Consider the following 57,671-nt stretch of genomic DNA (forward strand, 5'->3'; position numbering starts at 1 on the left):
CATAGTCATTTCCTGTAATATCCTTAGCTGCCTTAAACGCAGAGAGCGTCATTAGCGTAGACAGTACACCTTCAGAAATGGTACCAAGGTCTGTGGCCATCTGAGGCGTAATAAAGCCGTGAAAAAACAATCTTCCCTCTTCATCCCGCTCATCCGCAAAACCGTTCCAGATGAGATGATCGAAGGTCTCCCCAAGCTGCGGAGTGTTACGGACATCTCGCAGACTTTGCAGCACTTCTTTACGGGTTAGGGAGCCCACCAATTTGCGATTACGGTCTACAATGGGTAGGAAATCGACACCTTCCCACATCATGATCTGCGCAGCCGAAGCTAGTGAGGTATGCAGCGCAGCGGTAACCGGACTCCGAACCATAGCCTTTTCAATACTTTGCCCTTCTGTCAGGTTCTCTACTTCGCGTCGGCCGATAATCCCAATCACTCGGTTCCATTCATCTGTAACGGGAAAACGTTGCTCTCCAGTTTCCTCTGAAATCTGTCGTAGCTCACCTACGGTGCTTGAAATTTTTAACGTAATCATACGCGGTTTGCTGTCGACAATATCTTCTACCAGCATAATTTTTTTCTTAATCAATCTATCAAAAATCGCTCGGTTAATCATTGATGCCACGGTAAACGTGTCATGTCTTGATGAAATGATGGGGAGATCCAGTTCGTCGGCTAATGCCTTCACTTCACGACTCGTCCCGAAACCGCCTGTAACCAGAACTCCGGCACCCTGCTCTAGCGCCAAGGAGTGAACATCATCGCGGTTACCCACAATAAGCAGACTGTCTGCGTCTATATAACGAATCATCGCGTCGACCTTCATCGCACCGATTACATATTTATGTAGATGTTTACTCAGTCCGCTAGCCCCGCCGAGAACATGACCTTCCACAATATCAACCACGTCACCAAACGTCAGCTGTTCAGAAATGTTACGAGGCTTCTTTTCTACACGTACTGTACCAATCCGTTCCTTCGTAATGACAATTCCAAGATTCTCAGCTTCCTTAACGGCACGATAAGCCGTTCCCTCACTGACCAACATTTCTTTTGCAAGCTTACGAACAGATATTTTGGAGCCTACCTTAAGACCTTCAATATGCTGCAGCAGTTGCTCGTGTTTAGTAATTGCATCGCCTTGACCTTCCAACTGTTACACCCCCGTACTCCGATCTGTACTATACTGTACTCATTATACACGGAGAGAATGGCACAGTACAACCGATTCATAAGCATCGAATTCGAATTTAACTGCCCGTTATTTAGCAACCTTTTCCTCTTTTTTATAGTCTGAGAGTTAAAGAAAGAGGAAGGGAGCATTGTGGATATGAACAAGACCATGTTAATAATATTTACCATTACTTTGCTTTTCATAGGACTGATCGGCTGTGGAAATGCGAGAACCGAAGTAAAACAATCAAGCCAAATAGAACTGGATGCACAAAATATAGTTTCTATTAACTTAATTGAAAAAAACCAGCCGGTGACGACTATTTCTGAAGCATCATCCTTGGAACGTTTCGTTCAAGCCATAACTGCTGCTGAATATGATAAAGGACAACTAGATATTGCTCCAAGCGATTACAGAACCACCGTAAACATGAAGGAAGGCATAAGTTATGAGTTCTCTTTTTGGATCGTCGGAAGCAACAGTGGGTTACTCATTAAATCGGGACAAACGGGTCACTATCGTCTTTCGGATATCAGCAAAAAAGATCTGTTGGACTTATTCCAATCGACTGTTAAAGAAGATAAGATTTCTCCAGCAGACACTACTAACCCACAGCCCCCTAACGTTCAAGTTACTGTTGGCGGTGAGCATTTCGATGCCATTCAAGGCTCTTATTGCTGGAATGACAATGGCAAAGGCGTCTGTGTAGATATGGCTTCTTATGATCAATTAGTTACCAAACAGAAGGTACATCCCAAAGCCATCAGCCGTGATCAGGTAGAACTCAAATTCTCATCTGCACCCAAGGAGATAGAGGTTGTGGCTTCATTTCCTGGTGAGGAACGTCCGGACGAAGCTCTTTCCGTAGAAAATAACAGTTTTCAGCTCGCAGCAGGTAGCGGAAAACATCTGTATATAATCCAAGCAAGATGGCCTCAGGGGAGCGCCAGTTATGTATTTGAAGTAGAATGCTCTGCCAGTAAAGAGTAACCCGTTTGTTAGACAAATTGGGTAGTGGGTAGGCGAATAGAGAATAGTCCCTTAAGAAAAAAGGAAAAATATGTTATAATGGAGAGGTGAAAGGGGATGACTTTATGCAATTTCTTTTTATACTCGCGATTCTCGTTCCTGCGGTGTGGTACTACGCGGCTCTAGGTAAACGGATATCTGCAGAAGAAAAGAAAGCTGGAAAAGATCTCTCGGATGAGATCAATCCTTTTACAGGTGCAAGATAACTTTAATCCCCCTGCTTTGCGGGGCAATTTTAAAGCCCACTGGCTTAAGCTAGTGGGCTTTTCTGTGAATCTAAGGGATTTATACCCTTCTTTTAGCTAATTCGGCGTTTTTCACGGGAATCTAGGGGATTTATACCCCTCTTTCAGCTAATTCGGCGCTTTTCACGGGAATTTAGGGGATTTATACCCCTCCTTCAACTAATTCGGCGCTTCTCACGGGAATATAGGGGATTTATACCCTTCTTTTAGCCATTTCAGCGCTTTTCACGGCAATCTAGGGGATTTATACCCTTCTTTTAGCTAATTCGGTGCTTTTCACGGGAATCTAGGGGATTTTTACCCTTCTTTTAGCCATTTCAGCGCTTTTCACGGCAATCTAGGGGATTTATACCCTTCTTTTAGCCATTTCAGCGCTTTTCACGGGAATATTTAAATCTAGTTACTTAAGAACGCAGCCCCAATTCTATGATCTTTGTGTAACTCTAGTTTCTTCTTTCCATTTGGACTGCCATTGCTCCAATTTTGCTTTTCGCACAGCTTCCAAACGCTTGGTCTTCTCCTCATCAACACCGATAATAAAATGGAGATGTGCCGCAATGACCATAAAGGCAAAAAGTGACCAGACCACCCCAAAACCAAACACCCAGCTAGGCCCATTCGCAAGCGATAACTTCGGCAGAGCATACAAAAGCATGGCCAACGCCAGCAACAGATAGACACCATGTTTAAACTTGTTTCTTTTTCTCATAACCAACAGCTCCTCGTAGACAAGATATTCGATTAAATCTATATCTCTACTCTATGAACATGAAGCCCGTAATATGAGACAAGTCCATAAAAATATACTTCTATTCAAAAAATTATATAAAATAATACGCATTTATGTAGCTAGCAAAGCTTATATATGAGATGATTATTTCATTTAGGGGGCGATTTAGAATTGAATGCAACTTATACTCATACCGAATACATAATTCGAAAAAAGGTATTTTCGATCATGGGTGCGAAACTTCATATTTATGATAACGCCGAGCAGCTTGTACTCTATTCACAAATGAAAGCATTCAAGTTGAAAGAGGATATTGCACTGTACACGGATGAGTCTATGCAAAAGGAGCTTCTGCGTATAAAAGCCCGCAATGCCATCGACTTTAGTGCTGTTTATGATGTGCATGATTCGGAGACTGGCGAACACGTTGGTGCTCTTCGGCGTAAGGGACTCAAATCGATTTTGAAAGATGAATGGACGATTCTCGATCATCATGATCAGGAAATTGGAAAAATCAAGGAAGATAGCACCGCGATGGCTATACTCCGCCGCTTCATCTCTATTATTCCTCAAAAATATAATATCGAGATGAATGATACAACGATCCCGACTTTCAAACAAAATTTTAATCCATTCGTTACAAAAATCATCGCTGACTTCTCTGAGGATCCCAAGGGAATGCTTGATCGCCGCCTAGGTTTGGCTGCTGGTATTCTTCTCTGCGCAATCGAAGGAAAACAAGATTAGCGAGTTTACTCATGTGCTAGTCACAAAAATAAATAGGGTGTTCCCAATGCCAAACGGCTTCGGGAACACCCTATTTAGATTACACTGATCAAACTTTTCAGGTGAATACCCGCTTACTAAAAGCGTTTATTCGCCATACAATTGCGACAAGCTCTCGGTAATGATCTTGTTTACATCCTCGATTACAACACTCAAACGGCGTTCTGCATCGAACAGACGGCGAATCCCAAGATTCATGTTAAGCACCTCGAATAATTTCTCCATTTTCTCCATTTCTTCCTGTGGAGGCATATCTCCGCTCATCATCCGTTGTTGAAGCTCCAATTGACCATTGCGGAAGTTGTCGAGCATCGCCTTGGCTTCAGGATCTGTTTCTACCAGTTTCATCGCGTTGGTGATATCCGCTACCTCAGTGCTTTCTTTAATGGCTTTCGCCAGTTCATGTGCTTTGTCGTGAATACTCATTATGATTCCTCCTAAAAGTTTTGTAAGTCACTACTTCTCGATTCGTCTTCGTACAAAACTCACTTCGAAAGCGTTGCTTAAGTTTTGTTTGCGTTCGCTTCCTAGAGTTACTTCGTACAAAACTCACTTTGAAAGCGTTGCTTAAGTTTCCAAATATTAATTCATCCCATGCTTGTTTCGCTTCTTGGGTCAGACTTATGAAATGATGCGGCAAGGTTTTTAAAGAGTAGGTCAATCACCAAGGGTCATATGTCTCCATATGATGAATGATATGTAACCCTTAGCTACCAAATTGCCGGCATCATGCTGCCTACCGGAAGGAGATCCACGATGTCCCAATTCAAGATCCCGGTCCATACGGTCCACACGGGCATCCTGCAGGAAAACGCTATAATGCTTGGCGAACGATCCATGAAAAGACTCAAAATCCCGGCTCACGGAACGCTCCAGCTGGCTTTCGGCTCTTTCCGGCAGGAGGTCACCATTATCCCGGCTCCCAAATCCGAAAGCCTGCGTGTAAGCGAAGGACTCGCGCGGCGGACCGGATGGAAACATCGGCAAACCCTCAACGCCTCTTACAGCTCCGTAAGTCGTACCTTGCGACTTGGCCCGTTGATCGGTGTACTCGTCAGCCGTGACCATCCAGATAATCTCGACAGGCTGTTTGGACCCATTACCATGTTCTGTCGAGAATTAACAAATGCCTGCCACTCACAAGGCGCCTATGTATATTTCTTTACCCCGGAAGCGCTGGAAACAAGCAGCTCTTCCATCCAGGGCTGGGTATACAACGAGGGTTGGAGGAAAATGAGTCTGCCCATCGCCGATGTAATCAACAATCGGCTAACGACGCGAAAGGTGGAGAATAAACCTAGCGTACAGCATTTTTTGGCGGATGTAAAATCACGGTATGGAACGCATTTCTTCAACGAAAAATTTCTTGACAAGACAGAAGTATTTGAAGCTTTAACGCAAGACCCTTCATTGAAGCGGTATTTACCGGAATCGCATGTTTTAAACGGTTTTGCCGTTGTAAAGAAGATGTGCAGCCAATATCCAAGCGTGTTTCTAAAGCCTGTACGAGGCAGTCTCGGCAAAGGCATTCTCCGAATCTCCAAAGATGAAGGCGGAGGATACCGTTTGTTATCTACTACCTCTATAGGTACACGCAAGCAAAGCTACCCAACATTAGCTAAACTGTATCAATCCATTGCTCCCAAGATGAAGACAACGCGCTACCAGATTCAACAAGGATTGCCCTTGATGGAGCTCGGTAAGCGTCCTGTAGATTTTCGAGCACTTGTACAGAAGAATGGTACCGGGAAATGGGGCGTTACCTCCATTGTCGCTCGCACCGCTGGAAGCAATCATTTCGTCTCCAATCTAGCAAGAGGTGGCAGTCTCAGTACTGTCCGTGAAGCCGTTAGCAAGAGCAGCCTTCCTCCAGGTACCAAGGATAGCGTACAGCTTCAGCTTCCAAGAGCAGCACTTGCCATTGCAAGAGGAGTAGAAACCTTTATCCCTGCTCATTTTGGAGAGCTCGGAATCGATCTGGCACTGGATCAATCCGGACGAATATGGCTCTTGGAGGTTAATTCCAAACCTTCCAAAAACGATAATACACCGCTAAACGATCAAAAAATCAGACCGTCCGTCAAGCAAATGATTCTGTATTGCCGCTATTTGGCCGGTTTATAAGGAGGACACAATGACTGAAACAGCTATGGGGTTCCTCGGCATTATGACGGGCCGTCGTCACGGGAATCCTCCGATTGCCGAGCCAGAATTTTGCAGTCATTTATGCCGTGCAGCTCCACGCTATAACCTTAAAGTCCTCGTGTTTCATCCGGACGGAGTAGCGGCAGACGGGTCATCTATAACCGGTTATACATGGAAAGACGGAAGCTGGCACAATACGACCTCTACACCACCAGATATCATTTATAATCGTTGTTTTTACAATAGTCCGAAAGAAAGAAAAGAAGCCTCTTCTGCACTCTCTTTCCTTCACCGCTCACTACCTTGGTCAAGAGGTTTACCTGATAAATGGGGCGTATACGAGATATTGAAGCGCAACCGAAGAGCCGCTATTTTACTGCCGGAAACTGTTCTTTATACCGGTACACGCAAGTTAAGCAATATGCTCGCTGAAAGAGAATACGGGGTCTTCCTAAAACCCAAAGCAGGCTCTCATGGCAAACGTACATTGCATGCCATACTGCAGAACAGACGCTCTGGAGGAGGCATAAGAGTACGAGGGCGTGATGGGACAAATACACCCTTTCAATATGTATTCAGCTCGCAGGATGAAGGACTGAACTGGATTCATGAATTTATCGGCACACGCCGCTATATTATACAGCCTTATCTGCACCTAACTAATCGTAAGGGGCAACCGTTCGATGTGCGTGTATTGATGCAAAAGAATGGCCTCGGTCGCTGGGATCTTACTGGCATGGCCGTTCGGCTGGGTAATCATGGTTCACTGACTTCGAACCTGCATGGCGGTGGAACTGCGGTTCCTCCTTTGCCCTTTTTACTTGCAGAATATGGTCAGGACGGAAAAGACATCATGCAGGAGCTTGCTGCAGAAGCTGCATACTTGCCTCCTCTTCTGGAGGCCGCATGCGGTAGGCTTGGAGAACTCGGCCTAGATTTCGGTATTGATTCGAGCGGTCGGATTCATTTACTTGAAGCAAATTCCAAGCCAGGGCGCACGGTATTCCGGCTGACGGGCGACCGCCGGGCTGCTAAGCTCGCCGCCGAGAATCCACTGTCTTATGCGCGCCATCTGCTACTCACACAGCGACGGATACCATCCCTATCTACGGACAGCTCCGTTATAAACGGGAGAATGATAACAATGGTTCCTAAGGAGGATTCATAAATGAGTCTCACTTTTTGCAATGTGCATTTTACTAAGCAGCCCCAAAGAGTTGTATATGTATCAGGTGCACTGATGAAAAGCTTGAAATTAACCGGGAAGAAGAACATTCGCCTTAGACTCGGTAAAGATGCCATCCCGACCATGATCAAGCCCATCAAGCGCGCCGGAAATCATCTATTCCTCGCCACTGGTGTAAAGAGTGCTATCAAGGTTCCGAAATCTGGTGGTATCTATTTACGCAATCTGCAAAACGACGAGGTACAGCTGGGACCTTTAGTCGGTGTATTGACCGATGGGCCAGCATCTTCAAATCAACCCTTCGGTTCTCGCACTGGCTTTATAAAGCAATTACTGCGGGAAGGCAGTAACAAATGTTATATATTTGCCTTTATGCCGCGTGATATCAACTGGCAACAGGAGCAGGTCTATGGTTATTTCTTAACCGCAGGCGGCAAATTCGAACGTAAAATGGTTCCTCTGCCTGATGTCGTCTACAATCGGCTACCCAGTCGGAGAGCGGAGACTTCACCTTATATCAACCAGCTTCGCGAACGCTTTATGCGCAAGAAAATCCCTTACTTCAACTGGAGCTTTTTCAATAAGTCCGATATTTATCGGTTGTTAGAGAATGACGGAGCAGCAAACCGTTACGTACCTGAGACACACAGCAATCCCTCCTCCGAAAAAATGAGAGAAATGCTGGATCACCACCATTTTGTATATTACAAACCTTCCGCAGGCAGCCTGGGTCACGGGATTTACCGACTTACCTATCTGCCGAAAAAAGGATATTTTGCCCGCTACCGCAAAGGTGGAAAAAACGTACTTCTGCGCTTCACTACCTTTGAAAGCCTCATGCGTATGCTTCGGTCACGACACGGTCAAGGCCTGCAAAATTATATCGTCCAACAAGGAATACGTTTGATTGAAATTGATGGCTGCCCCATTGATTTCCGATTCCATATGCATAAAAACGGCAGTAATCAATGGATTGTAGTTGGTATTGGTGCGAAGAAAGCCGGCCGAGGCAGTGTCACCACTCACCTCAAAAATGGGGGGGCATTGCTTACACCTGGGCAGGCGCTCGGGCGTGTATTCGGCAGCCGAGCAGATGAAGTATTACAGCGTGCGAAGAGTACAGCCATTAAGCTGGCAGAATCCTTAGAAATCCAGCATCGTCATTTGCTCGGTGAAATTGGCTTTGATCTCGGCATTGATCAGGATGAAGACATCTGGATGTTCGAGGCCAACGCCAAACCAGGACGTTCCATCTTCCGTCATCCTTCCCTGCGCGCTGAGGGCAAAGCTTCCATCGAGCACATTCTGGAGCATTGTCTATACCTCAGCAAATTCCGCAGGAGGGATGAGATGTGAACACCCATATTCCGGATGAAACAAAACCCGTTATTGCCATACTGACAACCAGCGATAAAGTAAGGCATTTTAATGGCAACCGTAATAATTTCCGGGACATCATTCGCACAGGCAAGGAACTGGGATTTCTTGTCTACGTCGTCACTGTCCGTGACTTGAAGCTCGAGGAACGGATGGTGAACGGTTATGTCCCATCATCCAGCGGAAGAATATGGTACAGCATTCCTGTACCTCTTCCACAAATCATCTATAATCGAATTCCTACCCGTGAGGATGAGGAAAAACCTGCTGTCGTACGCAAAATAGCTCAATGCCTGGAACATCCAGGCATTAAGCTATATAATCCATATTTTTTCAATAAATGGAGTCTATTTGAATGGCTGAAGGGCTCGCATGCCACCTCAAAGCATGTTCCAAAAACCAGACGTTTACGCAGTGCAAACACGCTTATTGCCATGCTAAATAATCATACCAGTCTCTACCTAAAACCTGAGAATGGCAAAGCAGGTAAAGGAATTATGCGTTTAAAATACCGTGCAGATACCACCTTACCCTATCGTCTGCAAATTCAAAGCGGCAAAAAAAATGTGACCTACAAAGCTGCCTCAGTAGAACGCCTCTGGGCACGGATAGGAAAAGAAAAGGGAAGCTCACGCTATATCGTACAGCAAGCTATTGAACTAGCAACTCACCGAGGACGACCATTTGATCTACGTGTACTTCTGCAGAAAAATGGCAGAGGCGGCTGGGCAATGACCGGCATAGGTGCACGTCTAGCTGGTGCCCGCAGCATCACTACGCATGTACCTCGTGGCGGAAGTATCGAGGAGCCCTCCACCATGCTGGAAAGCACATTTGGAACCGAAAGAGCAGCCTCTATCTTAAAAAGTGTACCTACAACTGCTCTGTTAATTGCCAGACAAATTGAAAGAGCCTCTGATTCTATGCTTGGGGAGATGTCGATGGATCTCGGTGTCGATGAGAACGGTGGACTCTGGTTCTTTGAGGCAAACTCCCGTCCGATGAAATTTGATGAGCCTGCGATTCGCAAGCTTTCTTTGGAGCGAATCTTTCAATATGGCCAGCACTTAGCACGCCATATCAAGTAGAATTCATTAAAGGATGTGACACAGCATGCAGATATCCTCTATCTACGACACTGATGCTAAAAAGTGGAAATCGCGGCTAACCGGACTGCTTGAGTTTATAAGAGAGCATGGGGAGCGTCGGATTACAAACCAGGCTTGCAAGGTAATGGCCCGATTAACTCCAGAACAGTTGTCAGAGCCGGGTGTCTCGCTGCTTGTCGCCACCGTACGCGGTCAGAATGGGCGCCAGCTAGCAGGAGTAAGCTTCGTATCCGGTTTCGGTGAAGAGGCCTGTCTCGTTGCCGTGCATCCCTTATACCGAAATAGGCATACCGGCACCGCCCTTATGGCCGCCCAGTTAAAGCGTTTAGGCCGTCTGGAATGCAGTGTTGCCAGCGATAATACAGCCAGTCTGAAAATGTGTTTCAATGTTGGTCTTGCCGCAGTGGCGCTTTCTAGTGGCCCTACTGGCAAGCCAACTTTATTGATCCGGTCACCACAGAATACCGTCAGTACTACAAACTCTCCACAAGAAGGTGAACTCCTGTGCCAGAGCCCGTCTTAGGCATTCTTACTTTGTATATAAATGAAGCCAAGCAGCTTGAAGAAAAGGCCGTGTACCGGAGAATGATCATTGAGGGCAATCGAATGGGCTTGGATGTTTTTGTGTTTACCCCCATGGATGTCCATCCCAGCAAAGAGCAGATCCATGCCCTTGTCTTTGATCCAAAGAGCGGGAAATGGTCACGCAAATGGCGTTCCTTCCCGAACATGATTTATGACCGTTGCCGTATCCAGCGCAGCACGCGCTTTCAACAGTTGCTTCGTTTCCGTGAACGCTATAAACATCTGCTGTTTCTGAATCGTCCACTGCGCAACAAATGGACCATTCACCAAACGTTCTCACAAAAGAGTCGCTTCCGGCAGCATATGCCAGAAACATTACTATATAACTCCTCTGCGGATCTGCACCGAATGTTAAAGCAGAGCCCGGTCCTCTATATCAAGCCTGCAAACGGCACAGGTGGACGCGGTATCCTTAGAATTGAGCGGGTAAAGAACAGTAAAGGGGTATTTGATATTCAGGGCCGCCGCCAAGATCGCCGGATTATTCCACCCCGAAAGGTCTCTGCCTCCCGATTGGATTCCATCGTTCGACAATGGTGTATTGGTGGACGTTTCCTCGTCCAACAGGGGATTCCACTACGTTTGCCTGGCGGACGTTTCCATGATTACCGCATGCTCGTTCAAAAGAATGGGCAAGGCGTCTGGGAACTGACAGGTATGGCAGCAAGGGTCGGTGCGGCGCGAAGCGTAACCTCCAATCTTCATGGCGGTGGGCACGCCGTTCGAGCTGAAACGCTCCTGAAGGAATGGCTGGGTAGTCAAGATAAAACCGATAAGGTTATGAAAACTGCCGAAAGGTTAGGTCTTGATGCCGCTGCCTTCCTGGAAGAAAGTTTCGGAGCCTTATGTGAACTTGCACTGGATCTTGCCATTGATCGAGAAGGAAAAATCTATGTGCTGGAGGTTAATCCAAAGCCTGCACGTGAAGTGTTTGCCCGATCAGGGGACGGCAACACCTATCGCAAAGCACTAGTGCGACCTTTAGAATATGCGTTATGGCTATATAATAACAAAGGTGCCCCAACCACAGCTAAGACTACTGAGGAATAAATTGATACTCAACAACAAAAGCAGCGGCTTCCCAACTTGGGCAACCGCTGCTTTTGTTAAAAATAACTATTTAAAAATTCACTGCTACAATTAAGGATTTATGATTCCCGACTGAATCAGAAGTCTTCTTACTGCAGCGGCTGCTTCAGCGCGAGTAATATTCTCGTTAGGCGCCAGCCGCTCATTTCTACCTACAATGATGCCGGCAGAAAGATTCATTTTCACGTCTTTTTCTGCCCATTTGGCAATCGATTTCGAATCCGTAAAAGACTGAAGCAGCTCTAAATACTGCTCTTCACTGCGGGTAGATACTAGCTTGGTAATTTTCATCGCTCTGCTGACGATGGTCATCGCTTCTTGTCGGGTAATGCTGTTATTCGGTCTGAATGTATCGTCAGGATAACCGGCAATTAGACCATACTCTATCGCAACTTCCATTTCCCGTTCATACCAGACATGTGCCGGGACATCACTGAAGGATACAGACCGCTCATCATAATTGACAATTCCCAAAGCTCTGACCATCATAGCCGTGAATTCCGCTCTGGTGATTGCGCGCTGCGGCTCATAGACCGTATCGCTCGTGCCATTCGCAACGAGCCTGGAGCCCATAACATTAACATCCTGTTTGCTCCAATGCCGCTCAACATCCTGGAACTCTTCCGGATTCCAGATTAATCCGAAGACTCCGGTCTCGAGGCTGTTAATGCGCGCATAGTAACGTCCATTCTCTATATTCACATAAGTTGGCTGATGATAAATCTCACCATCCTTGTAGAGAACACCTGTTGTAATCTTCATTCCTTCCGGTACCGGCAACGTATATTCTCCCCAACCTTGACTTGAAACGGATCGGGTCTGATTTTTATACGATGCTTCGATATAGAACTTGACAGGTTGACCTACAGGCTGTACCTGCTCCCTCTTGGCTGCCAGTTTGAATCCTTCAATGTAACTCTGATCGGCTGCGGTTAATCCTACACGAATCACAATGTCTTTTGGATTCATATGTTCTTGTCCAAATAGCTTCTGGATTTTATCCAGACTTACATTACCAGAATTCAGCTTGATAGTACCTAAGTCGGTTTCAACCTTAATCACTCCATCCTGATCTTGCAGCTCCTTCAACTTCTCGCCAGTCAGTTCAGTACTTCTGGTGTCTGCTGGTACCGGTACAGGAGCAGTGCTGACAACAATCGGGTTGCCGGAGTGCTGAGAGTCGTCCGATTTCTTATCTGCGATTTGAATCATTTGGAAAATACTGAATTTATCAATCCGGAACTCTGCAAATTCCGGATCACCTTTAGCGGTGTATCCAATCCGGAGAGGAGAATACACTACAATGTCTCCGTCACTATGCTCAACATAGATTCTCAGACTATCCAGGAAGGCATCTCTGGCAACGGAGCTCTGAACAGGAATCTTGTCAGTCAGCTCAGACAGCGGAATCCGGATATACGTATTGATCCCACTGTAGTTAGTCTCAATCCCCCGCGGTATTCCCTGAACTTTAACGGTATGGTTATTGGCTAGTAAAAGCTTCGTAGTACCAATATTAACGGCGTTCGTCTGGAAGGTCTGCTGTTCCTTTAAATTCCGTACCGGTACAATTCTGAAATACAAGTCTGTACCGGCAGCTTCAAGCTGCTTGATACTTGCTTCATCCAAATGAATGGATGCCAGACTGGTGACGATATCCAATGCAATGTTGCGCCCTGCAAGGGTCAATATGGCCGATGCCGGAATTTCTATGGCAATCTCATCCGCATGTTCAGAAGGATCGTCCACGTGACTTATGATCAGACTTCGATTCGCCACGTCTGGATCATTCGGATTTACAGCTTCCACCAGATTAAACATTTCATTGTCATCCACAATGATTGTATCGATCTTAGTCCCATCCGACATATTCGTTCTTAGGATGTTGATACCTTGCTGCAACGGCTTGCCATCGTTATTAATAGACAACTCTGCCTGTCTGGAGGTCACCTGACGGATAGCTCCGTCCTTTGCCACTCCCAGCGCCTTGACAATCAGCAGATATTTTTTGGTCGCAGTTTTGCCATTTCGGCTAAAGGTTGCTGTCAGGATGACGTTGGTCTCTTCATTTTTCCGGTTAACCTTGCCTTTAGCTTGATCAGCGTTCTGATCAATTCCGATCACTGACGGTTGATTAGAGGCCCATGTAATATCAGTGCTGTACTTTCCAGTCTGCAGCAGCAGGAAGCCTTCAGTTACACTTTCCCAAATGTCACCTTCTGCAAAGACTGCGGCATCGTCTATCTTCAAACTTCTTGCTGCCTCGTCCACTGCTTCTTGATCACTCAGCTTTTTGACGATGACCGTAAACGTCTTGACTCTAAATTCGCCCGGCTTATCCGGATCGGCAAGCCGCACGGTAAGCACTATCTTTACATCCTCTTCTTCCGGACCTGGTCTGCTGACCCGGCCAGTGTTCGAGATGATGTCAGGATTACTAGATGTCCAAGTCAGTAAGGAACCCGTATCTCCTTTAGTCGTCAAAAATAAATTTTTCTTTACAGAATTCTCGGAATCTCCTGGTGCGTATACAATATTCGCATTAAGTTCATCCTTGGGAAGATCAACCAGACTTGTTCCCTTAACCGTGATGTAGAAGTCCTTTTCATGAAAGAAGCCATCCTTCGTTACCCGGGCGGTCAATCTGACAATCGTATCTTTCAATGGTCGCTGGATTTCTCCTGTGTTACTGACAATATCGCTTCTATGGCTGGTCCATACTACTTTGGAATCATAGAAGCCATTCGAGATCAGCTGGATATTTTGCGTTACGCTGTTTACCGAATCCGGATTGGTATAGCCAATTCTCAACATACCGATTTCTTCGGCCAATTGTTCATTAATATCTGCAATCTTTGCCTTAACAATAAGGATGAACTCTTTCTTAAAGGTGACTTCACCCTTGCTTATCACTGCGGTCAGGGTTACCGTCTGGTCCCCTTCCAGATAACCAGGACGCGTTACCTTGCCGTCTGTATCAATCACTTTCTTATCCGACGCACTCCAGGTAATGCCGCTGCCGTTGCTGCCTTTTGTCAGCAGTTTCAGCAGCGTCTTCACGTCTTTCTGGCTTTCATTATCGGCCCGAATCATCTCCCAGGTTAACAGATCTAAATCTTCAGCAACCGACTGTTCATCGGTTCCCGCTTCTTTTTTGACAATAAGAATAAAGGTCTTCGTCTGGACAGAAGAACCGTTCTTGAATTCCGCTGTTAATGTAACCTCTTGATCCCCTTTCTCGAATGAGGGTCTAGTAACAGTACCGTCAGGCGAGATGACCGCTTCATTCGTAGATTTCCAGATGATCTTACTTCCGTAAGTCCCCTTCTCAGTAAGATATACATCCGAGGTGACAGACTCTTGCTGGATATTCTCTTCCCGGATCGTGTCCCAGGTAAGATCAGTCATATCCCTAACAATTAGAGAAGTTGCATCCGGCACCTGCAAATCGAAATTATTTGAGGTGAGTGATGCTGCAGCGTCAATGACAATTGCAGGATCAACTGTGACCGAAGCAAATGCGGAAGCATCGGATTTCTTCGTTGCCTGCCCCGTAAAGTGGACTTCGAGTATAGTGTCACTGATGCGCACCACAGTGAAGTCCAGTCCCTCCGGTAGGTTATTGATCGTTACACCAGTGTTAACCTCTTCGGTAAATCTGCCGTTCTTCAGGGTTACCCTCAAGGTCTCCTCGACCGAGCCGTCGCCCGCATCATGGAGAACATCTGGAGAAGCCGAAATGGACGGCGGCGGAGAACGGAATAGGACCGAGAAGGTAGTTGACGGGATTCCCGCGACCGTCACCTCCGCATTATTTATACTATCCGTGATTTCGTGGCTGTTTGCATGTCCGGCAATAGATAAGGTTATTTGGGTAGGATTGTCAATCGTAATATCGCCTATTTCCAACCCATCCGGCCAATTCACCGCGTATACTGAATCTGTAACGGATGCATCAAAGATTCCGTTCTTGAGCTCCAGAACCAGTACATCGGCAATACTGCCATCATTAAGGTCGGATTCATAAACAGGTGAGTGAACGACCAGAAAAGGCTCCTTGTCCTTAAAATCAATCTTAAACGTATTAGTGCTTAGAGATGTCGGACTTCCGACAAGCTTATCAGCCGCTACCGTTACGTAGGCATTGTATACGTCCTCCGTCTCCATTGCGATGCCGTCAAAGCCGATTTGAAGCTCCTTATCAGAGATTCTCTTCAATGTCGCGCTTAGCCCGTCAGGAAGATTTCGAATCTCGATATCATTTGAACCAATATCCGAAGCAAATTTGCCGCCGGTAACGGACAACAGCAATGTCTCGGAAATCTGCCCACTTCCGTATACCGCCTCCGAGACAATGCCTTTATCCAACCTCAGCATAGCTGGATCAATAAAGGTAAGACCGAAGGTCTTGGTTGTTAAATCAGCGGAAGTCCCGATCAGATTCTCTTTGCCGACTGTCACAGACAAGTTATCTACACTAAATTCCTTACTGTGGTTTACCGCTGCACCGGTCAGCTTGAAGTTGAGCTCGGTCTCACTCAGCCGGGTCACCTCAAAGCCCAGTCCGGTGGGCAGGTTGTTGATCCGAATATGGTTCACGTCAATCGGATCGGTAAGGGTAGCTCCAAGGATGTTGACCTTCTGGTTACCCTTCACCGTACCATCATTGGCCTCCGTCTCAGTCAGAGGGCCGCTGCCCTCATCCAGCTCGATTTCCGCGAGAACCTCTTTGAAGTCCCGCTCGTCTAGACTGGTGTAGTAGGTGAAGCTCTTGCTCTCACTTGGAGCCAGAGCGCCCGAATCCCAGGTCATCGTGATACCCGTATCAGCCACCACTTCCTGATTTTTAGGCTTCGGACTGTCATACGCCTCAAAGGCATAAGGATCTACATTGGTAAATCCGAATACGGATGCCTTGGCCTGCGGATTGCTTGAGTAAAAGAAGATAGGTGCTCTCGAACTAAATGCTTTAAAGAGCGGGTCTGCGTCCGAATTGGTCTTCGCTTCAACGACAGCAACGCCATCCTCCTCTACGGTATGAGTTACCCTATTAGCCGTTGCATATGATCCGCCCTGGTCTACCGTATTATCCGGATCCATTGAACGCATATACCGAGCTCCATCCCAGGTCTGGTCGGAGAGATTCTTAATGGTAACGTCATTACGGTAGAACTTGTAATCTTCTTTAAAGCTTATAACCTGCTTAATTTCCATTGTTCCGTCCCATGTAGAGACGATAGTCGCACTCAGGAGCCCTTTATCCTCCTGCGAGGTATTCAATACCGTAGTCGGCATTTGCTTGGTGTTCATCACAGCTGAATTGGATTTCGCATATGTATTTCCACCCACCTTATAGCCTACCGCGAACCGTTCCTCGGGAGTCCCAGGCAAATAATAATCCACGGGCAGATCCAAGCCAGTGCCATACCCGTCATGATCCGCACTCATGCCAAGATTATTTCTACTGCTTGTTCCGCGGAAGTTCGCGGGTTTATTGCCCTCAGTGCCGAAATCGCCCCAGTTGCTGATTCCAAGCTCTATATATTTCCCTCCCAGGAATAGCTCAGACCCGCCTAATCCGCCATATTCGGCCCTTGCCCCCGCTGAACCTGCAGCCGCGTTTACTGTTGCAGGTGCAACAGGAAGCATGGACAATACCAAAGACAACACCAACATTATCGAAAACAGCTTATACCTCTTCATTGTTCACTCTCCATTCCTCATAGTCGTTTTACTGCCTTCACTTTTCCGGTGTATGAAAAATGATGGCAGGAGACTGCGAATGTTTACAGCCTGCCACCCCCAACGGGGGAACTTGCTAACAGGCAGGATGTCCAATTCGCGCCAATCTTTCAGTTTGAGCACCTGCACTCCTCCTTTTAGAGAATGATGTAGTTTCATAAAACCAAATCAATCTCACAAAAAACTCACAAAAACTCGATTGGTGTCGAGATATTTTCCAGCAGCACAAAAAAAGCAGAGCGAACGATGGCTCGTTGGCGCTCTGCCTGCATAGGTTATGAAAATTGCCGAAAGGTTAGGTCTTGATGCCACTGCCTTCCTGGAAGATTCTGATGTTCTGAGGAACTTATATTAGAAAAACTCGTTGTATTGAAGATTTTGATTAGCTCAGCCAAGGCGTTAGAAAAAAGAAGAGCATAGTGGTACCCACACAAATATGGAGCAAGAGCTGTAAGTCCTTTTCTAATAGATGTTTTATAAACAAAAGATAGCTCACGATACACAATAAAAAAACAGCAATATAAAAAAATAAGGAATCATAATGAGTAACTATAAATAAGTCTCCGCCACCAATAGAAAAGACTATACCTATTACTAAAAACCACATGCCCACTCCAAGTGCAGCGCTTAAAGCAATAAAAAGGAAGCTCATTATCATTTTTTATACTCCTTTAACATGCTTCTCGATTCCTTATCATCACATAGGAATAATCCCTTTCCATGATCTATCGGATCATCCCCTTTGTTTATGTATATCTTTTTAGCTTTGAGCTATTCCTGCATCTGCATTTAGAACCTTAACATTAAAAAAGGCAACCCTCTGCCTAGATGAGGTTTGCCTTTTATTCGTTTACCAAATATAAATCGCGATATTCCTATTCGCTAACCGATGCGTTGTCGTACAAGTCTATCAACTCATCAAAGGAAGTGATAATTACATCGGAGCCCTTCAGCTCATCCTGACGGCCAAAACCTGCATACGCACAGCCGATGACGGTTTGAGCATTTCCCTTACCTGCCTCCACATCAGACGAGCGATCACCTACCATCCAGGCACTCTTGATTCCATGATTGTCCAGCAAAATGCGTAGCAATTCTGTCTTCGTCGCAGTGCCTTGACCACCCGCACTATACAATCCTTCAAATAACTCTTTAAGCTCATGCACCACAACTATACTGTGAATGTATTCCTCCAGCCCATTACTAGCCACAAACAACCGTACTCCACGCTCTTTTAGGGCAGTCAGTGTTTCGACCACCTGAGGATACAGTAACGTCCCACCTGCTTCAAGTCCTTCGACCTCAAGCTGCAATAGCAGCTCATCTGCACGGCGGTGCACTGCCTCATCGGCATCAGGCATAACCTTCTTCCAAATATCTGCCAATAGCATCCCTAAGCCGCTTAGAATAAGCTCTTCCGGCGGTGTTGGTCCTGAGTATAATCCCTCTTCCCGCAAAATATCGAACATTTTATGATATGCAGGTAATAAAAGACTTTCAGTCTGGAACAATGTTCCATCCATATCAAAAACAATCGCTTCCGGCTTGTTCAACTCCGAGTGAACCGCGTTCAGTTCTGTTCCTTGTACCTCTTTACTCATCTGTTGTTCCTCCCCATTCTCTTTTGCTTCAGGTAAGCACATTCATCTGCACGAAATTTCCAGTACAAGCCCTATGATATATGATATCACTTCGGAATGTCCATGCTCTCCACTTTTCTTGTTGCAGTTTATATTTCAACATGTTATATTACAATCTGTAATATAACATGTTGAAATATAAAGGAGAGATAACCATGTCACGTCCATTAATCATGCGCTTCCTCAAGCAGCCTGCTACACTCGTCGGGATTATAACTGCACTGTTGTTCCAAGTCTTTTTCAGCTTAATCTGGATTACAGGGTATGACCATGTAACTGATCGGGTAGATCGGTTGCCGATTGCTATTGTGAATGAGGATGGTGCGAATGCTCAGCCTGTAGTCGATGGCATTACCCAGTCCCTTCAGTTCGTAACCAGACAGGACCTTCCACTACAAGCTGCCAAGGAAGCCCTTGAGCATAGAGAAATCCGCATGATTATCAATATTCCACAAGGGTTCACCGGAGCGGTTAGTAATCCATCCGGAAAGACTGAACTCCGTTACCTCATAAATGAATCTAATCCGCAAATGGTTAGCAATGTTATGCAGACTGTAGCCCTTAAAGTCACGGCTGCCATGAACACACAAAGCAGTAATACAGCACTAAACCAAACCCTCGAAGCTATGAAGCTGCCACAAGCACAAGCAGAGATCATCAAAAGTGCGGCAAGCAGCCGAATCTCCGCAAACGTTGAAGTCATCCATCCTACAACTAATTTTGCACAAACTATGGTTCCGTTAATGATTGTTACTGCCTCCTTTACCGGAGCTATGCTACTCGCCATGAATCTGCAAAAAGCTTCTTCCAACTTATCGGGTCAATTTGGTAAATGGGATCGCTTTGGAGCCCGGTTTGCCATTATGGGTGCAACGGCTGTACTAACCTCTCTAGTGGGGACTATCATGGTTAACTCACTCGGGATCCACTCCAACCATGGCTTTCTGCTCATGTGGCTGTTCGAATTCATTGTGATTCTCTCCTGCATGATTCTTGCACAGTTCAGTCTGCTGCTACTCGGCGACGCTGGTGCATGGCTAAATATCGCACTTCTTTCCATACAAATGTTAGCTTCCGGAGCAACAATTCCTCGTGATGTGCTTTCTCCTTTTTATAGCTGGATCGGTCCCTTCTCACCTGCTTACTACGCGGTAAATGGCATGCTCGACCTAGTTATCGGAGGCAATGGTGTATGGAAAGATATGTTCTATCTACTCTGCATTGGTGCAGCAATAGCTGGATTAAGCATTATCCTAACCTTCATTCGCAAGGAAACTCAGTTATCACAAGAACAAGAGCCCGTACCAGCAAATGCATAATTATTTAGTTTGCCTCCTTGGTTATGCCTTTTCAAATTGAGAGCGAAATGCAGTTGTGATATGGTAGGAGGTGAAAGAGAGGAGCGACAATGATTCATGAATATACAAGATGTCATTCTAGGGATATTAAGTGAAAAACCTCATTCGGGTTATGAGATAAAACGGCATTTCGAGGAATACTTTTCTTTTTTCTTTGATGCCAGCTACGGCACCATCTACCCAACCCTGAGCAAGATGGAGAAGCTGGACCTAATCACCAAAGAATCCATACGGCAGGAAGGCAAACCTGACAAAAATGTATTTACCATTACCCGTGCCGGCTTGGATCAGTTCCATGCTTACTTGCAAACACCGGCTGAAAAGGAAGTTCTGCGTTCAGACTTTTTTATGCATCTGTATTTCGGAGATAAGACCGATAAAGAGAACATAGATAATCTACTTCGGCAAGCATTGATAGAAAAGCAGGCAATGTACGATGATCTTGATCAGAAATTAAAGCAACTAGATTGCAAACTGTCCCCTTACCAGAAGCTGTGTATGGAATTGGGCCTAGTGCAATATGAAGCCTTTATCAAAAAAATTCAAAGTGTGCTGGAGTCTGAATAAGGATCGTGTGAGCAGTAGATTTCCTATTATTCTAGGGGATTTACTGCTTTTTTTGTTGTGCTATCATAAAAAAGAACCGGCAGCATGCACAAATCGTGCTTGCTGTACCGGTTCTTTTTTAGCAAAAATGTGTAATCTATCGACTACACTCTATCAAAGCTAGAAATCAGCTCATCGAGAACATCTTTGCTTACCATTTTACCTTTGAAATTGATGAGGTTCTCTGCGCTTCCGGAGAAGATACAAGTTGGCTCGTATTTTCTAAGAATAATTTTCTCTCCATCTACAAAAATCTCGAGCGGGTCTTTTATGTCAATTCCCATCGTTCTACGTAGTTCAATAGGAATTACGATACGTCCCAATTCATCTACTTTTCTTACTATGCCTGTCGCTTTCATCATCGTACATCCTCCCTTAAATTCACATTAATAATCATTTTTGCTAAAAGCTATGTAGGCTTCTAAGTGATAGTAATGATTACGCTATACTCTAATATTAAAGTGCTATTCATTCCCTGTCAATTTTATTTCTACAAAATATGATATTTATCGACAATTATTCGACAAAAATATGTACACTTTCGACAAAATGCTGTAAAGCGATCCAAATTATTTGTCTTGAAATTAATAAATATCCAACATTGCGATTACAAATCAGCTTGCAGAGTATCCCAATTGATACCCTCATTTACCCAATACATCAAGTCTGGAAACACTCCGACGTATATCAGAGCAAAGAAACGTTTAGTAGAGTTAATACAGACTATTTATGCTTTATGCATCTACTTTTTTCGACAATCCAGCTTTCTACTATGTACTGATTTAATATAAGTATTACATATTATTAATAGAAAGATCAAATATTGGATAAATTTAGTATAATTAATTGAATTTAATTACAAAAAAAACCGACCAGTGATCTCTGGTCGATCTATTCTATCGTTATAATGGCTTCTCCGTAACCCTGCCATTCGCATCAATAATTGCATTATAAGATAGGCTATTCATTAGCTTGATCGTCTTCTTATTATAAGAATCGTCCATGAAGTTCGGCTGTCCACCAATAATTTTGACTGGCGTAATCTTACTAGTCACCTTGGCCTCATTAATCTCAAAATTCACCAGCATCGAGTGAAGTGTCTTTTCTCCACCACGTGTTGAACGATTAAACACAAAGTTTCCAAGTGAATAATAGATCGGTTTATTTTTGTAGTATTCGATGCCCATCAGGCAATGGCTGTGTGCGCCGAGTATGATATCTGCACCACTATCAATCATCTGTTTGGCTAGCTTGCGGGCGTATTGTTCAGGATAATCCTTAAACTCTTCATTCCAGTGAATGTACACAATCGTGTAATCATTCTCCTTAGACATCTTCTGGATAGCCGTAAGCATAGGCTGCGAGGTGTACGCTGAGGCAGCTCCCGGTTTATTGTTGCCGGCATACCAAGAAGGGCCTGAAAGCACTCGACTTACACCTAAGATAGCGATCTTCTTCCCCTTTACCGTCCTTGTATACGGTTTGAACGCTTCCTCTACATTTTCACCAGCTCCTGTATGGCCAATCTTGTTTCGATCCAGATGCACCAATGTATCGAGCATAGCGTCTGTTCCGAAATCTAAAATGTGATTATTAGCCAAAGAAACGCCGTCAATCCCAGCGTAGGTTAAGCCACTAAGCACTGCTGGTTTAGACCTAAAGGCAAAGGTTTTCTCTGCTGCCTTCCCTCGAATAGACACTGGCGTTTCCAGATTCGCGAAGGCGATATCTGCCTTTTGCAAGGTAGGTGCGACTTTCACAAACGGAAAGTTCACTCCGTATTTCGCGATCTGATCACCCACAAAACCGTCCAAGAGAATATCACCAGCAAAAGCAAGTCTGATAGGTTCTGAAGATGGCGAAGCTGCACTAGATGCAATCGTCGAAGGGAGAATCAGTGATAATAGAAGTGTAGTAAGTAGCATGCTGCGCAGTACATTCGACCCTAATCTCAAAAAATACAGCCTCCTATCCTCATTATGGAATCTATAATAGCTATTATTCTAGCTTACTGGAAATAGATTACTAATTTAAGGGTAAGAAGACCTGTTATCCCTTTGATTTTTTCAAAACAGCCCGGAAGCATTGTAACCCACCCCACAAATCTGTGGACACAGCATCTGCAGGCAACTCAAAATCCGTCTCCCCCCAATATTGAAATCCAGCCTGCAGCAGCAAATCATTCATAAGATTTAAGTTTACCGTCGGGTAATCAAACGTTAGCACGAGCAGCCCTTCTTCGTTCAACGTTCGGTGAAATTCCCGTAAAGTGCCGACCGTATCCTCTAAGGTCAAATGCTCCAGCACTGATATGCAAAAAATAGTGTCAAAGCTCTCGTCCTCATATGGAAGAGCCGCAAGATTGGCCTGAGCAAGATGCAAGTTGTTCGTTCTTCTAGCTATAACCTGCTTTGCCGCTTTTTCCCCGATCTCATCAGTAATCGCATCTAGGATGTCCTCCCGGTAAATAACCCTGCTGTCCATATCGCAAGCATGAACCTCTGCACATACCCCAGCTAAATAAAATTTCAAGGGATGAGGAATTCCACAAGCAGCATCCAGCACCACACCATGTGGAGAAATAAAGTTAATACACCACTCGTATTCAAAGGGACGGCTCCACCAGGATTCTGGCAAATCATAAATTAACTTCTCACGGCTTGCATCTGAGTTTACAAAAAAACGCGAGACAAAGGGATGTGTTGGCATGGCCAGGACTCCTTTTTAACGGAATTTAAGGTAGTGAGAGTATATTCATGATTTGCTGATTCATTCCATAACCTTACATTGAGCTAGACAAACCCAAAAAAACGGCTGCTCCCTTAGGAACAGACCGTCTTTAAATATTAACCGTACAAATCTTATGAGTAAAAGGATAGAGGCTTGGCCTGAACTCCATGTTTCTCGATCAAATGATCTAGTAAAGCAGACCATTCCGCATCAACCGTGCATTGATCTGGATGAGCCTCGAACCAAGTAATTGACTGCTTTATCCCTTCAGAGAAAGGAACGGCAGCCTGGAAGTCAGGCACGAGACGTTTGATTTTACGATTGTCAAAAACACTGCTGACCGCTTGATCGCCGATCAAGCCATCCGCCGTCCCTGGAGGGGAGAAGGCTGTGATAAAGTCTGTAGCGATATGAACCACTTTCGGCTCCACACCTGCCGCTTGCCCAATGGCCGCATAGATCTGATTCCAGTTCAACACCTCATCAGAAGTAATATGAATGGCCTCCCCAATCGCTTCCGGATGCCCAAGCAATCCGACGAACCCTTTGGCAAAATCTGAGTTATGCGTCAGTGTCCACAAAGATGTTCCATCTCCATGGATGACTAAAGGCAAGCCACGACGGATACGATCAATCAAGGACCAAGGATGCTGTCCGCTCGTGAGTGCCGCAGGGATAGCAGTATTTCCGTAAGTATGGGAAGGACGAACAATTGTAACCGGGAATCCGATGCTCTTGTGTGCCTCCATCAATAATTGCTCGCAGGCAATTTTATTTCTCGAGTACTCCCAATAAGGATTCTCCAGAGGTGTCTCTTCTGTGATTATATAATTACGCTGTGGCTTCTGATAAGCCGAGGCCGAGCTGATAAAAATGTACTGCTTCGTTTTACCTGTAAACAGGTCAATATCTCTCTGCACATGTTCTGGTGTAAAAGCAATCCAGTCTACCACTACGTCAAATTCATAATCTCGCAATACTTCGGCAGCCTCCGCCGGATTACGAATGTCACCTTGAATCACCTTCGCCCCATCCGGAACGAATTCGCCTCTTTGTCCTCTGTTGAACAAATACAGCTCTATTCCTTGTTCTACGGCAATCGGGGATACAGCCTGACTAATCAGTCCCGTACCTCCGATAAATAATACCTTCATTTCACACGCTCCTTATAGAGGTTGTTCAAAAACCGTACTTTTTGAACTCTCATTTATAGTAAAAGTAAACCTGGATCGTCATTTATTCTTTAACGTAATCACGCCATAAGTGCTTTGGCTGCCAATTCAGCAGCTTCTTCGCCTTCGCATTGCTGAGTAACGACTCATGGCCTTCCAGCGGCTGGCGGAAATCCGTCACCTCTGGATAACGTGCGGCCATTAACTCTCTGCTAGGAACAGCCATACTGGTCTCATCTGCGCATATATTAAGAGCAACTGCGCCCAATCCGTCCGTTTCAATCGCCAATTGGCAAGCTGTCGCTACATCCCGTGTATCAATATAACTCCACAGAATCCGATCACGCTGCGCGGGATCATGAATGAAGGAAGGGAAACGTTCATACGTCGATGGGTCAATGACATTTCCGATTCTTAGGGAAACGACTTGTATGCCCGTTCTGCGCTGGAACATCTCTGCTGTCTTTTCATTCACAACTTTAGATAGACCGTAGCTGTCTTCAGGAAGTTGTGGATGATCTTCATCCATCGGTACATACTGGGGTCCCAACGGGTTAACCGCAAAACAGATGCCATAAGAGGATTCACTGGAAGCAATAACTGCTTTGCGAATGCCTAGTCCAGCAGCAGCCTCCAGAATGTTATAGGTGGATACTACATTATTTTGAAAGGTGACTTCACTCGTCTTTATATTTGCGGCTGGGATCGCAGCCAGATGCACAACTGCATCAGCGCCTGCAAGTACGCCGTACACTTCACCTAAATTATTCAAATCAGCAATGATCGTTTGGCACAAGGAATCTGGAGATTTTTGCGTATCCACATTCACAACCTCATACCCTTGCTCAACAAAATGCCGGACCACCCATCTGCCGAGCATCCCGCTTCCGCCAGTAACAACTACTTTCGCCATGATCATATCTCCTTTTTTATGAATCTATCTCTAGTTAAGAATCTCTTCAATTTTCTTCAAAATATCCTCGGAAAGTTCTATTCCCGAAGCCTTAACATTCTCTTCGACCTGCTGCGGACGACTGGCACCCACTAGCGCACTTGCTACATTAGGCTGACGCAGAATCCAAGCCAAAGCCAGATTTCCCACAGAAATATTCAGCTCCGCAGCTACCCCGCTTAGTTGGCGAACCTTTTCAATCCTCTCTTCTGTAATCGCCTTTTTCAACCGATCCAGCTTAGCCGCACGGCTATCTTCAGGGATGTCCGCGTTGTACTTACCAGTTAACAGCCCTTGAGCCAGTGGAGAAAAAACAACCTGTCCAATGCCACGTCGCTCGCCTAGCGGAATAATTTCTTTCTCAATATAACGTTCGAACATATTATAAATCGGTTGGTTAACCACAATATGATCCAGTAAATAGCGGTCTGCTACAGCTAGCGCATCTGTCATTTGCGCCGCAGTCCACTCACTTACACCGACATAATATACCTTGCCTTGACGAACCAGATCATCCAGCGCACGTAAGGTCTCTTCAATTGGAGTTTCCGTATCAAAACGATGGCAATACATAATATCCACGTATTCTACACCGAGACGCTGCAAGCTTGCGTGACATTGTTCCGTAATATGCTTGCGGGATAGACCACGATCGTTAGGCCCTGTCCCCATTTCGCCAAACACTTTAGTGGCCAGCACATAGGATTCTCTCGGATAGTTCCGCAAGGTCTCGCCTAGCACTTTCTCAGCAGCACCCTTTTCGTAAACATTTGCCGTATCAAAAAAATTCACGCCTAGGTCGTAAGCGGTTTCAATGGCTTTAACAGCATTATCTCTTTCTACATATCCTCCGTATGTCAGCCAGCTTCCCAGACTAATCTCGCTAACTTTTAGGCCTGTTCCACCTAATCTACGATATTTCATAATAACTGCTCCTTCCATAGTTCCGTGTTATGATTTCGGCAGGTTGCCTAACGCACATATTCATTCTAGAATAGTTTGTATATAATAGGAAGAAGTGAAATTTAGTTTACTATATGATCTCTAGAGTAGTTACTATACAAGAGTATAGTGGCACCAAAACAGGAGGAGATTCTTTGACAACAGCTAAATCTAGCAATAATTATATCCCTAAAACCCCACTTACTATTGAATGTAATGTAGAAAAAACACTTGAGGTATTGGGCGGAAAATGGGCTTTTCTCGTACTAAGAGAGTTATTCGACGGTACCCAACGCTTTGGAGCGCTTCAGCGAAAAATCACTAATGTCAGCCCTCGTGCTTTGACTAGTACTCTACGCCATTTAGAGGAACACGGTGTGCTAGAACGCCATGTTTTTCCTACCGTACCGGTAACAGTGGAATATTCTTTAACTCCAAAAGGTGAGGATTTGCATCAAATTTTGAAGGAAATGAAACTATGGTCGGCCAAATGGACGTAGCATAAATGGTAGGTTGTGATATGATCAAAATAGCCCCGGGATCATCGTTCCCGGGGCTTCTTTTTTACTATACGATCTAGTATTTATCAACAACCGCGCCGAATACTGCCGTATTTACATACGGTTTTCCTCTAAGGCTTTGCAGCTCCTTAGCAGTGCCTGTAACAACAACTCCCAATAGCTGTACGTCACTGGCATCTGGTGCCACTTTATCCTTTTTCAAATAGTTCGAGATTCGCTCAAATTCTCCGTAATACTTGCCCTCTTTCTGAAGCCCATATGCTAGTGATTGTAAAAAATCCTCTGGTTTCGGTTTAAATAACCCTTCCCAATTGACACCGTAACCGTATACTTGTCTCGCTGATTCCGGTAATGCATATTTATTCGGGCTGCTGTCATTCGTAATAAACTCAAGCTTCTTTTTATTGTCATACGTATCTACCCAATACCACTTCTGTGTCAGCTCTGTTGGCAGCATCTTCTCTACTTCTGCTTGTGTATAGCTTTTATCAAATGAAACTGCCATTTCTACCAGCTTACCAGGTTCCATTTGTTCAAGTGCAGGTAGGTCATTCAACACCTTTCCGTTATAATTCACCCCAGGTACATAGAACATCATTTCCCGCTGTCCATTTTGTCTGTTATATCCTCGGTAATATTCATAATTTTGGCTAGTCATTATTGGATCAGGAACATTAATACTAGAGTACCCCCTATTAAGCAGAGAAAAGCGGCTGCTCATACTGAATTCCAGCTTTTTAGTATCCCACACGACAGGTACACCCTCAACAACCTTGTACGTACTCAGTTCAACTTTGCCCGATAAAAAGCCTAAATCCAGCTCAGTTCTCAGTTCATGAAGATTAGGACTGCTAATTTCCATCATAATCCTCTCCTCATCCAGACCACGCATCGCTAACCAGCTTGTCAGTTGAGAGATACCCAGCATGCCACCGAACAATACTATAATGGTCACGATCAGTGAAATGACCGTATTACGGATCATTGTTTTTCGTTTTGCTTTCTTAATTATTTTCGAAAGACTTTGATCATTCTTTTGTTCCCATGGAGCCGTCATTCCGCTTCACCTCTGTATTTTTTTTGAAATTGCTTGCGGGCACGAAACAATGCCGATTTGACTGTATCCGTTGTGATCCCAAGGAGCTCAGCTATCTCCTGATAGGACAGCTCCAGCTCGTACTTCATAATAATGAGCTGTTTGTGGAGAGGAAGAAGCTCATCTAGTACACGTTCGATGTCCTCTCGTTTCTCTTTTAACAGCACATGATCCTCCGGCAGTTCCATGTCTGGAATATCCACATAATCAATAGGAATGACTATCCGTTTGCTGCGGCGGCACAGATCATAATAACGATTAATCGCTACTTTATATAGCCATGCACTGAATTTGTTCTCATCAATAGAATCGATATACAAAAGTGACTTATATACCGTATCTTGTACGATATCCTCCGCGTCGGCTGCAGGTGCCCCGAGACGAATCAAGTATTTTTGGATTTCTAACATTTTCGGTTGAAGTATCTGATGTAGCTGCCCGGGCTTCATCCTGCACCTCCCTTCGTATGTATAACGGTTAAGTTCTCGAAATGTTAGCTGATAGTAGAAAAAACTTATAAAAGAAAAGTTTCGCAAAAAAATCCCCTTACCGCTAACAGTATATAGATACCGTATAGCGTAAAGGGGTGCTTTTTAAAAAATATTATTTATTCACTTATAGAAGATTCATTGATACTAGTAACATACGCCTTTTGAAATACCAAGTCCGCATCAAATTTTAGGCCAGATATGCAGCTACATAATCTTTAAACTCTGTTGAAGGAACCATTCCCAGCTCCGTACGATAAGCAATCTCGAATTTCTCATAGAGCCGTGCGATTTTTTCTTTATTTCCAAGTTTGGCATAAATATCAATCATTTGCTGGTTCATTTCTTCATGCAGCGGATATAAGCTTATGAACTTTTCTAATCGTTGCTCCGCTTTATGCCAGTCCTGAGTAGCACAATCACTGTCCACTAGCAATCGAGTCCAGGTTGTGAAATACTTGCAGTAAGCTTCCTCCAGCGAAATCTTCCATAGATAAGGCTTCCCATCCAGCAGGGGCCCCTGATATAAGAAACAAAGCCGCTCCATTTGAGTAGTGTTTTGTTTCCCTTCAGCCATTTCTAAATGAAACCTTTGATAATCAAGAGCATCATAACTTTCATTTCCGGTCTCCAGCATATAACCATCATTCATTTTACGGATTTCCATGCCGAAGCCCTTTTCTTTTAGCATTTTTTTCAAAAGGTAAATCGTATTATACAGGTTAGATGCCCCTCTCTCATCCTGCATATCTGGCCATAACAAATCAATTATTCTCCATTTACTGATATAACGACCTGCATTGCATAGAAAATATGCGAATAATTCCTCTGCTCTGCGCGTTCGAAAATGAATGGGCTTGCCTTCTGAATCACAAACTTCAAATCCGCCAAAACAGCGGATCATAGGCCTCGTTTTCTTTGGCTCTAGGATCACCGCAGGTCTCATTCGTTTAATAAGTCGTTCAGTGACCCTGTTGATCGCTTCGGGTGTTATTGGCTTAAGTATATAATCTAGTGCACTAACCTCGAATGCTTCCAGTGCATAATTCTTGTAAGCTGTTGTAAATACAATTTCCGGTTGATGCATCAGCTTCTGAATTCTGCTTGCCAGCTCAATACCATTCATCTTAGGCATTTCAACATCTATAAACACGACATCCGGTTGTAAATCAGGTATGCACTCCAGTGCCTCTAATGGATTTGAGAAGGCCCCGCTAATGGTATAATCTGGATTACGACCGATCAGTACCTTCATCAAATTCAAAATTGGCTTCTCATCTTCAACAATCACTACACGAATCATCGTGTTTCTCCCTCCATGCCCCCAAGGCTTGCTGGTAAATACATTGTTACTTTGGTCCCAAACCCAAGGTCGGAATGAATGGTTAGGGTAGCTCCGGGTATAGCGCCTAGACGCTTTCGAATGTTATGGATTCCAATACTGCCATCCGGCTGCTCGTCTCCAGTTAATTGATATAGCAAGTCATCTGGCATACCCACACCATCATCTTCGATGATAACTTTCATATAGTTACTACCTGCTTGAACCGTGAGCGAAACTCTGCCCTGACCCTCTTTTTCAAACAATCCATGTCTGATCGCATTTTCAACAAATGGCTGAATACATAAGGAAGGGATTTCAACAGAACGCAGACCCTCATCCATATAAAAAATAAAATCAAACCGTTCTCCAAAACGCGCTTTTTCGATCTCCACGTAGGCTTGAATCAGCTCTAACTCCCGGTGCAAAGGAACAACTAAAGTGGAACGGTCCATATCGAGAATATAACGGATGTATTGACTTAACATGGATAACAAATAGGCGGCTTTCTCTCCATCTGTATAACAGAAAGAGATCACACTGCTCAGTGCGTTATACAGAAAATGCGGTTTGATTTGCGCTTGATGAAAGGCATACTCATTTCGTATCGCTTCTTGTATCGATGTCTTCATTGCAATCAGCGTTTGAATTCTCGCAATCAGCGTTTCCCCATCAAATGGCTTAGTTATATAATCATTCGCCCCAGCCCTGAAGCCAAGCGCAATATCTGTTGGCGCGTCTTTTACTGTAGCAAACAAAATAGGTAAATCCAGAATGGAGTAACGCACCCGCAACGTTCGGCACAACTCAATTCCTGAAATCCCCGGCATCATGACATCTAATATAACTAGGTCCATATTAGGGTATTGCTCCATTTTGTCCATTGCTTCATTCGCTGAAAACGCCGTAATTACATTGTAATGATGCCGTCTTAAAATATTCAGTAGAATATGAATGTTAGAGGCCTCATCATCCACAATTAAGATCGTATATCCACTCTGATCCACTATATCAAGCGAGGTCTGCTCAAAATGCGCGTGCTGCCCCACCCCTGTAGCTGCTACTTCGCGGTAGCCTGGGATCCGCTCGATTTTGGGCAAGGTGAAGATCATTCGAGTGCCTTGACCAACCTCAGACCAATCCACCCGAATCTCACCGCCCATCCGCTCAATTAGCTTTCTGCTAATATACAGACCCACACCCATTCCTGTGTAACCATCTTGCGGAAGTGGTTTATCGACTTGTTCAAAATATTCAAATATGGCGGTATGCATATCAGGGGATATCCCAGTTCCTGAATCTTCCACCGTAACAGATACTGTATTTCCCTCTACATAAGCTTTTATGGTAATAAATCCTTTATCCGTATGCTTGATCGCATTGTGAACTAAATTGTACATGACTTGTCTTAATCGACTATCATCCGCAAGCACCCAAACATCGGGTTCCACCTGATTATCTAATCGCACAGATTTCCCTGCGAGCTCAAACTGCAACACATCAAATACAATTTGTGAAGCCACCCTTAGATCAACCACTGTCTGCTGTAGTCGTAATTCTCCATGCTTCAAAAGACTAACATCAATCAAATCCTGAATGAGCATAGACAGCTTTGTAGAAGTGTCCTTAATTAACCAAAGATTCTGTTTCTGTAATGGATACAGATTATCTTCGCCATCTTCTAATAAAAAGGATGTCATATTCATAATGCCATGCAGCGGAGTTTTGATCTCATGAGAAGTGTTCATCAGAAATTCATCTTTAAGCTGGTTTGAGATTAGCAACTGACGGGACAGCATTTCTGTCTTATCATAAGTGTTTGAGAATCGTACAGCTAACATAATATTGAAGAAAACAATAAAACCAATGACTCCGCATTTACCCACCAAATCGGTCTGCAGAACATTTTCAGAGTAAAGACTTACATCAAAGAAAAATATCAGGAGCGAAATCGCACCGCCAATGAACAAAAACAGTTCTTTTCGATCCGTCGTCTGGCTCTGGCTGCGAACATATAAATAGATCATTCTGACTATGATTACCACCATAACGATTCCAAGATAGGTTACAAATAGATACTTCATACGAATGTGTACACCATACGGGAGCACCAAAACCGATACAAGATATAGGACAAATGGAGACAACACAATCTTCATCCTCTTACTTGACATCAACCGGGACTCGACCGAGCAGTAAAACATAATAATGATAATCGAACCGACAAACTGGCTTATTTCCAATAGCTTGTAAGTTGATTCAAAAGGGAAATGGGGTAGTAACTGTTGAAATATCTTCTCTCCATATAGAGAATTGTTCAAAGAAAGAATAAGCAAATATAAACCGCTGAGCAAATAGGCCTTTTCTCTACGCCCAACGAAATAGAAGCTGAGATGATATGCTCCAAACATCCCCAGGATCAATATAATTCCAATGTCAGTACCCGTCTGAATACTGTTCAGTTTTGTAATATCCGTGTGCACGCCCAGTGGGATTGAATTCACGATCCCCCCAGTAATAAAGTTGAAGTTAGACACTTGAATTACAATTTCTATCTCTTGGGTATTAGATTGAAAAAATACAGTATACGGAGTATTCCCTGGTCTAAATGACTCACTTTCCGTCGAAGGAACCCCGTCCTCTCCTTCTTGCTTCCCATTGATAAACAACTTTTGAGACATACGGATACTTCTTATTTTCAAACCAAGAATCTCATCCGAATCTTTGACCAACACTTTAAGTCGATAGGTGCCAGCCCCTTTACGGTCCATTCCATCTTCTATGATCTTGCCTTTCCATGTGCCTGGGACAGATAGATATGTAGATTTCTTATCTATACTTTGCTGAATCTCAGATGGACTCAGTAATTTATTTTCATAAAACTCCCATTCTCCGTCTAGATTAACTAATCCCTGTTTCTCAAAGTCCCAGCTCGACAAATCCAGTACGCCCTGCTTGGCCACCGGGGTATCTTGGTCCTGAATCGTTGGGGAAATAATACTTACTAATAGGGAAAAGGCAAGGATAAAAAACAACCCCATCCCAACTATTCCACGATATTTCATCGTCCTCAACCTTCAGGCTCCTCTCACAAGCGAGTAATTCTACCATTCTACCCCGCTGCTCTCACAAAAATCTCTCAAATTCCCGCCTGTAAGTCACTTCCAGACACTCTAATTGTTTGCTGACGTTACTCAGTATAATCGGTTAGGTAGGCGTCTATCTACATTTCAAGCCTTTAATCGACGTTCAAACGCCTTTGGAAGGAGTAGCGTAGCAATCACACCTATAACTATCACCGAAACGATGGATACGGTCAGATGCAATATCGGTATACCAAAAATATTATAAGATACATATTTTTCGATTAAGGATGTGCTCATGATTACGCCTGATGGCAAAAAATCTATCCAATCACCAACAACACCTGGCAGTGAGAAATAAGGCAACATGACTAAACATGCCGCTAGTCCAAGAGTACTTAGACTGCTCCGAAACAAAGCGGAGATCAGCGCAGTCAATAATAAAAGGCCACATGCTGCTAGCAAGGTTACGGCATATTTTAAGAGCATGCCCTGAAGCTGGGTTAAGTTATATGGGCTTTCTACAAAGTAACTATTCAAGGGCGCATTCCAACCCACGAAACCAAATGGCAAACAAGAAAATAATACACATACACCGTAAAAAAGTGTCACAAAGCCACCGGTTACTATAAATCCCGCTAACAATTTTGCAGTAACAATCTTTAATCTTCCATATTTACTGGATAGAATAAGTGAATCCATTCTGTAATTTGCCTCACCGGAATATAGTGGTGCCAAAGCGAAGACTAGAATCAGACCTATCAGCATGTTGCCTACACCCGGGATTGAAAAAAATCTGTACAGAGATCCCCAGTCATTTGTCACATAAAATCCGGGCGGCCGAATTCCTTCCAGCATTGAAAGTCTTTTCGTAACATCTTTTAATACATATGACCCTTGATCCTGCCTCTCCAGCAGAGCTTTCTGCCCTCTTAAATCGTTCAAATTTTTATTGAATAGATCCAGACTATAAGCCGAAGCTGCATAACGCTGCTCCAGAATTCGAGTCATTTTTTGCTCTTTAGATCCCACGCTATCCTCGGCATATTCTTCTTTAAGCCTTGGTGCGTATTTAAGAGCTAACTCTGGTTGAATTGGTCCCGTATGTGCAGCGATAACTTCGGGTTTTTCCTTATTTACAACCAACAGACTATTTGTACCGGATGGATAGAAGCTGATAAAATAGAAAATTGCAATCGCCAAACCTCCTGCTATGGAAATCCAGACTCTAGGAATCATGATTTTACGGAACTCAAATATAATCAGACGTCTCATGCGAATTATCCCCTCCGAAAGTAGTGCATATATACATCCTCTAGTGAAGGATTCACTAACCTTGCGTCCTCACATGGTGGATCTTCACTAACTACCCGAAGCGCTAATCCGTTATCTGTCTGCTGTACGTTAACCACAGTACCCTTTTCTTCGATTTGAGCGAGCATCCGTCCAGGGACATCTGCCTCCCAAACCTCCCCTTCCAAATCAAAGGTCAAGTCCTTAATCGTTCCTTGACGGAGTAGCTCTCCTCGCCCCATCAGAAGCACCTGCTTGGCGATATGATCGACATCGGAAACGATGTGGGTTGACAAAATAACAATACGCTCAGCTGAAATTTCAGAAATCAGATTTCGAAATCGCACGCGTTCCATAGGATCTAACCCTACCGTCGGTTCATCCAGAATGAGAATGCTCGGATGATTAAGCAAAGCTTGAGCGATGCCGAGTCTACGCTTCATGCCGCCGGAATACTTTCCGCATTTTTTATCCATCTCTCCAGATAGATTCACCGTTTGAGCCAACACCTCTATACGGTCGCCTGCCTCCTTCTTGGACAGCCCCTTTAGAGCGGCAACATAATACAAGAAATCGCGAGCTGAAAAATGATTGTACATCCCCAGATCTTGTGGCAAATAACCAATCTGAGCCCGGTACAAATCCCCCATCTCATCCTTGTTCTGTTCATTCAGCAGTACCTTTCCACGAGTTGGATATAGAACATCTGCTACAATACGCATCAATGTCGTTTTTCCTGTTCCGTTGGGACCTAGAAGGCCATACACACCAGGAGACATAGTAAGGTTAATGCTATTCAGAATCCGTTTCTTGCCGAAATTATGTTCGATACCCTGCAGCTTAAGCTCCAATCAGAAAACCTCCTTTTCTCAGCACTCTGGATTGAAAGATCATAGCCACCGTAAAAATAGCTACTGACAGAATAGTGAGTCCCATCAATCCAAGTAATTGGACGGAGGTTGCCCAGTTCGCTACCACTTCTCCTGAAAAGAGAAGCATCCAAAAAAAAGGCAGCATGGAGAGCACAGTCGTCAGATGTCTAAAATTACGGATCTGCCCAGACAATACTAACGCTGCAGCCCCATTGATTAGAATCGGAATGAACCATAACAGTGTCGTACGGAACACCTGTTCATGATCCCTTGCTGGGAATGCCATTGCGGTAACACTAAGGTTAAGCAGTATTGAAATCACACCTGCTATAAGGAAGCGTGCTTGTACATACTTATGCAGAGGGATTCGAAAGCTCCGTGCAAGTTCACCCATCCCACAGAGTGTATTACGCGCCGTATGGGAGACGACCACCAGTAAAGGCATGCAACCCACAATAGACAAAATAAACATAGGACTGACCATCTCTGTAACACTTAGAACTAGATATCCAATTACAAACAAGATCACGCCAAGTACAAGCTCTCTCCACCATCCTTGTGAAAAAAGAATCTTTATCTGTTGCCGAGCCGATAGAGGAACTGGCGATTCCTGCCCCGGTAAAGCTCGCTTGGAGCTTCTCCATCGATTCATTGCTTCTTCTGCAAAACCGTCAAGTAGTGGCGGTTCAGGAATATACTTAATATGAGTCACGATCTCTTTCAGTTCCTCTGACGTCATCTCGTGCTGTAAATTCAATTTCATATAATCTTGTTCATTACGTTGAGTGCTCATTTCTTAACTCCTTTCTTAAAAGGGTGGGATAAAGCATTTGGCTTGGTCTGCTTAAGTAGCTCACGTAGTTTTAATAAAGAGCGGCTCACCCTAGATTTCACTGTAGATTCCGGTTCATGGGTTATTGCAGCTATTTCTGTAAACGTAAATTCATATTTATACCTTAATAAGAGTGCATCTCTTTGATCGTCTGGAAGTGAGCAGATTGCGGCGTATACCGTTTTAACCTCTTCACGAAGTAATATGCCTTCTAAAAAATCTTCGTCAACTGTGATCTCATCAGATATGCTTTGGTTCAACTCTGCTTGCCGAGTACTTTTACTGCGAAAATAGTCAATGCAGACATTTTGTGCGATTGCCATCAGCCAAGCCCGAAAGCTTCCGTGTTCATTTTGATACCTGTCGAGCTTGGCCCATGCTTTTTCATATACGGTCTGTGCAAGATCCCAAGCTAATTCATCATTATGTATTTTCCATCTGATAAATCGATAGACATCACTATAGGTATGCCGAATTAATAACTCCACTGCTGCTTCATTCCCTTGCTGTGCTTCTACGATCCATTTGTCCTCGCTAATTTCATTTCCCCTCCAATCTTTCACTCTACTACATATTACGAAATCACCTATGAACTAGACGCATCCTACTATGTACATTTTTACTAGAATCCATAATTCCACATAAAAAAGCCACCCAGAACATGGTTCTGACTAGCCTAAAATAAGATACAATCCTGATACAACTTACCTATCTACCCCAAGCATCTCCAGCCCAAGCCGTACACGAATATCTTCTGCATTCTCAGTTAAATAAAGAGCGTAAGCTTTTATAATCGGCGTGTCTAACGCACATTGAAGTTGAAATAGCTTCTGTTGATCGAGATAAGGTTGGGCTATAGATCGTGGTAAAAATCCAAAGCCTGCTCCTAGTAGCAGCATGTCCAGCATAATCATCGAGTGATCAGTCTGAAGTATAGGTACATAGCCCGCTCCAACGATACTAGTAAACCATTCCGGAAACGGACCTCCCCACTCTAAATGACAATACTCCCGCTGAAAAAAATCCTCCCTGCTTACAGGCGTTTCTCTTAATTGTGTGGAGACCAGAATAATCTCATCTTCAAACAGGAGATGTCTGGTCACCTTAGGATGTTCCGGCGGGTCATATTTAATCGCAACCTGGACTATTCCATCCAGTAAAAGATCACGTATCATATAGCTAGAATCAATATAACTTAGGAATTTGATGGCTACCTTGGGATGATCACGTCTAAATGAAAGAATATGCTGCAGGTAATAATAATGCCATACGGATCCGGGTCCACTCAAAATGATATAGTTCTCCAGTTCTTCGGATAGAGTCACCTTACTCTCTTCAAACAAACGAAGCATCCGCTCAGCATATGGAACAAAAGATATCCCTGCCTGCGTTAAGCTAACATTCCGGTTATCACGTGTAAAGAGCACCTTGCCCACCGAGTTTTCTAAAGCTTTTATTCTTGCGGTAACGGCGGACTGGGAGATATGTAGATGCTCTGAGGCTTTGGTGAAATTTCGAATTCTGCATACCGCCAAAAAAGCTTCTAATTGAGATAAGTCCATGGATAACACCCTCTACGATTCAAAATATTAATGATTATGATCTATAAAATTCGTTATACAAATTATATGTATTCAGTTATGATTTCGCTATATTTTTAAACTTATAAGTGCTGGAGGAATTTATATGGTTAGCAATGTCAGAATCAAACAATTATTTACGATTAAGGAATCTATTAATGAGCTTTCAAAGCTTCTAATACAGGTGGTGGAGGATGGAGCCTCCATTGGTTTTTTACCACCCTTAGATCCGTCAGACTCTACATCATATTGGCACAATGTTTTGGCGCCCGATGTGATTCTTTTTGTCGCAACAATGAATGATATTATCGTGGGAAGTGTACAACTACATTTATGTACAAAAGCAAACGGAACGCATCGAGCCGAAATCGCAAAGCTAATGACACACCCTAATTATCGTCGTAATGGTATTGCTCGTTCTCTTATGGAAAAGGCTGAAGAAAGAGCTAAGCAGGAAGAACGATCGTTATTAGTGCTTGATACAAGAGAAGGCGACCCTTCCAATCTCCTTTATACTTCAATGGATTACATACAAGCTGGACGTATACCGAGCTACGCAATATCAGCAAATGGTGATTTACATGCGACGATTTTTTATTATAAGGTTATTGGCTAGACATTTTGAACTTAAAAACATTCTAAAAGGAAGAGTGGCGAAGGGGAAGCTTGAAACTGTAGGAGCGATAGCGCCCGCCTTTGCCTCCGGATTTCAACCGTGAAACACGGTATATAAAATCTGGGGACAACAGCGGCCGGAAGTCCAAGCATTCACCGCAGTCACACAATTACCTTAATAGAAAAATCTTAAGTTCAACTAATATAGACATTTGTAAAACACCAAGTTATAGTATTGATAACACTTTTAATAACTATTTTCAAAAGTCTAGAGGTGAATAAAATAAACCAAATCGCAAACAATTCTATTCGTGTTAAAAAGATAAATCAGGAGCTCATCAAGCAAGCCTTGAAATCGATGAAAGAAGGAACCAAATCAACGATTGCTACCGCCACCGGGTTAAGTATTGCCACTTGCGGAAATATTCTGAATGAGCTTATGGAGACAGGTGAAGTCATTGAGACGGAGCTGGAGGCTTCGAATGGAGGTCGGCCGGCCCGAAGATTCATCTATAATGCCGATTTCTCCTACATCGCATGCATCTATGCCAAAATTGAAGATGGCCAACAATCCTTAACCTATACAGTAACGAATTCCGTTGGCGAACGTGTAGATGATGGATATATCAAGGCTGAGAGTATTGACGCTACAACCATTGATCACTTAGTAGGCACACTAATTCAAGCCTATAACAACATCAAAGCCGTTGGCATTGGAATCCCGGGACTGGTTCACCGAGGCGTCATCAATATTTGTGATATCAACACTTTAATTCACGCTCCCTTAGAGTCACTCCTCAGAGAGAAATACGAGGTTGAAGTCACAGTTGAAAATGACATGAATCTAACCGTTTACGGATTCTATAAACAGCAGGATTACGAAGAGGATAAGACCATCGTCGTGTTGACCTTTATCAAAGGTGCCTTTCCAGGTGCAGGGATGATGATCGACGGGCATATCCACAAAGGCAATACTAGATTCGCGGGCGAAGTCTCATTTTTACCGTTTGGAATCTCTCGTGACGAGCAATTCATTCGTTTGGGGCAGACAGAAACGTTTATCCCATTGGCTGCTCATACCATCGCTTCATTGACGGCAGTTATTAACCCTGAGACGATTGCGCTCACAGGTGAACAAGTTAGACAAGAGGATGTGCCACATATCTATCAAAGTTGTCTGGCATTCATTCCAGAAGAGCATATGCCTCATCTAATTGTGCTGGATCACCCTGATGATTATTACATGAACGGATTAATTGCGATCACGCTGGAAAGCTTGACCTATTCGTTGCAGCTGGTTGAGAAGCGCCGGTAAGTATTTTTTATGACCCTAACATTTGCATTATGGATTGGATCTAAAACCAACAAGAACTTCAGGAGGAATTACGAATGGCAACAAACAAAGAGAATATGATTGCAGGAAAGCTTTACATGGCTGGTGGAGAAGAATTAGCTAGAGATAGCAAAAAATCCAGAATGCTCACTCGTTTATTTAACAATACGACGGAAGAACAAGGCGAATATAGAGTAGAATTACTTAAGCAATTATTCGAGTCTACGGGTGAATCGTTGCATATTGAGCCACCTTTCCGCTGCGATTATGGCAGCAATATTACCATCGGAAATAACTTTTACTCCAATTTCGACTGCATTATCCTGGACGTAGCAAAAGTAACGATAGGTGAGAATGTTCTCTTTGGACCTAGAGTAAGCGTATATACCGCTGGCCACCCTATAGATGCGGACGTTCGTATTAGTCTGCTCGAATTCGGTACACCGATTACCATTGGAAACAATGTCTGGGTTGGCGGAAATGCCGTTATCAATCCCGGGGTAAATATCGGCAACAATGTAATCATCGGCGCAGGCTCCGTCGTGACTAAAGATATCCCTGACAATGTAATCGCAGTGGGGAATCCTTGCAGAGTGCTAAGAGAAATTACAGAGGACGATAAACAACACTGGGAGAAGCTTAAAGAAGAGTACTACAGAGACATCGAGCAATAAAGATACCCGATTCTGGAGGTTCTCACGTTGAAAAAGCGTTTTGGCGGATTTAATAAGGTTTATGCCATGCAATTGGCAACGATCTTTTTGGGGTTTATTGTGTTTGGGATATCGGAAAATATTAAAGGGCCAGCCATTCCAAGAATTCAGTTTGACTTCAGTCTGGACGAAAAGCAGCTGGGTACCCTTCTATCCCTAAACGCACTAGGTTATTTGATCGCCTGTTCCTTCACAGCTGTATTGGTTCGTAAGTGGGGGATCAAGGCTGTCAGTATTATCGCTTTCGCATCCATGATATTCTCTGGCGTTCTAATTTACATCTCACATAGCTATCCCCTCTTCTCGGCTTCATACTTCCTGATGTATATTGGAAACGGAATGCTTGAGATTGGACTTGCCATTCTGGGAGCACGTATCTTCGTTAAAAATACCGGGACCATGATGAACTTATCCCATTTCTTTTACGGGTTTAGTTCCACGTTAGCTCCCCTACTGGCAACAGGGCTGATGACGGTAAGTGTATTCGGTCATACTCTGGATTGGCGCGGAATGTATCTAATAATGCTTAGCCTTTCTTTACTGCCTATTCTATTTGCCTTACGGAGTACGTTTCCGGGTGACGATCTTCCACATGAGGAACGTATTCCCTTAAAAACACTTGTCCGTGACCCTGCTTTATGGCTAATGGTTCTTATCCTTTCCTTCGGAGTAGTGTCGGAGCTTGCTGTAGGCGGATGGCTCGTAAATTTCCTTGAAAAAGCATACCTGTGGGATACGGTTACTGCATCTGGGATGCTGTCTACCTTCTTTCTCTGCTTCTCGTTAGCAAGACTCCTGCTCGGACCCGTTACTGATAAGATTGGATTTAACCTATCGCTTATCATATTTTCAGCCTTCTCTGCCCTGTGTACGTTTGCCGCAATTTTGGGTGGTGAAAAGCTCGCCTTTCTATTCGCCGCAGCAGGTATTGGGATTGCGATGATTTATCCAACGGTTATGGCTTTTATCGCGAAAAGATATCCACATGGCAGCGACACCGCCATCACATTTACAGTCACTTTAATGGGAGTAGGTAGCGTGATTGGTAACTATGCCATAGGGGCAGTGATCGAAGGCGTAAAGCGGCTTTACGGTGCGGAGTCACAAACAGGCTTGCTACGCGGACTTCAAGCCGGTTATGGTTTTATCGGATTATGTGCAGCGATATGCGCGATATCCGGTTGTATTCTATATCGTTATTTACATCGCCGCCAAGAACTTATCTAACCTCATCTATAATACTTAAAAAACCTGTCGTTTTAATCGGCAGGTTTTTTGGATTTCAATTATAGCTTCCCTGTATGTGCTGCACCGAACGGCGAGCTAAGATCATCAGTTGATGGACTAAGCGATCTGCAGCCCACTCATCAGCCCCAGTATTTTTCTAACAATTTGTTCCTCTTCGTTGCTCACCTTTTCCGTTGCCAATTCACCAAGCTCTGTGTGTTCTCCAACACAAACTGAATGAGCGGAATGTCTAAACATTTCTATGTCGTTAGCATCGTTACCAAAAGCGATAAATTGCTGCATTTCTACGCCTAATTGTTGTAATCCTGTCCATTTATTTATGCCTTTAGGGCTAATATCTATAATGTCCTCTTGACCATGTCTATAAATCACAACAGGTAGTTTATGTAGCTGATCTAATAACTGTTCCCCGTTTAGGCTTCTCAAAATAACTACTTTCACAAGCTCATCCAGCTCAGATGGACTCACATTTTTGGCGCGTTGTTCTGGATCTACATTTCTTCGAATGGGATGATCATCAGAACCCGAATATGAATAATCCCAGTGACTGTCAATCAAATAAGCTGCATTAAATTCTTCTATTAATTTCAAGAGGATGTCCGAAGTTTGCGCGTCAAAATGTATCGTCGAAATAACCTCTCCGCCTTTTGCAATAAATGCACCATTCCCGCCAACCATTGAAAAATGGTGCATATGTGCAGGCAACACAGGTAATAAATCACGAATAGGCCGGGCTGACGCAAAAATAACTTCATGACCTTTTTCAATTAGAGTATCCAAGGCTTGTACGATTCGTTCACTCAAAGGTTTGCCGCTAAAACATATGGTTCCATCTAAATCAAAAATAAATTTCATCGTCTGTATCCTCCCCTTTTTCTCTATAATAACGAGTTCGTATATAATAGAAAGGACCGATGTCCAAAAAGGAGCACGCAATGAAAACTATTCAGGATCCAAATCTTATAGCACATTACATTACCCAATTTAATCTAAATCAAGTATTCACGTCATCAAAACATGCTTTAATTCAGTTACGTGTCTATGAGCAGAATGAAATCATTTTGCATGAGGGCGATGAGCTGGACGGAATTTATGTTCAAGTGGAGGGGCGTACTAAGGTCTCTTCTAGTGTGGGAACGGGAAAATCCTTGTTATTACGGTTCTGCTCACCCTTGTCATTATTCGGGGACATTGAATACGTGCAGGAGGTTGTGGTCCAATCACAAGTGGAAGCGGTACAACAAACCTCTCTCTTATTTATCCCGAAACAAAAGGTTGAGTCTGACCTAATGGATAACCATAGCTTTAAAGACTTATTGCTGAAACATCTTTCTTACAAGCTTCTAACCTGCACATCCGCATCCCGAACGAACTTGCTGGGCTCTGTAGAGGAAAGGTTTGCAAGTTATTTATTAACGATACAACTCCAACGTGAGTTTGGAAAAGAAATTCAGACACCCTATATCCCAGATATAGCTTCGTTAATTGGGACTACTCCCCGCCATTTAAACCGTGTCATTCAGCGGCTCACCGACATGGAAATTTTATATAAAGTTAAGCAAGAAATTGTAGTACTCGACTGGGAGCGTTTGGATGAATTATCTAACGGAATAAGATTTGAATAACCTAAAAGCCCATCATTTAATTGAGGATAAAATGATCGATGTCATCATAACGGATATCGATCTTTTCTCCGTTTCTTTTGACAAGATTTATATACAGAGGAGCTGTATCAACACTTCCGCCACCAACTAATACATGGTAGTCATCATTAATTTCATATTTGCGGATGTACAAACCTGAACCGACGTCTTCAAAGGGATAACCTTCAAAATCCTTCCACGACAACGCCTCGCCTTGCTGAGCTAGATCCCGTACTTCATCCATGGACAATGTCGCAGCTTTTTTATCATTACAAGCTGAAAGTATAATCGTCAAAGCAAACAATAACAGCATTATCAAGTTACGCTTACTTCTCATTCATAAACCTCCCAACTCTATATTTTGTTATTTATAGGAAAATATAAGGTAATAATAACATAGCTTAGACTAGATGTTAAAAAGGAGTAAAGTCCTTTTGGGGGTGCTTTACTCCTTTTGAAATCTTTACTAGTGGAGGGATATTGGATGGACACCGCAAGCTACAACACCGGAAAATGAATATAAAAAAACAGGTCAGTCATGGTGGTATCTGACCATAATCGACCTGTTCTATGTAAGGCTCTAGCGTTAATTAGGTTACGCTTTTCAAGAATTTTCGTACGTACAAAGGAAATCAAGAGATTCTTGTTGCGGCATTACATGGGTTATACGTATTAAGGTTGAATAATGGATTCATTCGGCACTGAATAGGGCTAATCATCAATCACGTGCTAACATGAACTAAAATAGTATTACTCTTTTAGCATTTCAAAAAATTCTGATATATTTGTGGCGACATTTTGTGTTACAGGTGAAAATTCCTCTGACTCTTCGTGAAACCAAATAACTACAGTAGGTTCTTCTATTTCTCTAAAATCCAAACAAATAAAATCCCCTGAAAAAAGTACTGCAATAGGAACTACATTCATCCCCACTAAATCTTCATTATCAGTTAATCTATCACCTATTTGTGTAATAATAACTTCAACATCATACCATCCATTAATAGGGTCAGACTCACTATCATTCAATATACAAAGAAACTTTTCAATTATATATTCATGTTGATTAAAACTAAACATATTTGTGATTGGTACAGCTCCATTATTATCCTTAATAAAACTCCTATAAGTCTCAGGAAATGAAACTCTCAAGCTTCGCTCAACTACATCTAATAATTCATCGGTTGGCAATGGAAGGACAATCGTATTAACATCCAATCTCACATCTCTCACTTCCTATTCTTATCTTTTAGCATGCGCCCAACCACCTGGAGCTCTCCCACCCTGATGATTTATGGAATTATGTATACCAAAAGGTACTAATTCCATTCTACCGTCAATTTCAGAATGATGCCATGTTGTGCCAGGTGGGCGTTTTCCACCTGGAAGTTGTGAATCAAGCCATTGGAACTGTTGTGGATCAGACTTCTTCCAATAGTCTTTCGGCAACTGTAAAATAACAGGATTCTCATCAATCTTTATAATTAAATCAGCTTTCTCAAAATCAGGATGTTTTACACCAGGCTTCATAGGTACATCTGGTATTTTCTCTAGTTCCTTCGCTCGTTCTCTAATCAACTTAATTTGCTTTTGTGTTAGTGTATCTCCCCCTGGTACATTTCTCCACTTCCAAGGGACATTTGAATTAACTTTCTCTGCATACACTGTAGCATAATCATCTAATACTTCACCAAACTTTTTATTGCCTGACAAGAAATCATCAATGTTTTTTGAATAAGACGATTTACTGCCACTTACACCATTACCCGTTCCTTCAACCGCCTTCACTTCCACGTCCTTTATTGAATGATTACTCTCACTCTTCCCTTCCATCTTCTCTCTAAAAATCCGATCCATTTCATTCTTAAAATTGATTTGCATCGGAGTCTGTGGAAGTGCCGGGGTATCTACATCTAGATTATTTATCTTGAATTGAAAACCTTCATTTGTGCTGAATGCCGGCAACGGTTTTTTTACCTCAAAATCTTTTACAGAATCTAACCCTTTTGGAGGCTTTAGACCTCCGCTTCCTGTAGGAAGCAAAGATTTTTCTACCGGACCATACAACAACGTTACCATTCCCAGACTGTTGAGCCAATGATCCGCTGACCATGCTTCGTCTGGATTAAATGCTCCTTTCGCCATTTCCACTGTTCCCAGTGTTAACCAATCCGCAAACTTCTCCTTTGAATCAAACATATGCTCTGATCGATCTTTGGCTGCTTCATATATCCCGACTGGGATATCTCCTGTTATCCCTAATGTTAACCAGTTGAAAAAGTCATAGGGGGAGTCTGTGGCCTTATCCGCACGAGTTCTTAATGTACCTACAAAACCCGTTCCAATCTCTTTAAAACTGTCTATCGATTTATAAAAGGCATTTTTAGAATCCTCGGGTTTTGCTTGATCCTCCGGTTTATTCTTTCTAAACAGATTATAGGAATCCAGTTGGGCGACTGATGAAGTCAATTTTATAACATCTCCCCAAGCCTTTACACCTTGGTTTGTCATCACGTGTACACCCAGACTTACTCCAGTAGCAATCATCTGTTCCATGGTGGTTTGAATGCCTTCCAGTTGACCTTTTGCCCAGGCTCCCTTCTCCCCTTTTTCCATTGCCGTCCGTAGTAGCAACTGATACGCTTCATTCTGAACTAGTGGTACGCTTCTACTAGTGATAGACGGATCATAATCACATGCCTTAACCACTGGTTTCTTAAAATAAGTGCTTAGATCCTTACCCGCCTGGTACTGGACCTCGTCTATACCCAAGGATTCCAGCTTCTTGCGTGCCTCTTCCGCCAGCTTATGCATTGCATCCATTTGCGCTTGGTTCCCGAATGTTTGATATACCTTATAGGCTGTCTGCGCCTTCGCGATCTGATCCCGCGTTAGGTAGATATCCTTCAGCTTACTTTGCGCGGCTATGGAGTCGATCGTTCCCAGTCCTGAATTTTTAACAGTTGCCTGGAGCTTCTGCACCATAGGATCCCTACTCAACTCATCCCAACCCCTCAGAGTAGCAACCGAGGTGATCAGATTCGTGACTGCTTTCTGAGCCGTCGTCGGGATAGAAGACTTCCCTATTGCACTTCCGCCCCCAAACCTTTCGAACATACCGCCAAGAACACCGAGCTGTTGAAAAAGTTGATTTGCCTGCCTCTTGTTCTCATCCTGTGCGCCTTGAACACCTTTTATTGCGCCTCGAATGATGTCTTCCAGTTTTTCCGCTTCTACCGTCAGTTCGTTGATGATTATCTGCGCCTGCACCTGGTTTGATCCTAATGGGATACCACTCCAGTTACTAGCTTGACCTTTCAACTGGAGATACAACCGATTGGTGTCCTGGCTTACCTGTCTTATTTTCGTCTGCAGGCGCTCGACTTCCTCTACGTTAAATGTAAGCTTCGTTGACGCCATGTGATTCCCCCTGCTTGCTTCTAATAAAATTAGCTATGCAGCACTCTGCATAGCTAATTGCATTCTTATGTAGTGGGGCTCATGTTGTTGAAAGTATATTGATAGATTCTTAGAAACCTTTTTGAGAGTTCTTAATATTTTTAGAAAGTTCTGAATAACTCTTAGATACATTATTCATATGAGTTCCAATATCCTCAAGCGCTTTGCCAAATGCATCGAAAGTTTTCTGCATACTTTTTACCTTTTCGGCAAAATCTCTAGCTGCTGCATCCTCCCAAATACTATTCAGATTCGTTGCTGTCGTCATAATTTTTTTCATTAATGCATCGTACTCTTGTTTTTGTTTCAAAACCGTATTTGCCTGCGATGCCAATCCCTCGTAACTCAATGTAACTTTGTCTGCCATTCTTAACCTCTCCTTTAAGTAATTGTTTTTTATATAAAAATGAACTTAAAAAATACTTTTTTTCAGATCAATAAGATCTTTTAAGTTCATTATTATAGCTCCGGTTTTCTTATCAGTTTTTTTTGCAAACCCTATCTACCCTGCCCCTGATAGTCATTACGTACCGAGAAATCTGATTCAAACAGAATGATATCCCCAGAGGAAAAAGAGAACGTCTGTCCCATTTCATCTGTGCTCCCATTCATCTGGCCTTCAATCGCCCACATGTTAGCAATCGGTGCCTTGTAGCCTAAAATACGAGTGTCTGCATCTCCATTTTTAGTCGTATAGATTTGGAAATTCACCAGAATATAACCACCAGTGATGAACTCCTTCTCATGCCCATCTAATGCACCTCCATATTGATTCGCCAGAGTGACGATGTTTGTTCCCTTTTGCAGGATATATGGTGCAATCGGCAAGTTATACTCCCCGTACCAATGCTGTACGCTGCGGACGGCTGTGATTGGATTAACTACATTCGGGATGTCGGTCGGGCCGACTAAAGTTCGCGATTCAAAGGGCAGGACTTCCATGTCGTAACCGTAAGCGATTTTGGTTTTTCGCTTTAGATACTGTTTGTAGAACTTAAACCAAGGCGTCTTATCTCGCTCCGCTTGAGTCATTATATAGTTGTATTCATAGCTAGCTGCCGTCGATAATTCACCACTCGATATATTCCGCAAGCCATCCGCCAAGCGGTAGGTCCGGGTGTAGCTCAGCTTGTCCTTTGGGGAGCCGACGCCGATCATCTTATTCTTCGAACCGGAAATATCATAGTACAGATCGACAGGTGTCGCTGTACCTCCGTTTTTCGGAATAAAATAGAAGCTTGGCTCGATCCGGATACCCTCGCCCGGCTGCCACAGGTTCCCGATGGTCCGGAAGTCAAACAGGAAGGAATAGCCGTTATGTGGTACCGTCCTTTGCTCCGTAGGGTGAGAACCCTTGCGGATCGGCAGCTGCCACTGTGGCTGTCCACTTAAAGCGGTCGGTATGCCATTCTCATCATTTCCGCCGGTATAATACATCGCGTTGCTATGCTCAAATGTCCCGACACCCGTTCGAAACACCTTCTCAAACCGGAAATCTCCAATGTCCCAGATCCGGAAATTGAACAGCCGACCGACCACACCCACATTGAAGCTCTCCGATGCGCAGTAATTCCATAAGTCTCCGTTCCGATTCACTTCGCAAAGATCTGAACCATCCGATGGAGCATTAATCGCCCAAGACTGCGTCTGAACCGTATAGTTTCCTTCATCAACCCAGGTTGGCATCTTAAAGGTCATGGACGGCGTCCCTACAGGAATGTAGATCCAAGTATCCTCAGGGTAATAATTGCCATTTTGAAACACACCGAAAGGAAATTGAATCCGCTTGTTTTTCGTGTATTTGGCATAATCCCGGTTGCCGTACCCAGGGATATTGAGATGCTGGCCGCTCTCTGTAAAGTGTACGGTGAATGGCCGATCCAAGATCAGCACCGCCCTAGTCATATCCGGTGTCATACGTTGATCGAATGGGCGGTTATCGTCTGGAAGAAGCGAGTAGTTGACGACCGGTGTGTGCACGGTGACAGTATTAATTCCGTTTATCGGAAGCACCCTCTCCTCTGTTCCACCGTTGATATTTCCATCCATTGGTGTGTAGGTTACCTCCCCGGAGCTTGGAAGATTAGGAGCATTCAGATGTGTAGGCTCAATAATATTGCCCGGACTGTACAGTACGTTTTCACCTATGGGCTGCGGGTTCGGGATAGTCGTAGGCGGAAGACCCGTTTCTATAGCTTCATTCCCGTTCATGATCGTCTGCCCAGTGAAGGCAAGGCTATCATTTTGCACTTTGATTTTCTTGGCGGCTTCCTCGGCTTTCGGCCGGAAAGTCTCTGTTTCATCGTCTGGTTCCGGCCGGGTCGTTCCTCCATCTTTAACAGTGGTTGGAACAGTAATTGAATCAGGAGCATCAGGAGGAAAATACTTGCCCGTGGTTTCTGCTGTAAAATCAGGGGCTATATAACCATTAGGGTCTAAAGTAATCTGTCCTCCAGAAAAAGCATCATTCACCAATAACGCCCGAGCAAGTGAGTAAACTTCCAGTGTATCTATAGTCCAATACGAATAAGGGCGTTCAATAGTGTAAGAGTATTCGACTTCCTTCGGTTCACTTGTTGGAGCAGGCACAGTCCCTGTGCCTGTGGGAGCCGGTTTTCTAGGATCCCATTTTAGGGTATATGTTTTTTGAATTTTAATGTTATATGTACAAGTACCTTTCATTTCAACAAATTTATTTTGATAAAGATAACTTTGAGTAGAAGCGTGCCCGTACAAACTCTCTGAGCTTGGAATTCCCTGCAGAACATCAAATTGTTCATTTCCGCGTTGATCCGCCCGGATCTCAGCGGCCACCCCAGGTTCCAGATACTCACCGGGGATGACTTGACCTGGAACAGGTTCTGTACATTCTACTGACTGGTTTCCAGGTGTTGGTCCGGGTGTTGGAGTAGGTGATGTAGTGGTACCATTTTTAACGTACACCTCATAGACATTTGGATAACGATAGGTAAAAGATTTGATTTCAAATTCATAATTTGCAAAGTAATACATCATTGCTGAAGAACCATTGTCTGCAATATTCACTCTAAGACCTTCATGGCCGAAGTCTTGCCCATAAGTTACGAGTCCAAATTCTAAATCCTTTACTTTATAATCTTTGATTACTGTAGATGGATCTGTATATCCAGATATTCCCGGTCCTACTATTAGTTTATCAGTGACAATTTTAACATTACTTCCAATCTGCATAGGATTAGCTGCTTGTAGTCTTTGAGGATCACTATCTATTAAAGTGGTGGCAAAATCTCCATAATCCTCTCCCCCTACACTGTAAAAGGGCTTATTTCTCGGAAACGGTACGTTATCCATAATTATTCTTTTACCTGGCCATTTATCTCGTTGTATACCTCCAATTGTTTCACTTCCTTTAGTACTGTCTTGTGGAACGTCATAGTGCCAAGTTCCTCCTAGACCTGGAACCCAGGTCGTTCCTGCAATACTTCGATTCCAAGCAAACCAGCTTCCGTTAGCCACATTACCAACAGATTTCACAGCAACCGGTTCTCCTTGTAATTTTATAAAATTATTATAAGACTGAGCGTTCACATTAATGGTTTGCAGAACTTGATTATCTTTTTTCAGAAGAATTTTTGTAATAATTTTTCCGGTGCCTGCATTAAGCTCAAACGGTACCGTCTTTAATTCCTTAGTATTATTAAATACCGATTGATAGGCACGTTTTAGGTTTTCATCATTAGCTTGGTATTGTATCCCATCTGTTTTGAACAATTCTTCATCCGTGCCTGCTGCGTTTGTTTCAGAAGGCTTAAACTGCATAAATAAGATCAAAAAACTAACTGTGATAAAAAATAATATATTTATCAATATTATGATTTTTGATCGTGCAAATTTCAAAATCCCTAACCTCCCTTATTTACTTTTTGGACCTGCAATAGTTAAGATCTCATTTCGTACGAGATAGAAATTTGATAGTGATGGAACTTCAATCGTAACCGTTATTGGTCTAGTTTGTTCCCATCCACTTTTCGGGAGTATGGTTATAGGTAAATCAAAAGGAACCTTTTGAAAGACAAGAGCTTGAGAATTCAGATTTCCGTTCTGGAAAGATACTCTATCATTATTGAAAGTACCCAGCACTTCAGCTGTAAAAAATCCGAAATTAGAGTATCTTTTAGAGTCCTTATTGAAGTTAATATGGCTTTTAGAATAGAACAAATAACTATTACTGTATTTTTCACTTATTTTAATACCATCTGGTGTATTATCAGCTGTGTTTTTCCACTTCAACGTTGATAAATCAGGGATAAGTTTTAAATTAGGATCATTTTTGTCAGATAAATCTATTGCAATCAGTGCATATAATTCCGCACTAAAAAGACCATCTTTAGAAGTGATTTTCATCTTATCTTCTTTCCAAGTATCAGCTACATTAAGATCTTTAATCGGATCATTAGTTGTGAAAATATCCGGCGCTACTGTAAAAATATTAGTCTTATGCCAAGCCAATTCTGCACTGCTAATCGCATACTTATCTGTCGGCAGCTTCCCTCCGCCTTTTATCGTTAATACACGCTCTACGGTAGCTAAAGATTGCGCTCTTGTTGTGTTTTCCTTTTCTCCTAGCTTACCTGCACCAAGTCCAGAGATTAAGCCCGACTTCGTAGCCAGATACATCCACTTGTCATCTTCCTTTGTCTCTAATCCAGTTGCTCGAGCAGCAATACGAGCCATCTCTTGACGGGTTATTGTTTTGTTCCATTCCAGCTCCGAATTAGCAAAATCACTGCTCACATACAACTTCGCCTGCTCCGCAGCATTAACGTAACTCACATACCATTTGCCTGCGGTCTCCTCCACGCTTTGCCCAGTCGCTGTCACGATCATTTTGATAAATTCAGCACGGGTCACGTTGGCATTAGGCAAGAACAGCCCTCCCGGATATCCCACTACATACCCTTTTTTCACCGCCGTATCAATTCCTGATTTCGCCCAATGATTCGCCGTAACGTCACTGAACTGAATAGAATCAGCCTTAGCCGCTGAAGTTGAGGATGAAGCCAAGCTCACAGCGAGCAGTAAGAAGACCGGGGCTGCTTTTTTACTTAGTTTTAATAGATTCATATAAACCTTCCTCTCGTTGTGAACATGTATTTATAGATCTAGATTTACCTAACCGCACAATCCTCAATAAAATACCCTTTTCGAGCGGCCTCCTCTGGATCGAACAGGCTTTCTATAACAGTAACCCCCGAGGGTACACAGCTTTCTCCGTAAGCAATATGTCGCCCAGCTGAATTTCGGGTACCTACCAGAACCTTTCGTCGCATTACTGCCCCACTACCTAAGGAATACGCATCCAGCAGTTCTCCCCCAGGAAGTGGATAACCTTGAATAAAAGCCATGATCCCTACATCCTGTATGGATTGCTCCTGCAAGCCGCGGGGAAGGGTGAACTGAATCGACAAGCCCATTCGTTTCACCAGCTCCAAATGTCTGTTAATGGCTGTTGCCAAGTCTTTTTCAACGAGTGATGTGATCGTACTCTGCCGGATTTCGTGAAATAGTTCTATAGAGGTCAGAGGATTAAGATTGGTCTCAGCCGCTAGGGTTGTATACTCCCCCTCATAGAATTCATTAGAGCTAGTATCATACACCCGCGCATTGTCATCCAAAGTGAAATAAAGCAAATTGCCGTTCTGAAGCTTGTAGTAATAGGGGCGCTCAGGCCAACTCACAGGCTTAAGTTCATCCTTCCCGCTATCACTAGCCGTGTCGTCCAGAGTAACCAACGTATAGCCGCTATACCCAAACATCACCAGTGCTGGTATATGCATTTTTAAATTGTTCATTTCAGTCTGGTTGTTCTCCAGCCCAAATTTCAAAGCTAAATTACTGTAAAAAACACTTAGCACATCCTGATCCAGTTGCAGCTGGCGTTCCCGCCCATAGTGCACTGCTGTGGTAGTAGGCTGCTGTTCCAGTCGTGACAGATAATCACCAGCATCATCCACTGCGGCTTGAAAATCATCCGAATAGCGTTTATACATGTCCTGATTGAAGACCTGAAGATCTTCTCGAGTGTCGCCCATAAGAACAAGAGGAATGACCAGAATTAGAAAAACAAGCACAACACTAAGGGGCTTCACTTCGTACCATCCCCCCATACTTCAAATTGACCGGAATCATTTCACTATGAAACAAGAGCGATCGCATCCGTGAGGCAAGTGTCGTCCCTTCAGATTCCAGCCGGACATTGAACAGATCGCCTACATGCATGGTAAACCTTCTACCTGGATCATCTGCAGCCAGTAAAGGTCCTGAATGCGGATATAAGATTTCCAAAATATCCTTGCTGAAATATCCGTCATATCGGACACTAAAGCTGTTCTGGAATGTAGAATAATCATCAGGATTCGTATATAAGGGCTGTAAATTCTTTTTGTAATACTCCATTTGCACTTTGAAAACACCATATGAAGCATCCAACGAATGAAGAAACAGCTCATAATCGGAAGTATCCACGTACCCTTTAGCACGAACGGTATCCACGAATTCCACCACAGCCGCATTGGCGGCGAGCTTAGTATTCCTTTCTACAACTTCGGATTGACGGAATGCCGGATAGACTCCGAACACAAATGCCAGCAAAATAATTATAATTACACCTTTCAGCGCGTCTGCCATGCGGCTCCTCCTTTCTAGCGGGTGGCGGAGATTTCCGTAATCATCTCATCGGTTCGCGTGACTCTTAACTGATAAGCAGCATCAGGCACTCCACGTAAATCCACTGCTGTAAGGTCCGTTTCCTCATTAATTGCAATGCCATCGATATATAAAATATATTCCCCCTCCAGTGCTGGAGGGATCATACCGATAACCTGCTCACCGCTAATTTTGTTCAAATCACCTGTCCCTTTGTAAGGTGCCGATGCAACTGTCGGCAGCTCATAGTGCCTATTTGGAACAGCATTCTCCATCTCCAGGCGCAGAAACGTAAATCCGCCTACAGCGAACAAGATCCAAGCAAAGAGGGTTAGTAGAAATTGAGTGCTAGTTTTCATTTATGATCCGGGTTCTGATTAAATTCAATAATTCGAACCTCATCATTTTTGTCCTTATGTAAGGTAGCTCTAAAAATAGAAAGCGTATTGACATTACAGTTATCACTATTACCTTTGTTTAGACTCTGGTCGAGCATTGCTGATACACTATAGTTATGAGCACCACTGTTCTTATTTCCCAGATCAAGCTCTGAAGCCGGGTTTTCGCCACTGGCCTCTTTCGCTGGCGCATAATAAGTTTCATATGTGTTTTTCGCATAAAAACCTGTTTTATTTACGCCAGTCTTTATCAGAATGGAAAATTGCGGACGCCCCTTATATCTCATTGCCGCATTAATCACATCCTGGCCAGATACATCCTTATTATCATAAGAATTGAACTCCGCTTGATTGATCATCTGAGTCTGGGCCAATGTCTGCTCCTGGGCACGAATAAAATAATTATTAATGACAAGATATATACTGACACCTGCGGCAATAATCAGAATTGTGACAATAATGCCAATAACCCATTTAAGTCCCGTAGAAATATTCTCCATCTATACCCACCCTTTTCGATATCGTTTTTATTTCTGTTTAAAAACAATTAAACGAACTTCCTCATTGCTGTCCTTATAAACAACCGCTTTAAAGACAGAGAGTGTATTCACCAAATAATTATCTCTGTTATATGAATCTGTATTTGTCTGATCGAGCATCTTCGAAACACTGACGCCATCTTTAAGATTACTATCACTAGATAAATCAACTACCGGATTAGACGTGTCTTTAGGTTGTTCGTAGGTAGCCCCATACGTATTCTCCGCATAGAATCCTTCTGTATTTTCCCCTGTTTTAATCAAAATCGCGAACTGCGGACGCCCCTTATACCGCATTACCGCATTAATCACATCTTGGCCGGATACATCCTTGTTATCATAGCTGTTGAATTCTGCTTGATTAATCATCTGGGTCTGGGCCAGAGTCTGTTCCTGTGCGCGGATGAAGTAGTTGTTGATAACCAGATAAATACTTACGCCTGCAGCAATAATCAGAATGGTAACAATAATGCCAATAACCCATTTAAGTCCGGTCGAGATATTCTCCATGATGTTTCCTCCTCACCTTATTTGAAGCTGATTTTTATTTGACGCGTCTACTCCGCTACGAAATAAATAGCTGCAATCCGCTCATTTTTATCTTTTATCAGCTTAGCCTTAAATCTGGCTTGCGGACTAATATAATATCTTCCTGAAGCCTCCGAGAGTTCTTCTACATCTACACCTCTAGAATCAGGTCCCTCTTTGAAACTCCCACTGGAATAATCAAACGCACGGCAATAACCTTTTTCGCTTGGATTCAAGCTAATTTGTCTATCTGACTCACCTTGACCATTGACATAAGGTCTCTCTACATATAGGCAAAATCCCTGCTGCGACTCGTACCTCCGATAAGCCGTAAGAATCTGGGAGCCGCTGACAATCTGATTGTCAAATGCGGAATATTGTTGCTCCGAAAGCTCCCTGGCCTGTGCCGCCGCCTGGCTATTCGCCAATTCGACAACTGGCTGTGTCTTCCCCCACAAGAATAGACCGGATGATATAATGGCCAGCGTGATCAGAATCGATATCGTTGTTTTCAAAAAGCTTGCTATATTCTCCATGCCTGTATCTCCTTCACATTTTGCCAGTTACAACAGTCAGGTCACCCAGCTGCTGGAAGGCCATATAGACGAAGGGAAGCAGTAAATATAAGGTGAACGTTGCCTGCATCGGCAAGAACCCGAACATTTTACCCAGTGTACTTTTCCTGCTGATGACCTTCTCATAGTGCTCCTTGCGTTGATCCATCGCGAATGCCCTCTCCGCATCCATATCATCAAACGCCTTCTTCACCGGAATCAGATCGGCTGCAACCTGCAAGCGGTCTGCGAGCCGTTCAAGGGGAACGAACCGCGCGTCCTCCTTCAGATTCTCAATGGCGCTCCAGCCTCCAGCCTCATAATCCAGCATGCAGCGCAGCAGCTGCCGCTCAAAAATGTAGCTGTAACGATGCAGCCACTCTATCATTTCGTACACGCTGATATTCGGAAATTGAGACAGCATCATGGAAAGCGTATTGAATCCGTCCACCTCATTCTGCATTTCCCACTTTCGCAGCTGAGTACGAATGATTAAGTAGGCATCCGGAAGATAAAACCCTGCCAACGCCAGCCCAAAAGCCAGCAAAAGCTCATACCATTTGTAATACTCCTCATGATATTGCTCTACCCTGTTCATTAACTGTGCAGCATAGGCATTCTGGTTCAGATTGTTCTGAAGGAAAGACTTATTCTCCGCTTTCTCCTGAATGTAAGGCAACATCTGATCCGGTGTAATATCCTTCGCTACCAGTTCTCCAATTAAAGTCTGCTCAAAAGCGTACCGTTCCTCGCTCAGCATCTTCTGAGATTCTGTCTGATTGCCGCCTGTGATGATCTGCTTATTGGGATACAGGATGTTATGCTTGATATTGGCATGGATCGAGAATTGAAGCGATACGATCAGCATAAAGATAACGACTGCCGCTAGTGTTTTCTGCAGAAAGAAGGCATGTTGCGACAACCCAGAGTTAGCATCCTTCAATTTGCCGGCCACCTTGAAATGAAGAGGCTCATGTTCTGCCGGTGTGATCCGATCCACCAGTTTGAAAATCCATTTTTTCTTCAGGATCCGATTTAACCACTTACCCTCATCTTTGATTGATTGAGTATCTTCATCCACACCCTTGAGAATCCGCAAGGCAATAAACGATATTATGAACGTGATATAAAGTAAGATTAAAGAATATAACCCCCAGGCCGAATTGTAGTAATTAGATACAATAGGAAACATTCCCTCCGCCCAATTGCGGATTGGATCCAGCATGAATACCGGCGAAATGGCTACAAAAACAATACCGTATAACAAACGATCGATTCGCTCACGCCGATTAATATCCATATGAATCTCTTCTCTAATATTGCCAAGCATCGATAGATAAATCGAACGCTCCCCTTTATGGATATCCGCATCGCCATATTCACCTATTTTGTAACTCACTCCAGCTAGTTGCTTCATATAACGGTTAGGTGCAATCTCATAATATTTCTGCAGTTCATCTTCCGGGTCCACCGCTGCCAGAATTCCAGCAATCTGCCGAGCATGCACGGCTACCATTGGTTTCGAACGTTCCGCAGAATTCTCCAAGCTGACTTGCACCATATGTGTCTGATGATATTCATGGCGAATATCCAGAATCATGGACGATTGGTCATATAACATCTGCTTCACTAAACGCCCAATGAAGAGATCGCTAAGGACACCTCCAAGATAAACTGAAACTAGCATAATAGTCGCACGGCTTACCCAGGATGAAGTCCAGAGGAATGAACTCAACGAAATGATCAGAATACAAGCAACAATCATTAGCGTCAGCGCAGCCGCGCGACTTCTGATCATGATTTCATTGCCTGCATGAACCAAGGTCAGACGCGAGCGCATCCGGTGAAGAAGTTTCTTAACTAATGGCAGTTCATCAAGTACCGGATAAGTTTTATGGGCCTGCTCCAACCATCTTTTTTCCTTTGTTCTCGTTGGCAGCAGAGCCTTTAGTCGCCTTTGCTCTTGATATTGTGTTCCCTTCAATTTACGCTGCACTATATTAAGCAGCACAAGCAGGATAACCAGTAGCACTCCCGAGGTTCCCAAAATAATCAACAATAGGTTTTGCAGATTCATGCGGATTGCCCCCAATACTTCTCAAGAAATGCAGTGAATTCTAGTGCATCCTCTTCATCCATATTTTTGCGCATTTCATCGATTTTGCGGCTGCTGATCGGATGTTTGGCCACGTATTCTCCGGCTTCCCACATAATTACATCCTTATAATCATAGGAACGTCGATCTGTCATCCGGCCAAAATATTCGGTCAC

54 protein-coding genes (2 of these 54 running past the window's edge) are annotated in these 57,671 nt (G+C 43.6%); 17 read left to right on the top strand and 37 right to left on the bottom strand.

The window, feature by feature from the left end; all coding sequences use genetic code 11:
• Nucleotides 1-1,156, bottom strand: the 5' portion of a protein-coding gene (locus ACFWMP_RS05560) for a DRTGG domain-containing protein (protein WP_076300903.1). 179 nt of this gene lie to the left of the window's left edge; the window shows 1,156 of its 1,335 coding nt (coding positions 1-1,156); the start codon lies at nucleotides 1,154-1,156; its stop codon lies off the left edge, out of view.
• Nucleotides 1,157-1,333: 177 nt separating this feature from the next.
• Here ACFWMP_RS05560 and ACFWMP_RS05565 point away from each other — a divergent pair, with 177 nt between their 5' ends.
• Both ACFWMP_RS05565 and ACFWMP_RS05570 read left to right on the top strand, forming a co-directional pair.
• A complete protein-coding gene (locus tag ACFWMP_RS05565) occupies nucleotides 1,334-2,167 on the top strand; it encodes a YhfM domain-containing protein (protein WP_379422420.1) in 834 nt (277 codons plus the stop codon).
• Between the two features lie 104 nt (nucleotides 2,168-2,271).
• Entirely contained in the window at nucleotides 2,272-2,412 is a 141-nt protein-coding gene (locus tag ACFWMP_RS05570; protein WP_179085720.1) for a hypothetical protein, read from the top strand.
• A gap of 463 nt (nucleotides 2,413-2,875) precedes the next feature.
• On the opposite strand, the gene ACFWMP_RS05575 is transcribed toward ACFWMP_RS05570, so the two are convergent.
• A complete protein-coding gene (locus tag ACFWMP_RS05575) occupies nucleotides 2,876-3,160 on the bottom strand; it encodes a hypothetical protein (protein ID WP_042186490.1) in 285 nt (94 codons plus the stop codon).
• Between the two features lie 192 nt (nucleotides 3,161-3,352).
• On the opposite strand from ACFWMP_RS05575, the gene ACFWMP_RS05580 reads away from it, so the two are divergent.
• A complete protein-coding gene (locus tag ACFWMP_RS05580) occupies nucleotides 3,353-3,928 on the top strand; it encodes an LURP-one-related family protein (RefSeq protein WP_042186488.1) in 576 nt (191 codons plus the stop codon).
• A gap of 126 nt (nucleotides 3,929-4,054) precedes the next feature.
• Here ACFWMP_RS05580 and ACFWMP_RS05585 read toward each other — a convergent pair whose 3' ends face one another.
• Nucleotides 4,055-4,393 carry a YlbF/YmcA family competence regulator gene (locus ACFWMP_RS05585; protein ID WP_042186485.1) on the bottom strand — a complete coding sequence of 113 codons (339 nt, stop codon included), beginning with the start codon at nucleotides 4,391-4,393 and terminating at the stop codon, nucleotides 4,055-4,057.
• A gap of 330 nt (nucleotides 4,394-4,723) precedes the next feature.
• Between ACFWMP_RS05585 and ACFWMP_RS05590 the strand changes: the two genes are divergently transcribed.
• From ACFWMP_RS05590 to ACFWMP_RS05615, 6 genes are read left to right on the top strand one after another with little or no spacing between them, the layout of a single operon-like run.
• On the top strand, nucleotides 4,724-6,091 hold the full coding sequence (locus ACFWMP_RS05590) for a YheC/YheD family endospore coat-associated protein (RefSeq protein WP_339246569.1): 1,368 nt from the start codon (nucleotides 4,724-4,726) through the stop codon (nucleotides 6,089-6,091).
• A gap of 10 nt (nucleotides 6,092-6,101) precedes the next feature.
• Nucleotides 6,102-7,280: a YheC/YheD family endospore coat-associated protein gene (locus ACFWMP_RS05595; protein WP_052404216.1), complete on the top strand. Its 1,179-nt coding sequence runs from the start codon at nucleotides 6,102-6,104 to the stop codon at nucleotides 7,278-7,280.
• Nucleotides 7,281-8,654 (top strand): YheC/YheD family endospore coat-associated protein, encoded by a 1,374-nt coding sequence (locus ACFWMP_RS05600; protein WP_042186478.1) that lies wholly within the window; start codon nucleotides 7,281-7,283, stop codon nucleotides 8,652-8,654.
• Nucleotides 8,651-9,763 (top strand): YheC/YheD family endospore coat-associated protein, encoded by a 1,113-nt coding sequence (locus ACFWMP_RS05605; protein WP_042186475.1) that lies wholly within the window; start codon nucleotides 8,651-8,653, stop codon nucleotides 9,761-9,763. The genes ACFWMP_RS05600 and ACFWMP_RS05605 overlap by 4 nt, the downstream gene beginning before the upstream one ends.
• 25 nt (nucleotides 9,764-9,788) lie before the next feature.
• Nucleotides 9,789-10,307: a GNAT family N-acetyltransferase gene (locus ACFWMP_RS05610; RefSeq protein ID WP_042186473.1), complete on the top strand. Its 519-nt coding sequence runs from the start codon at nucleotides 9,789-9,791 to the stop codon at nucleotides 10,305-10,307.
• Nucleotides 10,289-11,419, top strand: coding sequence for a YheC/YheD family endospore coat-associated protein (locus ACFWMP_RS05615; RefSeq protein ID WP_042186470.1), 1,131 nt, complete (start codon nucleotides 10,289-10,291; stop codon nucleotides 11,417-11,419). The genes ACFWMP_RS05610 and ACFWMP_RS05615 overlap by 19 nt, the downstream gene beginning before the upstream one ends.
• 90 nt (nucleotides 11,420-11,509) lie before the next feature.
• Here ACFWMP_RS05615 and ACFWMP_RS05620 read toward each other — a convergent pair whose 3' ends face one another.
• From ACFWMP_RS05620 to ACFWMP_RS05635, 4 genes are all read right to left on the bottom strand, one after another.
• Complete coding sequence (locus ACFWMP_RS05620) at nucleotides 11,510-17,161, bottom strand: immunoglobulin-like domain-containing protein (protein WP_379422426.1); 5,652 nt, start codon at nucleotides 17,159-17,161, stop codon at nucleotides 11,510-11,512.
• 3 nt (nucleotides 17,162-17,164) lie between these two features.
• Nucleotides 17,165-17,323, bottom strand: a complete 159-nt coding sequence (locus tag ACFWMP_RS05625; protein WP_340968386.1) for a hypothetical protein — start codon at nucleotides 17,321-17,323, stop codon at nucleotides 17,165-17,167.
• A gap of 259 nt (nucleotides 17,324-17,582) precedes the next feature.
• The gene (locus ACFWMP_RS05630) at nucleotides 17,583-17,858 is read right to left on the bottom strand and encodes a hypothetical protein (RefSeq protein WP_042186467.1); all 276 of its coding nucleotides are present in this window, start codon (nucleotides 17,856-17,858) and stop codon (nucleotides 17,583-17,585) included.
• Nucleotides 17,859-18,075: 217 nt separating this feature from the next.
• The gene (locus ACFWMP_RS05635; RefSeq protein ID WP_076283333.1) at nucleotides 18,076-18,801 is read right to left on the bottom strand and encodes an HAD family hydrolase; all 726 of its coding nucleotides are present in this window, start codon (nucleotides 18,799-18,801) and stop codon (nucleotides 18,076-18,078) included.
• 194 nt (nucleotides 18,802-18,995) lie between these two features.
• Here ACFWMP_RS05635 and ACFWMP_RS05640 point away from each other — a divergent pair, with 194 nt between their 5' ends.
• Nucleotides 18,996-20,159, top strand: a complete 1,164-nt coding sequence (locus ACFWMP_RS05640; protein WP_379422429.1) for a YhgE/Pip domain-containing protein — start codon at nucleotides 18,996-18,998, stop codon at nucleotides 20,157-20,159.
• 96 nt (nucleotides 20,160-20,255) lie between these two features.
• Nucleotides 20,256-20,765 carry a PadR family transcriptional regulator gene (locus tag ACFWMP_RS05645; protein ID WP_042186461.1) on the top strand — a complete coding sequence of 170 codons (510 nt, stop codon included), beginning with the start codon at nucleotides 20,256-20,258 and terminating at the stop codon, nucleotides 20,763-20,765.
• Nucleotides 20,766-20,908: 143 nt separating this feature from the next.
• Here ACFWMP_RS05645 and ACFWMP_RS05650 read toward each other — a convergent pair whose 3' ends face one another.
• From ACFWMP_RS05650 to ACFWMP_RS05675, 6 genes are all read right to left on the bottom strand, one after another.
• The gene (locus ACFWMP_RS05650) at nucleotides 20,909-21,166 is read right to left on the bottom strand and encodes an AbrB/MazE/SpoVT family DNA-binding domain-containing protein (RefSeq protein WP_042125931.1); all 258 of its coding nucleotides are present in this window, start codon (nucleotides 21,164-21,166) and stop codon (nucleotides 20,909-20,911) included.
• 540 nt (nucleotides 21,167-21,706) lie between these two features.
• A complete protein-coding gene (locus ACFWMP_RS05655) occupies nucleotides 21,707-22,729 on the bottom strand; it encodes a CapA family protein (protein WP_076300917.1) in 1,023 nt (340 codons plus the stop codon).
• Nucleotides 22,730-22,853: 124 nt separating this feature from the next.
• Nucleotides 22,854-23,513, bottom strand: coding sequence for a class I SAM-dependent methyltransferase (locus ACFWMP_RS05660; protein WP_339802047.1), 660 nt, complete (start codon nucleotides 23,511-23,513; stop codon nucleotides 22,854-22,856).
• A 152-nt stretch (nucleotides 23,514-23,665) separates the two neighbouring features.
• The gene (locus tag ACFWMP_RS05665) at nucleotides 23,666-24,688 is read right to left on the bottom strand and encodes an SDR family oxidoreductase (protein WP_379422433.1); all 1,023 of its coding nucleotides are present in this window, start codon (nucleotides 24,686-24,688) and stop codon (nucleotides 23,666-23,668) included.
• A gap of 82 nt (nucleotides 24,689-24,770) precedes the next feature.
• A complete protein-coding gene (locus ACFWMP_RS05670; RefSeq protein ID WP_341061626.1) occupies nucleotides 24,771-25,619 on the bottom strand; it encodes an NAD-dependent epimerase/dehydratase family protein in 849 nt (282 codons plus the stop codon).
• 30 nt (nucleotides 25,620-25,649) lie between these two features.
• On the bottom strand, nucleotides 25,650-26,582 hold the full coding sequence (locus ACFWMP_RS05675) for an aldo/keto reductase family protein (RefSeq protein WP_341125749.1): 933 nt from the start codon (nucleotides 26,580-26,582) through the stop codon (nucleotides 25,650-25,652).
• A 173-nt stretch (nucleotides 26,583-26,755) separates the two neighbouring features.
• On the opposite strand from ACFWMP_RS05675, the gene ACFWMP_RS05680 reads away from it, so the two are divergent.
• Entirely contained in the window at nucleotides 26,756-27,100 is a 345-nt protein-coding gene (locus ACFWMP_RS05680; protein ID WP_042186450.1) for a winged helix-turn-helix transcriptional regulator, read from the top strand.
• Nucleotides 27,101-27,176: 76 nt separating this feature from the next.
• Here the strand turns inward: ACFWMP_RS05680 and ACFWMP_RS05685 are convergent, their stop codons facing one another.
• The 9 genes from ACFWMP_RS05685 to ACFWMP_RS05725 form a co-directional block, all read right to left on the bottom strand.
• A complete protein-coding gene (locus tag ACFWMP_RS05685) occupies nucleotides 27,177-28,178 on the bottom strand; it encodes an anti-sigma factor (protein ID WP_379422436.1) in 1,002 nt (333 codons plus the stop codon).
• The gene (locus tag ACFWMP_RS05690; protein ID WP_379422438.1) at nucleotides 28,175-28,666 is read right to left on the bottom strand and encodes an RNA polymerase sigma factor; all 492 of its coding nucleotides are present in this window, start codon (nucleotides 28,664-28,666) and stop codon (nucleotides 28,175-28,177) included. Before ACFWMP_RS05690 ends, ACFWMP_RS05685 begins: the two co-directional genes overlap by 4 nt.
• Before the next feature lie 229 nt (nucleotides 28,667-28,895).
• Nucleotides 28,896-30,008 carry a response regulator gene (locus ACFWMP_RS05695; protein ID WP_379422440.1) on the bottom strand — a complete coding sequence of 371 codons (1,113 nt, stop codon included), beginning with the start codon at nucleotides 30,006-30,008 and terminating at the stop codon, nucleotides 28,896-28,898.
• Entirely contained in the window at nucleotides 30,005-33,091 is a 3,087-nt protein-coding gene (locus ACFWMP_RS05700; protein WP_379423520.1) for a hybrid sensor histidine kinase/response regulator, read from the bottom strand. Before ACFWMP_RS05700 ends, ACFWMP_RS05695 begins: the two co-directional genes overlap by 4 nt.
• Nucleotides 33,092-33,256: 165 nt before the next feature.
• Nucleotides 33,257-34,384, bottom strand: coding sequence for a hypothetical protein (locus ACFWMP_RS05705; protein ID WP_379422442.1), 1,128 nt, complete (start codon nucleotides 34,382-34,384; stop codon nucleotides 33,257-33,259).
• 5 nt (nucleotides 34,385-34,389) lie between these two features.
• Nucleotides 34,390-35,253 carry an ABC transporter ATP-binding protein gene (locus tag ACFWMP_RS05710; RefSeq protein WP_076283345.1) on the bottom strand — a complete coding sequence of 288 codons (864 nt, stop codon included), beginning with the start codon at nucleotides 35,251-35,253 and terminating at the stop codon, nucleotides 34,390-34,392.
• Nucleotides 35,243-36,067, bottom strand: coding sequence for a hypothetical protein (locus tag ACFWMP_RS05715; RefSeq protein ID WP_379422444.1), 825 nt, complete (start codon nucleotides 36,065-36,067; stop codon nucleotides 35,243-35,245). The genes ACFWMP_RS05710 and ACFWMP_RS05715 overlap by 11 nt, the downstream gene beginning before the upstream one ends.
• A complete protein-coding gene (locus ACFWMP_RS05720; protein WP_339269922.1) occupies nucleotides 36,064-36,669 on the bottom strand; it encodes an RNA polymerase sigma factor in 606 nt (201 codons plus the stop codon). Before ACFWMP_RS05720 ends, ACFWMP_RS05715 begins: the two co-directional genes overlap by 4 nt.
• A 141-nt stretch (nucleotides 36,670-36,810) precedes the next feature.
• Nucleotides 36,811-37,668 carry a LysR family transcriptional regulator gene (locus ACFWMP_RS05725; RefSeq protein ID WP_379422446.1) on the bottom strand — a complete coding sequence of 286 codons (858 nt, stop codon included), beginning with the start codon at nucleotides 37,666-37,668 and terminating at the stop codon, nucleotides 36,811-36,813.
• A gap of 124 nt (nucleotides 37,669-37,792) precedes the next feature.
• Here ACFWMP_RS05725 and ACFWMP_RS05730 point away from each other — a divergent pair, with 124 nt between their 5' ends.
• The 4 genes from ACFWMP_RS05730 (at nucleotide 37,793) to ACFWMP_RS05745 (ending at nucleotide 41,574) form a co-directional block, all read left to right on the top strand.
• The gene (locus tag ACFWMP_RS05730) at nucleotides 37,793-38,302 is read left to right on the top strand and encodes a GNAT family N-acetyltransferase (protein ID WP_379422448.1); all 510 of its coding nucleotides are present in this window, start codon (nucleotides 37,793-37,795) and stop codon (nucleotides 38,300-38,302) included.
• Nucleotides 38,303-38,575: 273 nt separating this feature from the next.
• On the top strand, nucleotides 38,576-39,616 hold the full coding sequence (locus tag ACFWMP_RS05735) for an ROK family protein (RefSeq protein ID WP_379422450.1): 1,041 nt from the start codon (nucleotides 38,576-38,578) through the stop codon (nucleotides 39,614-39,616).
• Nucleotides 39,617-39,690: 74 nt separating this feature from the next.
• Nucleotides 39,691-40,308 carry a sugar O-acetyltransferase gene (locus tag ACFWMP_RS05740; RefSeq protein ID WP_379422452.1) on the top strand — a complete coding sequence of 206 codons (618 nt, stop codon included), beginning with the start codon at nucleotides 39,691-39,693 and terminating at the stop codon, nucleotides 40,306-40,308.
• Between the two features lie 66 nt (nucleotides 40,309-40,374).
• Nucleotides 40,375-41,574 carry an MFS transporter gene (locus tag ACFWMP_RS05745; RefSeq protein ID WP_379423522.1) on the top strand — a complete coding sequence of 400 codons (1,200 nt, stop codon included), beginning with the start codon at nucleotides 40,375-40,377 and terminating at the stop codon, nucleotides 41,572-41,574.
• 117 nt (nucleotides 41,575-41,691) lie between these two features.
• Here ACFWMP_RS05745 and ACFWMP_RS05750 read toward each other — a convergent pair whose 3' ends face one another.
• Nucleotides 41,692-42,450, bottom strand: a complete 759-nt coding sequence (locus ACFWMP_RS05750; RefSeq protein WP_379422454.1) for an HAD-IIB family hydrolase — start codon at nucleotides 42,448-42,450, stop codon at nucleotides 41,692-41,694.
• 80 nt (nucleotides 42,451-42,530) lie between these two features.
• On the opposite strand from ACFWMP_RS05750, the gene ACFWMP_RS05755 reads away from it, so the two are divergent.
• Nucleotides 42,531-43,220 (top strand): Crp/Fnr family transcriptional regulator, encoded by a 690-nt coding sequence (locus tag ACFWMP_RS05755; RefSeq protein WP_379422456.1) that lies wholly within the window; start codon nucleotides 42,531-42,533, stop codon nucleotides 43,218-43,220.
• Nucleotides 43,221-43,236: 16 nt separating this feature from the next.
• On the opposite strand, the gene ACFWMP_RS05760 is transcribed toward ACFWMP_RS05755, so the two are convergent.
• The 14 genes from ACFWMP_RS05760 to ACFWMP_RS05825 all read right to left on the bottom strand — a co-directional run.
• On the bottom strand, nucleotides 43,237-43,575 hold the full coding sequence (locus ACFWMP_RS05760) for a hypothetical protein (protein ID WP_341049218.1): 339 nt from the start codon (nucleotides 43,573-43,575) through the stop codon (nucleotides 43,237-43,239).
• A 413-nt stretch (nucleotides 43,576-43,988) separates the two neighbouring features.
• A complete protein-coding gene (locus tag ACFWMP_RS05765; protein WP_379422459.1) occupies nucleotides 43,989-44,462 on the bottom strand; it encodes an SMI1/KNR4 family protein in 474 nt (157 codons plus the stop codon).
• 18 nt (nucleotides 44,463-44,480) lie between these two features.
• On the bottom strand, nucleotides 44,481-46,658 hold the full coding sequence (locus tag ACFWMP_RS05770) for an HNH endonuclease signature motif containing protein (protein ID WP_379422461.1): 2,178 nt from the start codon (nucleotides 46,656-46,658) through the stop codon (nucleotides 44,481-44,483).
• A gap of 109 nt (nucleotides 46,659-46,767) precedes the next feature.
• The gene (locus ACFWMP_RS05775) at nucleotides 46,768-47,064 is read right to left on the bottom strand and encodes a WXG100 family type VII secretion target (RefSeq protein ID WP_094874805.1); all 297 of its coding nucleotides are present in this window, start codon (nucleotides 47,062-47,064) and stop codon (nucleotides 46,768-46,770) included.
• A gap of 131 nt (nucleotides 47,065-47,195) precedes the next feature.
• Nucleotides 47,196-50,495, bottom strand: coding sequence for a DUF5704 domain-containing protein (locus ACFWMP_RS05780; protein WP_379422463.1), 3,300 nt, complete (start codon nucleotides 50,493-50,495; stop codon nucleotides 47,196-47,198).
• A 93-nt stretch (nucleotides 50,496-50,588) separates the two neighbouring features.
• Nucleotides 50,589-51,800 carry an S-layer homology domain-containing protein gene (locus ACFWMP_RS05785; protein ID WP_379422465.1) on the bottom strand — a complete coding sequence of 404 codons (1,212 nt, stop codon included), beginning with the start codon at nucleotides 51,798-51,800 and terminating at the stop codon, nucleotides 50,589-50,591.
• Between the two features lie 44 nt (nucleotides 51,801-51,844).
• Complete coding sequence (locus ACFWMP_RS05790; RefSeq protein WP_379422467.1) at nucleotides 51,845-52,825, bottom strand: hypothetical protein; 981 nt, start codon at nucleotides 52,823-52,825, stop codon at nucleotides 51,845-51,847.
• Nucleotides 52,812-53,363 (bottom strand): hypothetical protein, encoded by a 552-nt coding sequence (locus tag ACFWMP_RS05795; RefSeq protein WP_339246493.1) that lies wholly within the window; start codon nucleotides 53,361-53,363, stop codon nucleotides 52,812-52,814. Before ACFWMP_RS05795 ends, ACFWMP_RS05790 begins: the two co-directional genes overlap by 14 nt.
• Nucleotides 53,364-53,377: 14 nt before the next feature.
• The gene (locus tag ACFWMP_RS05800; RefSeq protein WP_379422469.1) at nucleotides 53,378-53,740 is read right to left on the bottom strand and encodes a hypothetical protein; all 363 of its coding nucleotides are present in this window, start codon (nucleotides 53,738-53,740) and stop codon (nucleotides 53,378-53,380) included.
• Nucleotides 53,737-54,279, bottom strand: a complete 543-nt coding sequence (locus tag ACFWMP_RS05805; RefSeq protein WP_379422471.1) for a hypothetical protein — start codon at nucleotides 54,277-54,279, stop codon at nucleotides 53,737-53,739. The genes ACFWMP_RS05800 and ACFWMP_RS05805 overlap by 4 nt, the downstream gene beginning before the upstream one ends.
• Before the next feature lie 27 nt (nucleotides 54,280-54,306).
• Nucleotides 54,307-54,828: a hypothetical protein gene (locus ACFWMP_RS05810; protein WP_379422473.1), complete on the bottom strand. Its 522-nt coding sequence runs from the start codon at nucleotides 54,826-54,828 to the stop codon at nucleotides 54,307-54,309.
• 47 nt (nucleotides 54,829-54,875) lie between these two features.
• A complete protein-coding gene (locus tag ACFWMP_RS05815) occupies nucleotides 54,876-55,382 on the bottom strand; it encodes a hypothetical protein (RefSeq protein ID WP_379422475.1) in 507 nt (168 codons plus the stop codon).
• A gap of 13 nt (nucleotides 55,383-55,395) precedes the next feature.
• The gene (locus ACFWMP_RS05820; protein ID WP_379422477.1) at nucleotides 55,396-57,477 is read right to left on the bottom strand and encodes a hypothetical protein; all 2,082 of its coding nucleotides are present in this window, start codon (nucleotides 57,475-57,477) and stop codon (nucleotides 55,396-55,398) included.
• Nucleotides 57,474-57,671, bottom strand: the final stretch of a protein-coding gene (locus tag ACFWMP_RS05825) for an ATPase, T2SS/T4P/T4SS family (protein WP_081383100.1). Its footprint extends 1,650 nt past the window's final position; 198 of the gene's 1,848 nt are visible here — the last part of the coding sequence; its start codon lies off the right edge, out of view — the gene reads right to left on this strand; its stop codon occupies nucleotides 57,474-57,476. The genes ACFWMP_RS05820 and ACFWMP_RS05825 overlap by 4 nt, the downstream gene beginning before the upstream one ends.

It is taken from the genome of Paenibacillus sp. NPDC058367, assembly GCF_042723305.1.
Lineage (GTDB): Bacteria > Bacillota > Bacilli > Paenibacillales > Paenibacillaceae > Paenibacillus_AQ.

Coding starts and splice junctions, on each gene's coding strand:
- ACFWMP_RS05640 (WP_379422429.1), top strand. CDS start 18,996: ATGTCACGTCCATTAATCATGCGCTTCCTCAAGCAGCCTGCTACACTC.
- ACFWMP_RS05820 (WP_379422477.1), bottom strand. CDS start 57,477: ATGAATCTGCAAAACCTATTGTTGATTATTTTGGGAACCTCGGGAGTG.
- ACFWMP_RS05805 (WP_379422471.1), bottom strand. CDS start 54,279: ATGGAGAATATTTCTACGGGACTTAAATGGGTTATTGGCATTATTGTC.
- ACFWMP_RS05610 (WP_042186473.1), top strand. CDS start 9,789: ATGCAGATATCCTCTATCTACGACACTGATGCTAAAAAGTGGAAATCG.
- ACFWMP_RS05620 (WP_379422426.1), bottom strand. CDS start 17,161: ATGAAGAGGTATAAGCTGTTTTCGATAATGTTGGTGTTGTCTTTGGTA.
- ACFWMP_RS05565 (WP_379422420.1), top strand. CDS start 1,334: ATGAACAAGACCATGTTAATAATATTTACCATTACTTTGCTTTTCATA.
- ACFWMP_RS05685 (WP_379422436.1), bottom strand. CDS start 28,178: ATGACGGCTCCATGGGAACAAAAGAATGATCAAAGTCTTTCGAAAATA.
- ACFWMP_RS05800 (WP_379422469.1), bottom strand. CDS start 53,740: ATGAAAACTAGCACTCAATTTCTACTAACCCTCTTTGCTTGGATCTTG.
- ACFWMP_RS05670 (WP_341061626.1), bottom strand. CDS start 25,619: ATGGCGAAAGTAGTTGTTACTGGCGGAAGCGGGATGCTCGGCAGATGG.
- ACFWMP_RS05760 (WP_341049218.1), bottom strand. CDS start 43,575: ATGAGAAGTAAGCGTAACTTGATAATGCTGTTATTGTTTGCTTTGACG.
- ACFWMP_RS05585 (WP_042186485.1), bottom strand. CDS start 4,393: ATGAGTATTCACGACAAAGCACATGAACTGGCGAAAGCCATTAAAGAA.
- ACFWMP_RS05635 (WP_076283333.1), bottom strand. CDS start 18,801: ATGAGTAAAGAGGTACAAGGAACAGAACTGAACGCGGTTCACTCGGAG.
- ACFWMP_RS05660 (WP_339802047.1), bottom strand. CDS start 23,513: ATGCCAACACATCCCTTTGTCTCGCGTTTTTTTGTAAACTCAGATGCA.
- ACFWMP_RS05815 (WP_379422475.1), bottom strand. CDS start 55,382: ATGGAGAATATAGCAAGCTTTTTGAAAACAACGATATCGATTCTGATC.
- ACFWMP_RS05795 (WP_339246493.1), bottom strand. CDS start 53,363: ATGGCAGACGCGCTGAAAGGTGTAATTATAATTATTTTGCTGGCATTT.
- ACFWMP_RS05650 (WP_042125931.1), bottom strand. CDS start 21,166: ATGATGAAAGCGACAGGCATAGTAAGAAAAGTAGATGAATTGGGACGT.
- ACFWMP_RS05770 (WP_379422461.1), bottom strand. CDS start 46,658: ATGGCGTCAACGAAGCTTACATTTAACGTAGAGGAAGTCGAGCGCCTG.
- ACFWMP_RS05570 (WP_179085720.1), top strand. CDS start 2,272: ATGCAATTTCTTTTTATACTCGCGATTCTCGTTCCTGCGGTGTGGTAC.
- ACFWMP_RS05575 (WP_042186490.1), bottom strand. CDS start 3,160: ATGAGAAAAAGAAACAAGTTTAAACATGGTGTCTATCTGTTGCTGGCG.
- ACFWMP_RS05675 (WP_341125749.1), bottom strand. CDS start 26,582: ATGAAATATCGTAGATTAGGTGGAACAGGCCTAAAAGTTAGCGAGATT.
- ACFWMP_RS05700 (WP_379423520.1), bottom strand. CDS start 33,091: ATGAAATATCGTGGAATAGTTGGGATGGGGTTGTTTTTTATCCTTGCC.
- ACFWMP_RS05780 (WP_379422463.1), bottom strand. CDS start 50,495: ATGCAGTTTAAGCCTTCTGAAACAAACGCAGCAGGCACGGATGAAGAA.
- ACFWMP_RS05725 (WP_379422446.1), bottom strand. CDS start 37,668: ATGGACTTATCTCAATTAGAAGCTTTTTTGGCGGTATGCAGAATTCGA.
- ACFWMP_RS05690 (WP_379422438.1), bottom strand. CDS start 28,666: ATGAAGCCCGGGCAGCTACATCAGATACTTCAACCGAAAATGTTAGAA.
- ACFWMP_RS05745 (WP_379423522.1), top strand. CDS start 40,375: ATGCAATTGGCAACGATCTTTTTGGGGTTTATTGTGTTTGGGATATCG.
- ACFWMP_RS05655 (WP_076300917.1), bottom strand. CDS start 22,729: ATGCTACTTACTACACTTCTATTATCACTGATTCTCCCTTCGACGATT.
- ACFWMP_RS05600 (WP_042186478.1), top strand. CDS start 7,281: ATGAGTCTCACTTTTTGCAATGTGCATTTTACTAAGCAGCCCCAAAGA.
- ACFWMP_RS05665 (WP_379422433.1), bottom strand. CDS start 24,688: ATGAAGGTATTATTTATCGGAGGTACGGGACTGATTAGTCAGGCTGTA.
- ACFWMP_RS05595 (WP_052404216.1), top strand. CDS start 6,102: ATGACTGAAACAGCTATGGGGTTCCTCGGCATTATGACGGGCCGTCGT.
- ACFWMP_RS05785 (WP_379422465.1), bottom strand. CDS start 51,800: ATGAATCTATTAAAACTAAGTAAAAAAGCAGCCCCGGTCTTCTTACTG.
- ACFWMP_RS05750 (WP_379422454.1), bottom strand. CDS start 42,450: ATGAAATTTATTTTTGATTTAGATGGAACCATATGTTTTAGCGGCAAA.
- ACFWMP_RS05740 (WP_379422452.1), top strand. CDS start 39,691: ATGGCAACAAACAAAGAGAATATGATTGCAGGAAAGCTTTACATGGCT.
- ACFWMP_RS05810 (WP_379422473.1), bottom strand. CDS start 54,828: ATGGAGAATATCTCGACCGGACTTAAATGGGTTATTGGCATTATTGTT.
- ACFWMP_RS05630 (WP_042186467.1), bottom strand. CDS start 17,858: ATGATAATGAGCTTCCTTTTTATTGCTTTAAGCGCTGCACTTGGAGTG.
- ACFWMP_RS05695 (WP_379422440.1), bottom strand. CDS start 30,008: ATGATTCGTGTAGTGATTGTTGAAGATGAGAAGCCAATTTTGAATTTG.
- ACFWMP_RS05590 (WP_339246569.1), top strand. CDS start 4,724: ATGTCCCAATTCAAGATCCCGGTCCATACGGTCCACACGGGCATCCTG.
- ACFWMP_RS05715 (WP_379422444.1), bottom strand. CDS start 36,067: ATGAGCACTCAACGTAATGAACAAGATTATATGAAATTGAATTTACAG.
- ACFWMP_RS05775 (WP_094874805.1), bottom strand. CDS start 47,064: ATGGCAGACAAAGTTACATTGAGTTACGAGGGATTGGCATCGCAGGCA.
- ACFWMP_RS05755 (WP_379422456.1), top strand. CDS start 42,531: ATGAAAACTATTCAGGATCCAAATCTTATAGCACATTACATTACCCAA.
- ACFWMP_RS05705 (WP_379422442.1), bottom strand. CDS start 34,384: ATGAGACGTCTGATTATATTTGAGTTCCGTAAAATCATGATTCCTAGA.
- ACFWMP_RS05730 (WP_379422448.1), top strand. CDS start 37,793: ATGGTTAGCAATGTCAGAATCAAACAATTATTTACGATTAAGGAATCT.
- ACFWMP_RS05645 (WP_042186461.1), top strand. CDS start 20,256: ATGAATATACAAGATGTCATTCTAGGGATATTAAGTGAAAAACCTCAT.